Genomic DNA, 57,671 nt, shown 5'->3' on the forward strand with positions numbered 1-57,671 from the left:
CACCCTGCCGGGGGCATGACGGCTCCGGTGCCTGGGTCATCGACGTGGAGCAGTCACCAGCGCATCTCGCAATCGTGACCACTGGCCGTCCGCATCGCCGACCCCCGTACGGTGCCGGGCACGCTCGGTCGCCGCCGAGCGCAGGACACCGAGCGCAGCAGGATCGCGGGCGAGCCGTTCGAGGACCTCCGCCACTGCTGCGGGCGCCGGCTCGACCAGCACGCCGCCACCGTCGCGGAGGATCTCCCGGGTCCCGCCCAGGTCGTACCCGACGACAGGCGTCCCCACCAGGATCGACTCGATCGTCACGCGCCCGTAGGCCTCGTTCCCCGAGCAGACCAGGCTGACGTCCGCACCAGCGAGGACGCCGAGTGGGTTCCCGCTAGATCCCCGGTGACGGAGCACGGACGAGACGTCTGCTTCTCGGATCATGTCGTCCAGCCGTGCCAGATCGTCGGGGCGTGCGTCGCCGTACAGCTCGATCCGCACCGGCGTATCGCCGGCGACGAGCAGCCGAGCAGCCTCGACGAGATCGAACTGTCCCTTTTCCTCGGAGAGAGTGCCGAGCAGAACGGCAACCAGCACGTGCGGAGGTTCCTGGCGCACCTCGCTGACCGCCTCCGGAATCTCGACGGGTGGGTACTCGATCAGCGTCGGCCGGCGGTACTGGGAGGCCGCGTACTCCGACACCGCGACACCCACGTCGACCCAAGCGTCGAGCGCTCGCACGATCAGAGCTTTCGGGATCAGCGACCGCAGGGTCGGATTTGTGCGGATGCTCTCGCCGAGAATAATCGACCGAGGTATCCGTGCGAGAGCCGCAGCCAGGAGCGGCGCCGGGGTCACGGTAGACCCGATGACGACGGCATCGGGCCTCGTCCGGCGCAGCAGCCGAAGCCATGGCACGACCTGTGCGAGCGACTGGGCAGTGCGGAGCGCTCCCGCGATGCTCCGGTGCCGGACGCCCATCCACCACTGACAGCGCTGAACTATCACCCGAGCCTGAGGGGCCCGATCGTGGATCAGCCGCTCGATCGGGCCGTGGCGGGGAATCGACACCGTGACTCGATCCCCGCCTCGAGCAGCAGCGGAGGCCATCGCGATCAGGGTGCGTTCAGCCCCCGCTGTCGTCGAGGAGTGGGCGACGAAGAGGACGTGCACGAAGATCCTGCTGCTCTCGTTATGGCGGGTCCGGTTGTGGCTCGGATTAGTGTCTCAGCATCTGACTGGCGAGCTCGTCGTACCGCCAGAGGTTTCCGCAACCGAAGGGTTTGTCGACCTATGCGGCCGACTTGTTGGCGGTTGCTTCTCGAGATCCACAAAACTGATTACCGTGGTGGAACTTTGAGCGATGGCGGTCGGTTTGGCCTGCGCGACCTCTGGTTCAGATTCGAATTTAGGGACGAGGCCTGTTAGGTGGGTGTGGTCATCATTGTGTCGCAGCGGGAATTTCGAACTCGAGAGTTTCGGAGGAAGGAGCGAGATCTCGATATGTTGGTTCGAACTGCTGAACGGAAGCTCCATGGTCGTCGGTCTGGCCTGCCGGGCTGACTGCCCACGCCAGCAGTCCGGTCAGATCTAGTCTTCCCTAACCTCCATGGAAAGTGCTTCGTCTGAATCCACAGGAGAAAGAAGACGACGGCCACAAGAACTGCGCCATCACCACGCACCAACGTTGCTGCGACCAGCACGAATCCGACCGCCGCATGCCTGCGGTCGGCCAAGAGGAGGACCGACAGCAGTAGCAGACACACAAATGCGGAGGTCTCTAGTCCTTGGGTGACGAGCAGCCAGGGATTGATGATCATCAGGCATATGGCGACGAGTCCGCCGAGTGTCATCGAATTCTTGTGAAGAATTGCAAAAGCGAGATACTCTGACGCGGCGGTGGTGAACACGAAGAGAAGTGTCGATGCCAGCTCGACACTGCCGACCACGAGACTGATCAGCGCCAGGGCTAATGTGTACAGTGGAGCCGAAACTGCATTCGAGGTTGGACTGGCTAGATTGTAGACCCACCCGTTGCCGTCCAGCAGGTTCTGCACGTACCGAAACAGGATATACGCATCGTCCGGGATTCTGCCGTCGGCTCGGTACACTACGAGCGCCGACAGCAGTACGCACATGGCTGCTGCGGAGGCATGGAGCAATGCGGTCGTACGACGGGGCGCGGAAGGGCCGTCAGCGATGTGATCGGTGTTTTGGCTTGTGCTTGCTGGGGCGTGCTCGCTAACAGCCATGCCTTACTCCTCGACGGTGGCTAGCTAGAATTGCCCGGACAGGAAGACGCCGAGAAGGCCTCATGCACGGGCAACGATCTGATATACGTAAGCTGGCTTGGATCAGAATCCCCGACCGGCCGCTGAATCTAGCTCGCCCGGAGTCCATGCGCAACGAATCCTGCGTCGGGCGGTACTCAGCGTGCGCTGACCGGATCCATTGGCTGCTGTGTTAAATCTGGTAACGCCCTCCCGTGGGATTCCCGAGCTGTATTCCTAATCTGATTGAGAACGAGGGCTGCAGCTGACCGCTTCGGCCAGCGGCGGGGCGCCGCGCAGGGTGGCTCGTCAGACACGCGATCGGATCGGGAAGTCGCCTGCGGTCGTTACAGTGCGAATGGCGGCGGCCAGGTTCCGGCAGGCGCCACCGCGGACGGTCGTCCGGGAAGGCCTTTGTGGGGTGCGGACGGGCTGTCAGGTGTACTGGTCGGCGACGGTGATGACGTACTCGCCGTAGCCGGATCCTGCTTGGGCTTGGCCGAGGGTGCGGCATTGTGCGGGGGTGATCCAGCCCATGCGGAGGGCGACTTCTTCGATGCAGGCGATGCGGATGCCTTGGCGGTTCTCGAGGGTGCGGACGTATTGGCCGGCGTCGATGAGTGATTCGTGGGTGCCGGTGTCGAGCCAGGCGAAGCCTCGGCCGAGGTCTTGGAGGTGTGCGCGGCCTTGGGTGAGGTAGGTGCGGTTGATGTCGGTGATCTCGAGTTCGCCGCGGGTGCTGGGGGTGATCGTGGCGGCGATGTCGATGACGGTGTGGTCGTAGAGGTAGAGCCCGGTGATGGCGCGGTCGGAGCGCGGCTTCTGCGGTTTTTCTTCGATGGAGATGAGGGTGCCGTCGGGGTCGGCTTCGCCGACGCCGTAGCGCTGGGGGTCGCGGACGGGGTAGCCGAACAGGACGCAGCCGTGGGTGCCTGATGCGATGTCGTGGGCGCGGCGGCGGAGCAGGTCGCCGAAGGATCCGCCGTGGAAGATGTTGTCGCCGAGCACGAGGGCGGAGGGTCCGCCGCGGACGTGGTCGGCGCCGATGAGGAAGGCTTCGGCGAGTCCGTTGGGGCGGGGTTGTTCGGCGTAGGTGATCTGCAGGCCGAGGTGGGTGCCGTCGCCGAGCAGGCGTTGAAAGCCGGGTAGGTCGTGTGGGGTGGAGATGAGCAGGATCTCCCAGACGCCGGCCAGCATCAACGTGGTCAGCGGGTGGTAGATCATCGGCTTGTCGTAGACGGGCAGCAGTTGCTTGGACACGGCTTTGGTGACGGGGAACAGTCGGCTGCCGGTGCCACCGGCCAGGATGATGCCCTTCATCGGTCAGGACTTCCTTCGGAGAGACAGCGGGGGAGCTTTTGGCAGGCGGGAATTCCTGCTCAAGGGTGAGTCTGTAATGCCGCGGGGGTCTCCCACGACATGCAGAACGTCTCGGCTGTGCAAGCTAGCAGCCCCCTCCCTCGCCCGCCGACGGGCAAATCTGATGAATGGTTGAGGTGACATGCGTCTGGTGGTGACAGGCGGAGCCGGCTTCATCGGCTCGCATTTCGTCCGCACGGTGCTCGATGGCGGCTACCCGCCCTTCGCGGGCGCCGAGGTCACGGTCCTCGACGCCTTCACTTACGCCGGCCGGTCGGAGAACCTCGCGCCGGTGGCGGGCGCCGCTGGTCTCACGGTCGAGCGCGCCGACATCCGGGATGCCGATCGAGTCGCGGAGATCATCCGGGGATCGGACACCGTGATTCACTTCGCGGCCGAGACCCACGTCGACCGGTCGATCACCGGCGCTGCGGACTTCGTCACGACGAACGTGGTCGGGACGCAGGTCCTGCTGCAGGCGGCGCTCGACTTGGGGGTGAGTCGATTCGTGCACGTGTCAACCGACGAGGTGTACGGCTCGATCGACTCGGGATCGTGGCCGGAGACCGACCCCCTCGAGCCGAACTCCCCGTACTCGGCCGCGAAAGCAGGTAGCGACCTTCTGGCGCGGTCGTATCACCGCACGCACGGCCTCGATGTCGTGATCACGCGGTGCTCGAACAACTACGGGCCCTACCAGTTCCCGGAGAAGGTCATCCCGCTGTTCGTCACGAACCTGCTCGACGGCAGGAAGGTGCCGCTCTACGGCGACGGGCTGAACGTGCGGGACTGGCTGCACGTCGACGACCACTGTCACGGCATCGCCCTCGCCGCTGCGAAGGGGCGCGCGGGCGAGATCTACAACATCGGTGGCGGCACCGAGCTCACGAACCGGGAGCTGACCGATCGGCTGCTCGCGGCCGTCGGAGTCGGCGACGAGATGATCGAGCGGGTTCCGGACCGCAAGGGTCACGACCGCCGGTACTCGGTCGACTGGACGAAGATCCGCGACGAGCTGGGCTACGAGCCACGCCACTCGTTCGGCGACGGTCTCGCCGAGACCGTCGCCTGGTACCGCGACAACCGCAGCTGGTGGGAACCGCTGAAGAACGGAGACGGCCGATGAAGGCCACTGAGCTCTCGATCTCGGGAGCCTGGATGTTCGAACCCACCGTGTTCCCGGACTCGCGTGGGTCGTTCACGGCTCCGTTCCAGGGGGCGGCGTTCCGCGAGGCGTTGGGCTTCGACCTCACGGTCGCCCAGACGAACATGTCGGTGTCGGATCGCGGAGTCATCCGGGGCGTCCACTACGCCGACCTGCCGCCGAGCCAGGCCAAGTACCTGTACGTCGCTTCCGGAGTGATCCGGGACGTCGTCGTCGACATCCGGGTCGGTTCTCCCACCTTCGGCGAGTTCCGGGTCGTCGAGCTGGATGCTGACTCGATGTGCGCGGTGTATCTCTCCGAAGGGCTCGGGCACGCGTTCCAGGCGCTCACCGACCACGCCGTCGTCGGGTACCTGTGCTCGACGCCGTACAACCCGGCGGGGGAACACGGGATCACCCCACTCGATCCGGAGCTGGCCCTTCCCTGGGCCCCCGGGATCGAGCCGGTCCTCTCGCAGAAGGACCGGGACGCGCCCACCTTGGCCGACGCGGTTGCTGCGGGTTCGCTCCCGACCTGGGGTGCGTGTCAGGCCTGGTACGAGCAGCTGCGCACGCCGAGCTCGACTGCCGGGCGTCCGCAGGCAGCGTGACGAGGCGTCGGCCGGCCCACTGACGGTCGGCCGCCGACGAGCGGGGCGGGACGAACGCCACAGCGGCGATCGTCCCGCCCCGTCGCATATGAGTCGCGCAGAGAAATCCGCACGGATGTGTGTTCTGCCCCGTGCGGTCGCACCTATACATCTCTCCAGGACCGCGAGCACGGACCGCGAGCCGGTCCCGGAGGCGGGAGGTGCCGTGACCGGACCCGATCAGCGCATGGCCCTGCTCGCCTTCCGGCGCCTCGCGGACGCCGAGGTCGTCGACGCGTTGCGTGCTGAGCGGTGTGCGGGTTGGAGGTGGCAGGTGGTGCGGGCCCGGGAGGCGGAGAACGCGCTGCGCCGGCTGCGCTGGCTGGTGCGCAGCGAGCACCTGCCCGCCCGGACGCGGGCGCTGGGCCGCCCGGTGTACCTGGACCCGGAGGAGCGCCGCCGGATCGCCCGCGACGACGAGCGCGACGTCGTCGTCGGTGATGCCGTGGCCGTCGGGATCGAGGTGTTCCGCCGGCGGGGCGTGCTGGCCCCGCCGGATCGGGGCGGGTGGTGTCCGGACCAGGCGTCGCTGTCGACGTTCGCGACCAACGCCTGCGTCATGCACCTGTCCGCGTCGGTCGCCCGCTGGCGCCGGGCGAGCCGGGTGCCCCGGTCCGAGACCCCGGTCGAGCCCGGCCTGCTGCCGGAACCGGAGATACCGCCGTCGCCGGAGGTCGTGGCCTTCGAGAAGGCCCTGGCCGCCGACCCCGCGCTGGCCGCGCTCGTCGACGCGAAGGAGGGGCTGCGGGCCGCGCTCGCGCTGCGCTACGACACCGGCGCGGCGTGGTCGGAGATCGCGGCCGAGGTCGGGATCCCGCCGGACACCCTGCGTGGGCGCAGGGCCCAGCTCCAACGGGAGGTACGCCGGCTCTTCGACGCACGCAGGCTGCTCGAGGCACGCGGGACGGACCCGGACGGAATCGCCGGGTGAACGAGTCGAGTGAGTGAAGGGAGGCGGTCGGACGTGAACGGTCCGGACCGCACGTACGACCAGGACCACGCCCTCCGACGACTGATCCACGTCCTCGGCCGCCGGCACGGACCCGGGGGCGCGGCCCGGACCGAGCTGCTCGCCCGCGTCCGCGCCGTCCTCGACGGGACCACCGAGGACGCCGCCCTGCTCGAGCTGGTTGCCGGCCCGGCCGGCGTGGCACACGTCGTCGAGGACGAGTGGGCCGAGGCCGACGCGCAGGAGGACGTCGAGCCCGCCGACGTCGCCGCCGTCCTGGACCGGCAGGACCACGGGCGGGCCGTGCCCGTCCCGGACGCCGCCGCCGCCGACGCCTGGCTGCGCGAGCTGGGCCAGCTGCTGCGCGTGCACGACGCCGGACCGGACGCGGTCGACCTCGTCGACCTCGCCGAGCGGGCGCTGATCGACCCGTCGCTGGCGGAGACCGTCGTCGAGGCGATGGGGGTGCCCTGGGCCGCCAGCGGGATGCGCGGGCTGCACGAGGCGGCGCGGCGCGGCCGCGGCACGCGGGGCCGGCGCGACGCGCACGACGTCTCCGGGTTCGCCGGTGCCCGCACCCTCGACCCGGTCGCCGTCCTCGCGCAGCTCCAGGCGCCGCTCGACGACCTCCCGCGGGTGCGGGGGCGGGACCGGATGATCGCCCGGCTCACCGCAGCGGTGCTCCGGGAGGGGGCGGGGGACTTCAGCGGGCCCGGCTACCGGCGGACCCCGGTCCTCACCGGCGCGGCCGGGTACGGCAAGAGCACCGTCGCGCTGGCCGTCGCACGCCGGGTCCGGGCCGAGGGCGTCACCGCGCTGCGGATCGCCGCCGAGACCCGCGACGAGCTCGTCGACGGGCTGTACCTCGCCGCCGTCGCGCTGCGGGCTCCGCTGGTCCAGCTGCGCGCGTCACGGGACCTGCCGCTCGACGGGCGGGCCGCCGCGCTGTGGTCGCTGCTCGACTGCGCGCCCGTCCCGTGGCTGCTGGTGCTCGACGGGGCCGGGCCCGGCGCGGTCGGGGACCCGGACTGGCTGCCGCCGGTGCGGACCGGCGCCGTCGTCGTCACCACCCGCTACGGCGGGCCGGACGACTGGGGGACGGACGCCGACGTCGTCGGGCTGGACCGGCTGCGGCCCGCCCAGGGCGGCCTCGTCGTGCTCGACCGGATCGGCGCCCCGCGCACCGAACCGCAGGTCGACGACGCCCGCGCGCTGTCCCGGGCGCTCGGCGGCGTGCCGCTGGCGCTGTCGTCGGCCGGGCGGTACGCGGCGGCGCGCGGGGGAGCCGCGCCGCTGTCCGGGCTGCGCGTCCGGGTCGGGGCGCGGACGGTGCCGGACCCGGTGAGCACCGTCTACGAGCTCGGCGTGCTGCCCGACCCGGCTACCGACCGTCGTACCGCGATCCGGCTGCTCGCGTGCTTCGCCCCGGACACCCCGCTGCCGCTGGCCGTGCTCGACGGCTGGACCGAGGTCGTCGGCGGGCCGCGCCCGATGCTCGACGACCTCGTCCGCACCGGGCTGGTCGAGGAGCGTGCCGCGCGGCCCGGTAGTCGCAGCGTGATCGCGATCCACCCGGCCGTCGCCGAGGAGTCCCGGCACGACGACGCCGTCGGTCTCGCGCCCGACGTCGTCGACGGCTGGGCGGTCGCGCTGCTCGGCCGCGCCGTCCGCGCGCTCGACGCCGGCGCCCCGGCCACCTGGGCGACGCTGCGGATGCTCGAACCGCACGTGTCCCGGCTGCTGGCCAGCCGCACGCTCGGTGCGGGCGACCTGCTCGCCCGCACGGTGCGGCTCGCCGAGCGCACCGTCGCCGCGCTGCTGCGCGCCGGCAGCCATGCCGCGGCGCACGCGATGCTCGACGCCGCCGTCGCCCGCGCCACCCCGCTCGATCCCGCCGACCCGGCGGTGCTCGCCCTGCGGCACACCCGGGCCCGCGCGACCGCGCTCGACGGCGGGGACTTCGCCGCGGCCGTCGCCGAGCTGACCGAGGTGGTCGGGATGCGCACCCGGCTGCTCGGCGACCGGCACCCGGACACCCTCGACAGCCGGGACTGCCTGGCCTGGGTCACCTCCGAGCGCGGGCTGCCCGCCGAGGCCCGGGCGCAGTTCGCGGAGGTCCTCGCCGCGCGCCGCGCGGTGCTCGGGCCCGACCACCCGGACACGCTCGAGACCCAGCACCGGCTGGGCTGGGTGGACGCCGAGACCGGTCGCGTCGCGGAGGCGGTCGAGGGGCTCACCGACGTCCTGCGACGGCGGCAGGCCCGGCTGGGGCGCTACCACCTCGACGTCTTCGGGACCCGCTACCGGCTGGGCTGGACGCACGCGAAGAACGGCGACCAGGCCGCCGCCGAACAGACCTATCTGGACCTGCAGGCCGACGTCGAGCACGCGCTCGGGCGGCTGCACCCGATGACGCTGATGGTCCGCGTCCGGGTCGCGTGGGTGCTGGTGCGGGCCTGCCGGTTCGACGAGGCCGAGCGGATGTACGCCGACGCGCTCGCCGACCAGGTACGGGTGCTCGGCGCCACCCACCGGCGGACCCTGCGCACCCGTCAGTACCTGGGCTGCCTCGCGCTCGACCGCGGCGACTGGGCCACCGCGGCCGAGCGGACGACGCCGGTGCTCGCCGAGCGGGAGCGGGTGCTCGGCTCCGACCACCCGCACACCCTCAACAGCCGCTCCTACCTGACCACGGCGCGGCTGCACGCCGGGCGGTACGACGCCGCCGACCGGATCTTCCAGTCGATCGTCGCGGACCGGGAGCGGGTGCTCGGGCCCGCGCACGAGGTGACCCTGCGCAGCCGGGTCCTGCTGGCCCGGGCGCGGATCAAGCGGGGCCGGCTCGGCGAGGCGCGGATGATGCTGGAACGGCTGCACGACGACGTCGTCGCGGCTCTGCCCGCTGACCACCGGGTCGCGCTGGACGTCCGGCACACCCGCGCGCTGGTCGAGGGGCTGCTCGGCGACGCCGGGTGGGCGGAGGCCGAGCTGCGGTCGGTGCACGAGATCCGGCTCGACACGCTCGGCGCCGACCACCGGGAGACCCTGGCCGGGCGTGACTACCTCGCGTGGGCGCTGGGCCGGCAGGGTCGCTACGCCCCGGCCCTCGCTCTGGGGCGCGCGGTGCTCGCCGACCGGGAGCGGGTGCTCGGGCCCGACCACGCGGACACCTTCCAGTCCCGGTACAGCGTGGCGTGGCTGCGTGCGCAGCTCGGCGACGTCGAGGCGGCCCGCTCGGGCTTCTCGTCGCTGCTGGCCGACCTGCGGGCCCGGTTCGGCGACGACCGTCCGGACGTGATGCGGGCCCGGCACGGGCTGGTGCGCCTGCGGCTGCGCAGCGGGGACGCCGCGGGGGCGCTGGCGGACTCGTCGCGGCTGGTCGCGGACCAGGTGCGGTTTCTGGGGCCGGACGCGGTGGACACGCTGCGGGCGGTCGAGGAGCACGCGGAGGTGCTGATCGCGCTGCCGGGGCGGGCCGTGGAGGGGTGGGGGGAGATGGCGCGGGTGCGACGGCGGCGGATCCTGGTGCTGGGGGACGACCACCCGGACACGGTGCGGGTCACGGACCGGTTGTCGGGCGGCTCGGGGCGGTAGTGGCCGGCTCGCCGCTCGGCGACCCGGCGGTCGCCGTCAGGCGGGCGGCCAGGCGGCCAGGGCCGCGTCGACGACACGGTGCAGCTCCTCGCGCCCGGCGCCCCCCGCCGCCTGCACGGCCATTCCGGTGGAGACCACCATCAGGTACCTCGCGAGCAGTGCGGGGTCCGACGACGCCGGCAGGTCCCCCTCGTCCCGGGCCAGCGCGAACCGCTCGGTCAGCCGCGCCCGCGCATCGTCGCGCCAGTCGGACACGGCGTCGGCGACCGGACGGTTCTGCGGGGCCACCGCCAGCGCGCCCTGCACGCTGAGGCAGCCGGCGGGCCGGTCCGGCCGGGTGGTGGTCTCGACGCCCCCGCGCAGGAACGCCGCCGCCACCTCGCGTGCGGTCGGTTCCTGCAGGGCCCACGACCCGTACGAACCCGGCCCGGCGGAGTAGCGCTGCAGCGCCTTGCGGAACAACGCCTCCTTGTTGCCGAAGGCCGCGTACAGGCTGGTGCGGGTGATGCCCATGGCGGTGGTCAGGTCGGTGAGGTTGGTCCCGTCGTAGCCCTGGGCCCAGAACACGCGCATCGCGCGCTCGAGCGCCTCGTCGGTCTCGAACTCCCGCGGCCGCCCGACGGTCGTCCTCCGGTCGCCTGCCATGGCCCGATCATAGGCCTTCCCCCACGGCCCCGGTGTCGTGCTACGTTCGTTCTGTACCGATCGGAACATATTTAGGTGGAGGTCAGACGACTATGGGACAGCTCGACGGCCGTACGGCGGTGGTGACCGGTGGCAGCTCCGGGATCGGGTTGGCGACCGCGAAGCGGTTCGCTGCCGAGGGTGCGCACGTGTTCGTGACCGGACGCCGGGAGGCTGCGCTGGAGAAGGCGGTCGCCGAGATCGGCGACGCGACCGCGGTGGTGGGTGACATCGGCGTCGCCGCCGACGTGGAGCGCCTCTACGAGCGGGTGCGCGAGCGCGGGCAGGGCCTCGACGTGCTCTTCGCCAACGCCGCACTCAACCTGCTCGGCACCCTGGAGGAGTTCACCGAGGCCGACCACGACCGGGTGTTCGACACCAACGTCAAGGGCACCTTCCTCACCGTGCAGAAGGCGCTCCCGCTGTTGAACCCGGGCGCGTCGGTGGTGCTCGCCTCGTCCACATCGGCCGGGAGCGGCGCCGACCGCTTCGGCTTCTACGGTGCGTCCAAGGCGGCCGTGCGGGCCTACGGACGCACCTGGGCGAGCGAGCTCGCGCCCCGGGGGATCCGGGTCAACGTGATCACCCCTGGTCCGACCGACACCACGATGTTCGACGACGTGTTCGGCGCGCAGGCCGACGAGGTGCGGGCCCAGGCCGGTGCCGGCCTGCCCGCGAAGCGGATCGGCGACCCGGACGAGATCGCCTCGGCCGTGCTGTTCCTCGCCTCGCCGCAGAGCAGCTACGCCTACGGCACGGATCTGCAGGTCGACGGCGGGCAGACACAGGTCTGACCCGCGCCCGGCCGGCCCGGCGGCGTGCTACCTCTCCGTCAGGAGCCGGCCGATGCGCAGGGCGTTGGCCATCACCGTCAGGCCGGGATTGAAGCCGCCGTTGGTCGGATGCAGCGACGCGTCGGCGACGTAGACGTTGTCCGTGCCGAAGAGCAGCCCGCGCACGTCACACGCCGCGGACGCGGGATCGGTCCCGAACCGCGCGGTTCCCGCGGAGTGTTCGCTGCCCTGGGGCATCCCGGCCCCGGCGAGTGCCACCACGTCCCGCCCGCCGGCTTCCTCGACCCATCGACGGGCATGGGTCTTCATGTAGTCGGCTGCTTCCTGGGACGCCGGATGCGCCGCGTACCGGGCGCGCAGCGCCGGCATCCCGTGCCGGTCCCGCAGCGCCGGGTCGAGGGTGATCCGCGTGAACTCGTGGGGGATCTCCTGCACCATCGACATGGCGCCGAGCGGCAGACTCCGCCGGCGCATCGCCGCCTTGTGCGCCGCGCCGTACGCGGTGGCCGGGTTCCGGCCCGCCCCGATCGCGCGCGCGAGCGGATACGGGGGCCCCGAGTCGTAGAGCACCCCGCCGCCCCACCCTTCGTGGTCGCGGTGGACGAAGTCGAGGGTCGCCACGGAGTGCCCCGGGCCGAGATCGGTCTTGGCGCCGTCGGGGGGCCTCGTGGCGAGGGCGTACGCCCCGGCGTGCGAGTGGTGGTTGCGGCCGACCCAGTCGTTGCCCAGGCCCGAGGCCAGCAGGAGTCGCGGGGTCTCCAGTGCGCCGGCGGAGACCACGACCACGTCCGCCCGGACCGTGGACTCGACGGGGCCGGACCCGGTCTCGGTGATGAGCCGTACCCCCGACGCGCGCCCGCGTCCGTCATGGACGATCTCGACGACCTGCGACGCCATGATCAGGTCTGTCCGTCCGGTCGCGAGTGCTCTGGGCAGGAAGGTGTTGTGCGTGCCGTTCTTCGCGTCGACCGGGCAGGCGTGACCGATGCACTGGGGGCACCGCACGCACGCCGCCCGACCGTCGCGGGGGACGGAGTTGATCGCGTAGGGGATCGCGGTGGAGCGCCATCCGAGGCGCGCGGCCGAGCCTTCGAGGACCTCCCGGGTGCTGTCGGAGGGGAGCGGCGGCATCGGATACTCACGAGTTCGTGGCGTGCGGGCTCCCAGGACCCCGCGTCCGTCGCCCGAGACACCGAGTTCCCACTCGACCCGGTCGTAGTAGGGAGCCAGATCGTCGTAGGAGATCGGCCAGTCCGCGAGGGTCGACGCCTCCGGGGTGCCGTACTCCGCCGCCATCCGGAAGTCCTCCGGGAAGAACCGCCACGACATCGCCTGCCACAGCCGGGTCCCGCCTCCCAGCGTCATGGCGACCAGGCCGTAGGCGAGGCCGTTGCGATCGCTGCGGGCGACCGAGACGGTGCCGTCCGCCAGCTCCAGCACACGGGGACTGCCGGGCCCGGGGCCCGCGGTGGTGTCGTAGTCCTGCTCGCGCTTGCCCTGCAGGTGATTGGTCCGCAGGTCGCCGGTCCGGTGCTCGCGCGCCCGTTCGACGACCAGGACGTTCCTGCCGTTCTCCGCGAGCTCGGCGGCGACCACGCCTCCTCCGGCACCCGCACCCACGACGACCACGTCGTAGTGCCGGGCCAGGGACTCGGGTCGCACTCCCGCCGGGGGATCGGGGTCCACAGGGGTCACGCCCTCGGGCAACGGGCGGAAGTTCGCGACCGCCCAGCCGGCGGGCTCCGAGGTGTTGCCGTAGTAGCCCTCGAAGGCGACCTGCTTCAGCGCGGCGATCGGCGCCGCCGCCTCCCGGTCGAGGCCGCCCATCACGCCGGTCGCAGGCTGCTCGGTGACGCTCTCGCGCTCGGCGAGGGCCTCGACGACGGACCGCCGCTCGCGGTGATCGAGATCCGCACAGCCGACGCCGAACTTCTCCCTCGCCTCTGTCTCGGCGTCCGCGACGGCGATCTTCAGTGGGGCGACGGCCCACGCCATGAAGTCCTGCGCGTGCTCGCGCAGGAGCCGCGCGACCCCGCCGTCCCACCCGCCGGCGTCCTCGTCCTCGGGGATGATCACGTCGATCAGAGCCGCGAGAACGCGGGTCTCCTCACCGGTGAAGCCCGCGATCGCAGCCGAGGACGGGGATGGTGTGGGCATGTGAACCTCCATCGGCTCGCGGTACGTCGCGCGGTTCGCGGTACGTCGCGCCCGGCAGTGGGTGGGTCCACGCCGCGTCGCGGGGGACGGTACGCAACGGAAGAGTACCGAGCAACCGGTTGCCATCACCGTCGCAGATTCTGCGCTCCGGCCGGGGAGGGCCGGAGTCGCGGACCGGTGTGCGCGGAGGTCCGCCTCGGCTCGGCTGTGCTGTGGGATGCCGGCGCACGGCGGTGACGTGGTCGCGAGCATCGGCTCGCGGGTGGATCGCCGGCCGTCGTGTCGCCCGGGGGCGCCGCCCGCGGGGCGGGTGCCTCGTCGAGGGTGGTCGGAAACCGGGTTGGCAATCGGTTGACGGAAGGTGTCACCCTGGCCATACTCGAGGCCATGTCGCAGACGACTGACGCCGGGCTCGCGGTGCTGATCGCCGCGGGCGGCGTCGTCTGCGAGGTCGCCGAGGGCTCGTCCGCGCCGGTCGCGGCCCCGGCGGACCGCCGGCGGCCGTGGTGGCGGCGAGTGCGTCGGCGTCATCCCCCCGCTGCAGCGCTGATGTGACCGCACACGGCGTCGACGACGCGATGCCGGCCGTGTGTCCCTCGGGCCCCGGGCGCTCCGCCCCGGACGGCCCGTGCCGGTGTGTCGCACTCGCGGCCCCCGCGTACCCAGCACCTCCCACCGCACATTGCCACCGCGATCCTGATGGCCGAAGGAGCTCACCCGTGCGCGGACCACAGACCCGAGGAGACTGCCGTGGCTGAGCCGGGTGAACGGCTCACCGCCACGCAGTCCGTGACGACCCACGGCGACGAGACGGGCGGCACCCCTGCCGGACAGGTGAAGCGTCGCCGACGCGGCATCCTCGCCCTGGCCTTCGCCAACATCGTCGACGGATTCGAAGGCGGGTTGGTCAACACCCTCTTCCCGGTCATCCGTGACGCCCTGTCGCTGCAGACCAGCGCGCTGGGCATCCTGGTGGCGATCAGCCGGTTCGCCCGCATGCTGCTCGGTCCGGTGTGGGCGTCGCTCGCCGACCGCTACGGGCGCAAGAAGGTCCTCTTCGTGGCGACCGGGTTATGGGGACTGTGGACGGTCGCGGCCGGTTTCGCGCAGAACGCCACGCAGCTCTTCGTGCTCTACACCATCGGGGTGCTGGGCACGGTCGCGTCCGAGCCGATCGCGAACGGCCTCGTCGTCGACATGTTCGAGGCCGCCGAGCGTGGTCGAGCGTTCGGTGTCCTGCGCACGACGATGATGACCGCCTCGGTGATCGGTACACCGATCCTGGGGCAGCTCGCGAACGTCGAGGACGGCTGGCGCTACGGTCTGTTCGCCCTGGGCGGCATCAGCGTCCTGTCCGGCGTCCTCATCCTCTTGTTCGTGCCCGAGCCGCCGAAGGACGCCCGGGCCGAGGCGGTCGGCGCCGACGCGGTGAGGTTCAACGTCCGCGATGCGCTGAACCTCCTGCGCAACCGCACCATCCTGTTCATGGCGGTCCAGATATCGCTCACCACGAGCCTGGTGCTCTTCGCCTTCTTCGTCACCTACTGGGTCGACGCCCGCGGGTGGACCGTCGCGGACGCCGCGATCCTGATGGCCGTCTACATGCTCGGCAACGTCATCAGCAGCTTCCTCGGCGGTCTCCTCGGCGACTGGTTCGGGCGTCGGTTCGGCGACCACGGGCGCATCATCCTGATGCAGGGCTACCTCGTCAGCTACGCGATATCGACCGCCCTGCTCTTCCAGGTCGACTGGGGCCAGGGCGTCGCGGTCTACCTGGCGGTGTTCGTGACCGGCCTGATCGCGTCGATCGGGCCCCCGGGCGTGGCGCTGCCGATCATCGGCTCCGTCGTCCCCACCTCGGTCGTCGCGACGGCCTACGCGCTGGTCATGGGATTCGTCCAGGGCGGGTTCGCGGCCATCCTCAGTCTCGCCTTCGGCTTCCTCGGCGAGGCGTTCGGTCTGCAGGCGCTCATGTTCTGGCTCGTCTCGGTGCCGTACACGGTGAACGCGGTGCTGTGGACCCTGATGTACCGCATCTATCCGGCCGACGCCTCGGCGCAGCGAGCGCGGGAACAGCAGGAAGCGGGGACGGGATGAGCGAGTCCGTCGACGTCGTCATCGTCGGGAGCGGGCCGGTCGGATCGACGTTCGCGCGGGTGATCGGCGACGCCCGTCCCGGCTGCCGGATCCTCGTGGTCGAAGCCGGTCCACGCGTCCCCGGGGTGCCCGGGCTCCACACGCAGACGATGCCGCCGGAGGATCTCGCGAGCGCTCAGCTGCTCACCCAGGGGCCGCAGTCCGGAATCGACCAGAGCGGCCTGCGGGAGACCGGCGAGGCCGCGTCGCTCGATCCCGTTCTCGACCAGGACCAGCTCGTGCGCCCCGGCTTGTTCCTCCTCGGGAAGGGCGCCAAGGTGGAGGGGGAGTTCGGCATGGCTGCGGCCAGCATGTCGAGCGGGGTCGGTGGGATGGGGATCCACTGGTCGGGATCGAGCCCTCGCCCGAACGGCACGGAACGTATCCCGTTCATCCCCGCGGACGAGCTGGACCAGGCATACGACACCGCGGACCGGTTGCTGTCGGTCGGTCGCGATCTGGCCGGAGGAGACGATCTTCTTCGGCGGATGCGGTCCGCTCTGGCCGCCGAGTTCGACGGCGACGCCCCGGACGCCTCGCCCGTGATCATGACGCCCCTGGCGGCGGTGGTCGACGAGGACGGGACGCGGGTGTCCGGCCCGTCCGTCATCCTCGGCGATCTGGCCGAGCGGGTGCCCGGCTTCGAACTGCGAGCCGGCACGCTCGCGCGGCGGGTGCTGATCGAGGGCGGCACGGTCCACGGCGTGGAACTGGAGTCCCGTGCGACCGGGGAGATCTATCAGGTGCGCTCGAGCGAGGTCGTCGTCGCCGCCGACGCACTCCGGACGCCGCAGCTGCTCTTCGCCTCCGGCGTCCGCCCGCGCGCCCTCGGTCACTACATCAACGATCACCTGAAGATGACCGGAATGGCCGTGCTGCCGGACGCCTTCGCAGCGGACGACCGGGTTCCGGCGCCGGTGCGTCCGATCGGAGTCGTCCTGATCCCGTTCTCGTCACGTGTGCGGGAGATCCAGGGGCAGGTCCATCCGGCTGCGCGCAGCATCTGGTTCTCCGGCGCCGACTTCGCCGGTCTCGCCTTCTACGGTGCGAAGGAGCTGCAGTTCTCCGACTGCGTCGTCTTCAGCGAGTCGGAGCGCGACTCGTTCGGGATGCCGGCGATGACCATTCACTACACCCTCACCGATCGCGACCGGGCGACGATCGACCTCCTGGAATCGAGCGCCACCCGTGCGGTGGCGGCCCTCGACGGGGAACTGAAGAGTCTCGTGTTCGCCCCGGGAGGCTCATCGCTGCACTACCAGGGGAGCACGCGGATGGGTGCGGCCGACGACGGGGAATCGGTCTGCGACTCCTACGGCCGCGTCTGGAACGTGCACGGGCTCACCGTCGGCGGGAACAACGTCATCCCGACCGCCACGGCAGCCAATCCGACGATCACCAGTGTCGCGCTGGCGGTGCGCGCGGCGCAGAAGCTCGCGGAGCGGCTCGGAGAGCCCGAGCGGGAGGCGGAGCCTGTCTGAGGCTCGGCGTGGGACCGGCGCCCACAGATCTACTTGGCAGAGACTGCCAAATTAGGCGTACGCTGTCAGCATGAGTCATGAGACCGAGCGTCCACGCCCTGCCGGGGCCGGCCACGGCACCACCCGTCGTGGCGGGGGATCGCCGGGGGCCGGCCGGTGAGCGCGCACCCCTTCGTCGTCGACGTGCCGCAGCGCGACCTGGACGACCTGAGGGAGCGGCTGGTCCGGACCCGGCTGTTCGAATCCGACCTCGGCTGGTCCGCCGGAATGCCGGCCGGAGAGCTTCGCGAGCTCGTCGGCTACTGGGCGGAGACGTTCGACTGGCGCGCGGCGGAACGCCGGATCAACGAGCTCCCGCAGTTCCGGTCCGACCTCTCCACGCCGGGCGGGGACGTCCGCCTGCATTTCGTGCACGCGCGTGGACACGGCCCGAATCCGTTGCCCCTGGTGTTCAGTCACGGATGGCCGGGATCGTTCTGGGAAGTACACAAGATCATCGGTCCGCTGACCGATCCTGCCGCGTACGGCGGCGATCCTGCCGACGCTTTTCACGTCGTCGCCCCCAGCCTGCCGGGATATGGATTCTCCCCTCATCCCGGACGCCCCGGGGTCGACGCTCCCGCCATCGCGGACGCGATTCACGTACTCATGACCAGGACTCTCGGTTACGATCGCTACGTCGCGCAGGGCGGTGACTGGGGCTCGTTCGTCACGGCGGCGCTGGGGCGCCGATATCACGGGGTCGATGACGGCGTGGCGGCCATTCATCTCAACTTCTTCCCGGATCGGCCCCCGCCGACCACGGCGGCCGGCCGCGATTACCTCCGGATCATGCGGGAGTGGCAGGCGGCCGAGGGCGGCTACTCCCACGTCCAGGCGACCAGACCCCTCACCATCGGTCACGCACTGACGGACTCACCCGCGGGGCTCGCGGCCTGGATCGTCGAGAAGTTCCGGAGCTGGAGCGACTGCGGTGGGCGGGTCGAGTCCGTCTTCTCCAAGGACGAGCTGCTCACCGCGGTGATGTTCTACTGGCTCGACGGGACCATCGGCACGTCGATGCGTCTGTACTACGAGGCCGCGGCCGCCACCGAGGCGGAGCCGGCCCGCCCCGCCGCTGTTCCCACCGCCTTCGCGGCGTTCCCCCGGGAACTCTTCGTGCCGGCCCCCGAGGTCGTGGCGACGGCGTTCAACCTGCAGCGCTACAGCGAGTTCGCGCGCGGCGGACATTTCGCCGCCCTGGAGCGGCCGACTGCTCTGGTGGACGACCTCCGCGCCTTCTTCCGGCCTTACCGATAGCGCGCCTCGTGCCTGGTATGCGCCGCGTTTCTGCCATTCCGACCGGAGGACCCGAGTGACTGCGCCCACTACCCGTCCTGCGCCACCGCGAAGCGGTACAGGACCACTGATCGGTGTCCTGGCCGGCGCCGCCTTCGTGATGATCCTCAACGAGACGATCCTCGGTGTCGCACTGCGTGATCTGAGCGTCGACCTCGCCGTCCCGACGACTACGGTCCAGTGGCTGACCAGCGGATATCTGCTGACGATGGCCGTCGTCATTCCCACGACCGGCTATCTGCTGGACAGATACACCCCACGCCGGATATTCGTGTTCTCGATGGCGGTGTTCACTGCGGGGACCCTGATATCCGGCTTCGCTCCCGGGTTCGGAGTTCTGCTCGCGGGGCGCGTGGTGCAGGCCGTCGGTACCGCATTGATGCTTCCGTTGCTGATGACGACGGTGCTGCGTCTCGTTCCCGCGGAGCGGCGCGGTGCCACCATGGGCACGATCACGATCGTCATCGCCGTCGCGCCCGCGATCGGCCCGACGATCGGCGGCGCCGTACTGTCCGGCCTCGGCTGGCGCTGGATGTTCTGGCTGGTCGTCCCGCTCGCGGTGGCCGCGCTCGTGTTCGGCGCACGGTGGCTGGACCTGGACGCCGTCGGGCGCGCGGGTCCACTGGACGTCGCATCGGTGCTGATCTCCGCGGTGGGATTCGGCGGCCTCGTCTACGGCCTGTCGTCCATCGGCAAGGACGATGCCGGGGGTGCACTGGCGTGGGTCGCGGTCATCGTCGGGCTCGGTGCCATCGGTCTCTTCGTCGTGCGGCAGGTGCGGCTGCAGGCCGAGAGCCGGGCGTTGCTCGATCTCCGGACGTTCCTCTGGCGTCCGTTCGTGGTCTCCTTGCTGCTCACGGGGCTGATGCTGCTGACCCTGATCGGCGTCGCATCGGTTCTCCTGCCCCTCTACCTGCAGTCGGTGCTGGGCGTGACCCCGCTGGTGACCGGGCTCGCCCTGCTGCCGGGCGGGCTCCTGCTCGGGCTGCTCGGGCGACCGGTCGGTGCACTGTTCGACAGGTACGGAGCGCGACCCCTGGTCGTCCCGGGTGCCGTGCTCATGGCATGCGGGCTCGGCCTGTTCTCGACCATGGGCCCCGCGACCCCGCTGCTCGCGGCCGTCGGCTTCCACGTCGTCCTGATGGCCGGGATGTCGCTGATGATGACCCCGCTGATGACGGAGGCGCTGGGATCACTGCCGGACGAGCTCTATTCGCACGGCAGCGCGACCCTGTCCACGGTGCAGCAGATCGCGGGCGCGGTGGGTACCGCCCTGTTCGTCACCGTGGCCGCGGCCGGGTCGGCCCCGGGCGGCCCGTCACCCGACGCGGCCGGACTGCACACGGCGTTCGCGACGGCCGGTGGCGTCGGGCTCCTGACGGTGCTGCTGTCGCTGCTGGTACGACGCCGATCCGTCCGGACGGGGTGATGCCGGCTTCGGATCGGCTCACGGAACGGCGGGTGGTGGGACCGTGCCGACCCGATAGGCATCGGGTGACGGATCCTGCCCGAGTTCCGCGAGGTCGACGGGCCGTCCCTCGGTCGCGGAGCGGTAGATCGCGTGCACGGTCCGGAGCGTCCGGACGGCGTCCTCGACCGTCACCAGGGTCCGGCGGCCGTCCAGGATCGCCCTCGACACGTCGGCGAACTGGCGGGCGTGGCCGGCCGCCGTCGTCGTCGCATCACGGTTGTCGACGGGGTCGGGGGCGACCACCTGGTTGCCCGCCCCGTGCAGACCCATGTCGCCGACATCGGTGGGGCCGGCGAGATGCAGGTAGCTGAGCCCCTCGTGCTCGATGACGGCGCTGCCCCGCGTCCCCATCACCTGCAGCCGGGCTGCGAGACCGGGGAAGGCGGCCGTCGTGGCGTGCACGGTGGCGATCGCCCCTGACTCGAACTCGACGACCGCCGCCACGGTGTCCTCGACCTCGATGCGCCGGTGTGCCAGCAGGCGGCTGCCGGCGCTGACGCGGACGGGCTCGCCGAAGTACCAGACCAGGAGGTCGAGCGTGTGCACGCCCTGGTTCATCAGCGCACCGCCGTCATGGGCCCAGGTCCCGCGCCAGTCGTCCCGGTCGTAGTACGCCTGGCTCCGCCACCACCCGACCGAGACGACGCCGGACGTGAGGGTCCCCATGCGCCCTGCGTCGATCGCCTCGCGTACGCGGGTGGCGGCAGGGCCGAATCGCTGCTGGCTCACCACCGCGGCCACCAGGCCGGACGCCTCCGCTTCGGCCGCGACGTCGGCGAACGCCAGAGCGCGCCGCAGGTCGACGTCGACCGGCTTCTCGAGAACGAGATGGCGCCTCGCCTCGAGAACCCTGGTCCCGATCCCGACGTGGGTTCCCGTCGGGGTGACGACCGAGACGAGCTCGACCCGGGGGTCGTCGAGGATCTCCTCGACGGTCGCTGCGGCGACCCGTCCTTCCGTTCTCCAGCCCTGTTGATGGTGCTCGATGAAGGCCCGGGCCCGGGACGGTGTCCTCGAGCCGACGGCGACGAGGTCGACATCTTTCGTCTCACTGATCGCCGCCGCGTGGGTCGCCGCGATCGCACCCGTTCCGATGATCGCGACCCCGATGGGGCGCTCGTTCGATCGTCGACGGTTCAGAGCAGGTCACCGAAGCCCATCGCGGCGAGATTGCGGTAGGAGATCCGCAGGCATTCGAGGATGTCCATGCCCTCGGTCTCCTCCTGCTCGACCAGCAGATACCGCGCGCCGGCATCGAGGGCGGCGGGGATGATGCGTCCCCAGTCGAGGTTGCCCTCGCCCACCGCGGCATCGGTCACCACCGCGTTCCGGAAGGCCGCGAAGCCGCCGGCGGTGATCTCCGCGAGGACCGCGGGGTCGAGGTTCTTGATCCGGTAGTCCTTGAGGTGGACGAGCCCGACGCGCCCCGCGCGATCCGCGATGGCCCGCACCGGGTCCAGACCCGCGCGCTGCACCCAGTGCACGTCCAGCTCGAACCCGACACTCGGCGCGTGCTCCGCGATGATGTCGTGGAGGTACGCCCCGTCGAACGTCGCGAACTCCACGTGGTGGTTGTGGTAGCAGAGCGCGATGCCCTCGTCCCTCAGGCGCTTGGCGTGGTCCTCGAGCTCCCTCGACGCGTCGATCAGCTGCTCGCGGTCGGTCAGCGCGTCGAGGGGCAGCATCGCGACCCGGAGCATCCCGCTGCCGAGTGCCCGCGCGTCGGCGACGATCTTGTCGAAGTCGCTGCCGAGCGTGTCGCCGCCGCCCGCCATCGGGGCCAGCCCCGCGGAGAGGGCCGCGAAGGTCAGTCCGAACTCCTCCCGGGCCCGGGCGAGCTCCGCCACGTTCTCGGCCGTCATCGGGATCTGGGAGACCTCGGTGACCGTGAACCCGACGTCCGAGAGCCGGCGCATCGCCTCGAACGGCCCGACCTCCGCGACGATCTGCTTGAGCATCATCGCCTGAACGCCGATCACTGCCACGGTCACTCCCTCGTTCGCCGCCGTCGTAGCCGAGCCCCTCCCACTTTTCCAGGTGCGTAGGGTTATGGCAACCGGTTGACATGGTCTTTCAGCTGTCTCAGCAGTGCACAATTCGACTGTCGAGAGTGGCCGTCGATAGAGTTGGCAATCGGTTGAACGCTCTGTCGGGTGTAGCCGGAAGGGCCCGTACGCCTCCTGTCGGCAGGTTCGGAGACCGCACCGTGCACGACCGCCGGGAGGTGACTGGTGAGAGGCGCCGAGGGTGAGGTGGCACCATTGACCGGCGCGCCGCGATCAACGAGATCGTGGATGCCGCGGCGAGACGGGTGCGGACGGATGCAGAGCGATGAGCCGGAAGACGAGGTCGGTGCGGCCGGCACGTCCGTCGATGCCTCCCGCGGGCAGCGGCGCAACGGTGCCGCCACGATCTACGACGTCGCCGAGCGCGCCGGCGTCGCGCCGTCCACCGTCTCCCGGGCACTGAGCAAACCCGGAAGGATCAGCGCGGCGACGGAGGCGAAGATCCGCGCGGCCGCCGAGGAGCTCAACTTCCGCTTCAATCCGATGGCCCGCGCGCTGCACACCGGCCGCACCCAGACCATCGCGCTCGTCCTCGCCGACATCACCAACCCGGTCGTGTTCGGCATCATCCGCGGTGCGGAGAAGGCGGCGAGCGCAGAGGGCTACACGCTCATCATCGCCGAGTCGCAGGAGTCCGGGGACGTCGAGGCCGCCGCCGTCTCGCGCATCCTGCCGAGTGTCGACGGCCTGGTCCTCGCCACCAGCCGGCTCGCGTCGGACCGGATCCGCGACATCGCCGTCGAGAAGCCCGTGGTCCTGATCAACCGCGCGGTCGACGACGTCGCAGCCATCCTGCCGAACGTGTCGCAGGGTGTGACCGCGCTCCTCGATCACCTCGACGAACTCGGTCACCGCTCCCTCGCGTACCTCTCCGGCCCGCAGGTGTCGTGGATGAGCGAACGTCGCTGGGAGAACCTGCTCGAGGGGGCCGAGAGTCGTGGGATGGGGCTGGTCGAGATCGGCCCCAACGTGCCGACGATCGAGGGCGGGCGCGCCGCGCTCCGACGCGTCCTGGCGGCGCGGGTCACGGCCGCCGTCGCCTTCAACGACCTCATCGCGATCGGCCTCATGAAGGCCGCGGCGGAGAGCGACGTCGACGTACCGAACCGGCTGAGCGTCACCGGGTTCGACGACATCTTCGGCAGCGAGCTGGTGGTCCCGGCCCTGACGACCGTGCGCAGTGAGCTGGAGCTCGCCGGCCAGCGCGCCGTCGAGCATCTGCTCGCCGGACTGGCGGGCAGGACTCCGGAGGCCACGGATGCCTTGTCCGCCGAGCTCGTCATCCGCATGTCGACCGCTGCGCCCGCGGAGCCGGCCGTCGTCGGATGACGCCGTCGTCGGATGACGCCCTCGTCGTGGCGCGCCCACGCATCAGTACTCGGTGACGCCTGCGTCGGGAGCGATCTCGTGGGCGGTGATGTACTTCGATGCGTCGGAGGCGAGGAAGAGGACGGTCTCGGCGACGTCCTCGGGCTCGGTGCCCTCGACGGGCAGCAGGTTGGTGAACATCGCACCCAGCCGGGGGTAGCCCGCGATGGCCGCACCCAGCTTCGCCTGCATGTCGCCTGATCCCATGGGCGTGTTGACGCCGGTCGGGTGCACGGTGTTGACGCGGATGTGGTGGGCGCCGAGCTCGGCGGCGAACGCCTTGGCCATGCCGCGGACGGCGAACTTGCTGGTGGTGTAGGGGACCATGAACGGCTGGACCTTCAGCCCGGCGGCGGAGCTGATGATGACGATCGAGCCGCCCCCGGCGCGGACCAGGTGCGGCGCACCGGCCATGACGGTGTTCCAGACGCCGCGCACGTTGATGGAGACGGTGTCGTCGAAGATCGTCGGGGTGACCTGGTCCCAGGGCTCGGGGATGCAGATCCCGGCATTGGCGATCACGGTGTCGAGACGGCCGAGCTCGCCGACGGCGTCGTCGACGACGGAGGTCAGCTTCTCGAGGTCGCGTACGTCGAGCTGGGCCGCGACGATGCGGCGGTCCAGCTTCTCGATCTCGCGCACGGTCTGGTCGAGGTCTGCGGGGGTCGGGGAGTCGTAGGCGACGCCGGGCAGGGGTCCGGCCAGGTCGACGGCGATGATGTCGGCCCCCTCCTGCGCCAGCCTGACGGCGTGGGCTCGGCCCTGTCCTCGGGCGGCGCCCGTGATGAGGGCGACCTTCCCCGCTACACGTCCGGTCATGTCGGTTCCCCGCTCGTCGTCAGTGACAAGATCATCGGTTCATTCCCCGTGCCGGCCCGCCGCGGAGATGACGCTGAGGGCGCCCAGCCCTTCCAGCGCCAGCCCGTAGCCCAGGCCCTCCTCGACGAGCCTCTTGTACCGCTGGGTCAGCACCACCCGGGTGTAGCGGGCGACGACGGGGTCCAGCGCGGCGAGCCGGCGGGCGTGCTCCATGGCACGTTCCAGGAGCTGGTCGGAAGGCAGGACCTCGTTGACGACTCCCAGCCGCAGGGCCTCCTGCGCGTCGAGTGTCTGTCCGGTGAGGAGGAAGTAGCGGCCACGGTTGATGCCGAGCAGCTCCAGCCACACGATATGGACGCCGTCTCCGGGGACGGTCCCGTTGGGCACGTGCGGGGCGTCCTGGAACGTGGCCGTCGAGGACGCCAGCGTGATGTCGGACATGACCGCGAGTTCGGCGTGGATGGTGGCCGGGCCGTTCACGGCCGCGATGACCGGGACCTCGATGTCGAGCAGGCGGCGCAGCATCCGCTTGCCGTCGAAGTAGACGCCTTCGTCCCAGTCACCGGGGGTTCGGAGGTCCATGTCGTAGACCATCGTGTCGATGAAGGACTCCCCGGTACCGGTGAGGACCACAGCCCGGTTGTCCCGGTCGTCGCCGATGGCGGCGAAGCCATCGCACCAGTCGTGGTGGTGCTGGGCGGTGTAGGTGACCGCCGTGTCGGGGTCGGCGCCGTGCAGCCGGACCAGGAGGACCCCGTCGCTGTCTCGGCTCATCGCGATGGTGGGAAAGGCGTCGAAGTAGTCGGGGCGCTCGTCTGCCGTCATGGAAGGTGCCTCCAGTCGTGCCGGGTGCAGTCGACCATATTCATGCACTCGGTGCAAATACTACGCGACCGGCGGCTGGGTGAACTCCTCTCCACGCAGCGAGAGGCCGGCGACGGCGATCCTGACGGCGTGACCAGGGTCCGGCGCGTCTCCGGCGGCCCACCACAAGGCGGCCTCGTACACGGCGCCGGCGACCCCGCCGGCCACACACCGGCAGGTCAGCTCGTCGGGGACCCGGGTGCGCAGGAAGTCCAGCACGGCGGCACGGGATGCCGCGATGACGACGTAGCCCGCCGCGGCCGTGTCCGGATGGGTCGCCACCACCCGGAGTCGCGCCTGGGCGAGGGCGAGACCGTCCTCGCCCAGGTCCTCGAAGGCTCGGGCGAACGCGGAGGAGAGCACGGCGGCGAGGTCGGCGGAGCGGCCGTGCGGCTGCGCCAGGTGGTGGCGCAGCCGGTCGACATAGAACTCGTGGCCGGACCACAACAGGTCCGCCTTCGTGGGGAAGTGGTTGAACAGGCTGCGTCGGCTGATGCCCGCGGCGGTCGCGACGTCGCCCATGCTCACCGCCTCGTACCCGCGCTCGGCGAACAGGTCGACGGCGGCCCGGGCGACGCGGGTGGTGTCGACCTCGCGCGGGCGGCCCGGGGGACGGGGTGGCATGGCCCGATCATCCCCCGTGCGCGTGTCCCCCCGGGCGCGCCCTGGCGGAGCACGCGATCACAACAGCGAGAACCCGGCGTCGACCTTGATCTCCTCGCCGGTGACGTAGCGCGCCCTGTCCGACACGAGGAACATCACCGCCTCGGTGATGTCGGCGGGTTCGACGATGGGGACGTCGAGCAGGTTGCGGGACTGGGCGAGCCAGCTGTCGGGTCCGGCCTCGCCCGAGGCGGCCTCGGCGGCCAGTCTCTCCACGGTCGCGTTCAGGGTCATTCCGGATGTGACGCCGGTGGGGTGCACCATGTTGACCCGGATCCAGTGCCGGGCCAGGGCGAGGGCGTAGGTCTTCATGAGGCCGACCGCGCCGTGCTTGGCCGCCATGTAGGCCACCCGGCCGCCGGTGGCGCCGATCGGGCGCGTCGCCGCCGTGGAGCCGGTCATCACGATCGACCCACCATGTCCGCCGGCGACGAGGTGCGGGATCGACGCCTCGATCAGGTGGAAGTACCCGGTGATGTCGACGCCCAGGATGTCCGCCCAGACCTGCGCCTCCTCGGCGTAGGAGCCGGCCTCGGTGTACCGGGCGATGCCGGCCTGGGGGATGACGATGTCGAGCCGGCCCAGTTCGGCCACGCCCTCGTCGACGGCCACCTTCACGGCCGCCGCGTCCCGGACGTCGACCTCGCGCGCCACGACCCACCGGCCCATGCCCTCGATCTTGGCGGCGGTCTCGGCCAGGTCGGCCGATGTCGCATTGGGGTAGTCCATCGAGTCGATGTCACGGCAGAGGTCGAGGGCGATGATGTTGGCGCCCTCCTCGGCCAGGCGCAGGGCGTGTGACCTGCCCTGTCCGCGGGCGGCGCCGCTGATCACCGCGACCTTGTCCTCGTGAGCACCCATGACGTGTACCTCCAACGGTGGTGGGCGTCGTCGCCCTTTATGCACTCAGTGCACAAACTACGCACACGCGGGCTCGCGCGACAGGGGCTCATCGCTCGGGCCGGTGACTCGGGGGAGGCTCAGGACAGCGGGTGGACGGCTCCCATGGCGATGTCGAGGAGCTCCGCCACGGAACGCCGGGCGTCGCAGCCGGCCCGCTCGCGACGGGCGTACTCGAAGCACGCGACGGCCGCGGCGGCGAGTGCGCCCGCGCGTAGCCGCCGCTCGCCGGACGGTGCGGTGACGAGCCGTGGCGCGAGCGCGTCGGCGAGGAGTTCGTTCCACTGCGCCTGCGTGCGCAGGTGGCCGCCGTAGAGCCCCGGTGTGTCGTAGACGAGTCGCATCACGCGCAGTGACCGCTCGTCGCCGTCGAGCGTCTCGGTCATGTGGTCGAAGGAGCGGCGCAGCGCGAGCCAGGGTTGCTCGTGTGACGGACGGTCCCTGAGGCGGTCGGCGAGTCCGGTCCCGGCCTCGCCGACCATGTGGGTGAAGACGGCTTCCTTGTTCGTGAAGTAGCGGAAGAAGCTGCGGGGGGACAGGCCGGCTGCCGTGGCGATCTGGTCCACGGTGACGGCTTCGTACCCGTCCTCGAGGAAGAGGTCGACGGCGACCGCCATCACTTCCGTGCGCACCGCCTGTCGCTTGCGGTCTCGTAGGGGCGACGCGTCTCGTTCCACCGCGCGAGGGTAGCCGAGACCGTCAGATGTGACACACGATGCTGATTGTGGCAGATGCTGCCAGCTCTCGTTACCGTGGCCGGAGAGCGCTGCACGAGCTCTCCGAACGGACGACCGAAGGCGGACATGACTCCTGAAACGATCACCGTCGACTACCTGATCATCGGCGCGGGTGCCACCGGAATGGCCTTTGCGGACGCCCTGCTCGGCGAGAGCGGCCACACGATGGCCGTCGTGGACCGCCACCACGCCCCGGGCGGCCACTGGACGATGTCGTACCCGTTCGTCAGGCTGCACGGGCCGTCGAACGTCTACGGGGTCCACTCCCGGGCGATGCCCAGCGACTCCACCGGAGCGAGCCTCGCCTCGCGCAACGAGGTCCTCGACTACTACGACCGCATCATGCGTGACGTCCTGGTCGCCTCGGGCCGTGTCACCTACCTGCCGATGCACGACATCGCCGACGTGCACGCCGGCCGACCGGCGATCGCCCGGGCGCGATCGCTGGTCAACGGCGCCACGACCCGGATCGTCGTCAGGAAACGGGTCGTCGACGCCTCCTACGTCAACGTCACCGTGCCCGCGATGAAGCGCCCCGGCTACGACGTCGAGGACGGTGTACCGGTCGTTCCGGTCAACCAGCTCGTCGAGCTCGGCGGTGCGCCCGAGCGGTTCACCATCATCGGGGCCGGGAAGACCGGCCTGGACGCCTGTCTGTGGCTGCTGAACCAGGGCGTCGACCCCGACCGCATCAGGTGGATCGCCCCGCGCGACGCGTGGCTGGTCAACCGCAGCCACGAGGGCGCCGTGTCGCAGTTCCGGGAGCTGACGAGCCTGCACGGACACGACTCGGTCGGCGACGCGATCGCGGCACTGGAGGAGCTGGGCCTGGTCATCCGCCGCGACCCCGCGGTCACCCCCAGCGCCTTCCGCTGTGCGACGGTCAGCTCCACCGAGCTCGAGCAGCTACGACGGATCGAGAACGTGGTGCGGATGGGACGCGTGCGCCGCATCGACTCCGCCGGTGTCGTTCTCGAGGCCGGCACCGTCGCGACGCCACCCGGGACCGTCTACATCGACTGCTCCGCGGACGGCCTCACCCAGAAGCCACCCCGGCCCGTCTTCTCCGACGGGGCGATCACCGTGCAGACCCTGCTGCCGTGCCTCGTCGCACCCAGCGCCGCGGTCATCGCGAAGCTGGAGGCCCTCGATCTCGACGACACCACCCGCAATGCGCTGGCCCCTCCGGCGCCGAACCCGCGTGCCGCGCGCGATCTGCTGTCCTTCTACGGCACCCGGATGGAGCGCCTGCACCGGTGGTCCGGTACGCCCGCCCTCTTCGACTGGCTGTGCGGGTCACGCCTCTCGGCTGCGCTCTTCGACCTGCACGAGATGGCCGACCCGGACAATCGGGCCGCGGCGTCGGCGATCGCCGCGCATCTGGACGACGTCCTGAAGCGGGACGACGTCACCGTGTGACACGGCCGGGGAGCGGCCAGGAACGCGGAGCTCGGCGTGTCGCCAGGTGGACCAGCAGCCCGCCCCCGGCTCCGCACCGCCCGCCCGTGGGCCCGGCCCGACGGACCGCGAGGCCCGTCGGAGAGACTGTGGCCAGTACCCGCCCTCTCGACTTGGAGTCTTCGATGCCGCAGGGGACCGTCCGTTAGTTCGACGCCGACCGGGGGTTCGGCTTCCTCGCGCCCGAGGACGACTCGCCGGACGTGTTCGTGCACGCCTCCGAGATCGTCGGGGGCGGCGGCGCGGCCGTGCTCCGCGAGGGCCAGGTCGTCGAGTTCGAGGTCGGCGAGAACGACCGCGGGCCCCAGGCGCTGCGAGTGCGCGTCACGGCCGAGGCGGCCGACAGCGCCGTGGGTCTGCTCGGCACCGTCAACTGGTACGAGCCGGGCAAGGGGTACGGCTTCGCGTCGCCGGACGACGGCGGCGCCGACATCTTCGTGCACAGCTCCGCCATCGTGACCGGCGGCGTGGTCACCGAGGGGCAGCGGGTGGCCTTCCTGATCGTCGACGGCGAGCGCGGCCCGCAGGCCGGGCACGTGATCCCGCTGGGAGCGGGCGCCGGCGCACCCGCTGCGGACGGCCCGGACGGCGCCGACGGCACGGTGGCCTGGTACGACGAGGACAAGGGCTTCGGCTTCATCACCCCCGACTCCGGCGACGGGGACGTCTTCGTCCACGCCCGGGCCCTGGCCGAGGGGCTGACGTGGCTCGCCGAGGGCGACCGCGTCGCCTACGAGGTGGCCAGTGCACTCAAGGGCCCGCAGGCCCGCGACGCACCTGGTCCGCGAGCCCCGGCAGGCGCCGCGGCGGTCGGCGCCTGCCGCGGCCGCGGGGCCGGCGGCGCGGGACGTTCCCGTACGAGGAGGCGAGGGCGTCGTCGCGCGCTACGACGGCGACCGCGGCTTCGGCTTCATCACCCCGGACGCAGGCGGCGAGGATCTCTTCGCCCACGTGTCCGTGATCATGGGGTCGGAGCCGCTGCAGAAGGGTGACCGGGTCCGGTTCGCGGTGCGTCAGAGCGACCGGGGTCCGCAGGCCGACCGCATCGAACGTATCTGACGAGTTCGAGCCCAGGTTCGAGGCCGGCGGGGCGTTCCTGCCCGACTCCGGCTTCGCCGCTCGTCGCCGATATGCGACCGGTGGTCGCTCATTACTAGAGGGGAACGTGTGTTCGACTAGAATCGGACACATGACCCCCGCCTGGCAGGCCACCGACGACGAGCTTCTCGTCGGTATCGAGGCCGCCCAGGGTGAGATCAACGAGACGTTCGCGCAGCTGGTCGAGCTGATCGGGGAGGCGCGTTCGCGCGGGCTGGCCGAGGCCAAGGGCTATCGGGATCTGCCGGATCTGGTGCGGTCGGTGCAGAACGTGTCCCGCTCCACCGCCCGGTCGCGGGTGAAGGCGGCCGAACAGCTGGCCCCGCGCCGGCAGGTGAGCGGGGAGGCGTTGGAGCCGGATCTGCCAGTGCTGGCCGCCGCGGTCGCCGAGGGCGCGCTGACCCCGGAGCACGTGCGCGAGATCCAGGCCGTGCTGGCCGCGCTGCCCCCGCACCTCGACGAGCGCCGGGCCCCGCTGGAGGCCGACCTGACCGGGCACGCCCGGTGCCTGGACCCCGATGCGGTGCGCCGCCTGGGCCGCCACGCCCTGGCGCTGCTCGACCCCGACGGCGCCCGGCCGCGCGAACCCAAGCCGACCCGCAACAAGTTGACCCTGCGCTCACTGGGGGAGGGGTTCGAGGCGCGCGGCTTCTTCGACCGCGAGTCCGCCGCGATCATCCGCAGCGCACTGTCGCCGCTGACCGCGCCGTGCCCGACCGTCCCTGTTCAGGACGACTGCTGCGCCGACGGGGAGCACGCCGGGCACGAGCCGGGCGAGCGCGATCCGCGCTCGGCAGCCGAACGCACCGCCGACGGGCTGGTCGAGCTGGCCCGCCGGATGCTCGCCACCGGCGCGCTGGGTGTGGAGGCCGGTCAGGCGGTGCAGGTGACGGTCACCGTGCCCCTGGAGACCCTCGTGACGCGCGAGGGTGGGGCGCTGATCGGGTTCGGGGACGGGACGTTGCGGGCGGCGATCGATGCCGAGGCGGCGTTGCGGCTGGCCTGTGATGCGCGGATGGTGCCGATCGTGCTCGCCTCGACCGGGGAGCCGTTGTTCGTGGGCCGGGAGAAGCGGTGCGCGAACCGGGCCCAGCGTCGGGCGCTGGCCCAGCGCGACGGCGGGTGCGCGTTCCCCGGTTGCGATGCCCCGCCGCAGTGGTGTGTCGCCCATCATGTGCGGCACTGGGCCCACGGCGGCTGCACCGACCTCGACAACCTGGTGCTGCTGTGCTCCCAGCACCACACGCTGATCCACAAGGGGGACTGGGTGATCACGATGGAGGGCGGGTTCCCGCTGTTCCATCCCCCGCCCTGGGTGCCGGGCGGGCCGCGGCGCAACATGCTGCAGCGCCCGGACCTGGTCGGGCGGATCCCGGCACAACGACCACCACCACGGGTCGCCACCCAGCTCGTGGGGTGACGCCGGCTCAGCCCGTCGGCGTCAGGGCCAGCAGGAACTCGACCTCGCCCGTGTCGTCCACCGTCACGACGTCACCGAAGGCGGGCGGCTCGATGCCGACGTCGGTGAACGTCAGCGGGATCGCACCGGAGACCTGGATGTCCGCGCCGTCGCGCACCGCGGTGAGCGGGAACTCGACCTCGCGGGTCACGTCCTTCACCGTGAGCGTGCCGGCCGCGGTGACCTCGGCCGGGGTGCCGTCGGCGAACTCCGGACCCAGCTCCAGCGGACCGGTCAGGGTGAACTCCGACGTCGGGTGGGTCTCGGTCTCCATGAGGCGGCCGAGGAAGTACTCGTCGCGGCGGCCGTCGTCACTGGTCACGGTGCCCATCTGGACCGTGACGTCGCCGGAGGTGACCTGGGTGCCGGACATCTCGACGGTGCCGGAGACGTCGGAGGTGCGGCCGACCGCGTCGACGCGCTGGCCGAACAGCAGCTCGCCGACCCGGTAGCCGGCCTCCGATCCCGGCCCGGCGGTGTACGCGCCCGCCAGCTCCTCGACCGCCGCGCCGGATCCCGCGCCCACCGCCAGCGGTGCGGCCGCCTCCGGTGCGATCCAGCGGGCGTAGACGAACGGGGCCGCGACGACCAGGACCGCCAGCAGCACCCCCGCGCCGACTAGGTACCACACCTTCCGCGTCATCTGGCTCCTCGGTGGTCGATTCGTCCGATTGGACCGGACGGTAGCCGGGGAGCTGTGAGGTCGGTGCGTGGTCCGCCGCTCACCGCACGATGGCGGCGTCGCCGACCCCGCCACGAGCGAGATCCTCGCGGGTCGGGAGCCCTTCCCAGTCACCGGGCTCGCGGCACACCGCACCGCCGCACGCGTTGCCGAGCGCGATCTGCTCCGCAGCCGAGAGCCCGTCGAGGCGGGCGGCGAGCAGCCCCGCGGCGAACGCGTCCCCGGCCCCGACCGGGTCGACGACCTCCACCGGGCGGGTCGGCAAGTGCAGCGGTCCGCCCTCCCCGTCCGCGACCGCGCCCAGCTCGCCGAGCTTCACCACGACCGTCGGCGGGCCGAGGCCGGCCAGCCCGGCCGCGAGCTCGGTACCCCGCTCGACGGTCTCCGCGCCGTCCGCCCGGCCGAGCAGCATCGCGGCCTCTTCCGCGCCGGCGAGCAGCACACCGACGTCGGGCAACAGGCCGGCCAGCACCTCGCGGGCCCGCTCGTCGGTCCACAGTGCACGCCGGTGGTTGACGTCGAGCGTCACCTCGACGCCGGCCCGCCGGGCGATCGTGATCGCCCGGCGCACCACCTCGAGCGGCCCCGGGCCGAGTGCGGGCGTGATGCCGGTCAGGTGCAGCACCCTCGCCCCGGCGATCCGGTCGGCGACCCCGTCGAGGTCGTCGGGCCGCCACCGGGCGGCGGCGCTGGTGGAGCGGTAGTAGCGCACCCGCCGCGGACGCCCGCCGCGCATCTCCTTGAGCATGACGCCGGTGGGGGCCTCCGGGTCGCGGTCGGCCAGCACCCGCACCCCCTCGGCGCGGATCTCGCGCAGCACGGCCGTGCCGAGGTCGTCGTCGCCCACCCGGCCGATCCAGGTGGCGTCACAGCCCAGCCGGGCCAGCCCGATCGCCGTGTTCGACTCGGCGCCGCCGATCCCGACCCGCAACGACGAACCGGCCACCAGCCGGCCGTCCGGGGTCAGCAGCGCCATCGTCTCGCCGAGCGTGACGACCCCGGCCCCGTCGTGTGTCATCCCCACTGGCGGTCGTAGCTCCAGTCGTCGTCCCACATGCTCGTGTCTGCGAAGTATGAGGGGTCGCGCGGGTCCAGGGCGGCCCGGAACGCGTCTTCGTCGATGTCACCGAAGCCGAGCCCGGGCGCCTCCGGCACGGCGATGTAGCCGTCCTGAATGATCGGGTTCGGGAGGCCGGTGACCAGGTTGGACCATTCCGGCACGTCGGCAGCGTGGTGCTCCAGGGCGTAGAAGGTCTCCGAGGCCGCGCCGATCGCGACGCAGGCCATCGTGGCGATCGGGGTGGCCGCCAGGTGCAACGCCGTCGGGACGCCGTAGGTCTGGGCCAGGTCGGCGATCCGCTTGGTCTCCAGGATGCCGCCCGCGCTCGCGGGGTCCGGGTGGGCGACGCGGATCGCCTGCCGGTCCAGCAGCGGCTTGAAGTTCTCGGCGAGGTAGATGTCCTCCCCGGTGCAGGTCGGGACCGCGACCGCGTCGGTGATCTGGCGCCACTGCTCGGTGAACTGCCACGGGATCAGGTCCTCGAGCCACTCCAGACCGAACGGCTCCAGGGCGCGGCCGAGCCGGATGGCCGACTCGACGTCCATGTAGCCGAAGTGGTCGGCCGCGACCGGCATCTCGTCGCCGATGATCTCGCGCACCCGCGCGACGTAGTCGACCAGGTGCTCAATGCCCTTCTGTGTGATGTGGACTCCGGTGAAGGGGTGCATCGTGTACGGCCGGTCCTTGGGCTTGCGGGCGCGCTCGTGCTCGCTCGCGATGACCGCGCCCGGCACGTCCCACAGCAGCGACAGGCCCACGTCCATCTTGAGCATCCGGAAGCCGCGCTCCATGCGCTCGAGCAGGACCTTGCCCATCTCGTCGGGGTCCTTGCGGGCCGGGGTGTCGGCGTAGACGAGGACCCGGTCGCGGTACTTGCCGCCGGCGAGCATGTAGGCGGGGACGTCGTAGGCCTTTCCGGCCAGGTCCATCAGGGCCATCTCGACGCCCGAGACTCCGCCGCCCTGCCGGCCGTGCCCGCCGAACTGGCGGATCGTGCGGAAGACCTTCTCGACGTTGCAGGGGTTCTCCCCGACCAGGCGGGACTTGAGCATGAGGGCGAAGTGCGCGCTCGCCTGGTCGCGCACCTCACCCCAGCCGGTGATCCCCTGGTTGGTGTCCAGGCGGATGATCGTGTGCTTCATCGGCACGCCGTCCAGCTTGGCGATGCGCATGTCGGTGATGCGCAGGTCGCTGGAGCGGGTCCCGGTGTTGATCCGGTCCTCGAGTCCGACCTCGGTCATGGGGGTCCTCCCGTGTGGTCGCGGTGTCGCGGTGTCGTGTCGGGTGCCGGTGCGGTCACCGGTGGGTGAGCCGCCAGGTGTCGAAGTCGGCCTGGATCTCGGCGTCCCAGGTCCCGATGTCGATCTGGGCACTGGTGTAGACGCGTTCGGCCAGCCGGGACTTGCCGAACGCGTCGCGCAGGCGGGTGTCCTCGCTGTGCTGCGCCACGGTCTCGGCCAGGTGGGGCGGCACGAAGATGACGCCGGTCGGGGTGCCGATGACGATGTCGCCGGGCAGCACCGTCACACCGCCGACGCGCACCGGCACGTTCAGCCCGGCCATCGTCACGTCGGCGATGCCGGTCGGGTGCGCGCCGCGATGGAACACGTTCGTCGACTCCAGCTCCGCGATGCCGGTCTCGTCGCGGATGCCGCCGTCGATCACGGCGCCGCCGCCGGCGGTGCGGCTGGCCACCGCGGTCGCCAGGTTGTCCCCGATGAACGTGCCGTGTTCGATCTTGCCGAACATGTCCACGACCATGACGTCACCGGAGACCAGGGCCTCGACGGCCCACCAGTTCTGCTTGACGATCCCGTCCGCGGCCCAGCCGCGTGCCCGCGCGAACTCCAGCACGACGGCGTCGAAGTCGGGCCGGTGCGGGACGTACTGGGCGGTGACCGCGCGCCCGATCAGGTGCTGGCCCGGCCGGGTCTGGCACCAGTCGCCGACGAACTGGCGCACGTAGCCGGCGTGCTTCATCGGCTTCCAGGCCTGCTCGGTCGAGATGCCGCGGAGCCGGTCGATCACGGAGTCGCTGACGAGCGGGCGACCGTTCTCGTCGCGGTCGCCGGTCCACTCGGGTGTCAACGCCTCGAGACCGCCGCGGTCGAGCTGGATCTGCATCGTTGTCCTCATCCTCCGTCGTGCCTGGTGGTGCCGGCGGGCTGCCGGTCCGGGGCCGGTCCCGGCTCCCGGGCGAGGGGGTCGTCCCAGCCGCCCGTCGCGATCTCCCCGGCCCGGGGGTGGCCGGAGGCCGGGTCGTACATGTGGCAGGCGACCTGCCGGGCCCCGATCGGGATCGGGACCGGGGCGCGGGTGCGGCAGACGTCCTGGACGAAGGCGCAGCGGGCGGCGAACGGGCATCCCGCGCCGGCCGCGCCCCCGGCGGCGGTGCCGCCCGGGCTCCGGACCCGGGACGCCAGGCGCCGGGCGCGCCGCTCCCGCTGCCCGCGCGGGTCGGGGATCGGGATCGCGTCGAGCAGGGTCCGCGTGTAGGGGTGGTAGGGCCGGTCGACGATCTCCGCGGTCGGGCCGCGTTCCATCACCCGGCCCTTGTAGAGCACCACGACCCGCCGCGACACGTTGCGCACCACGGCGATGTCGTGCGACACGAACAGGTAGGCGACGCCCAGCTCGCGCTGCAGGCGCCGCAGCAGCGACAGGATCGAGGCCTGCGTCGAGACGTCCAGGGCGCTGACCGACTCGTCGCAGACGATGAGCCGGGCGTCGATCGACAGGGCCCGCGCGATCGCGATCCGCTGCCGCTGCCCGCCGGAGAACGCGCCGGGGTAGCGCGAGGCCGCGTCGCGCGGAAGCGAGACCCGCTCGAGCAGGTCGCCGGCGATCTCCGCCGCCTCGCCGCGCGAGATCCGCCGCACCACCCGGATCGGTTCCTGCAACAGGTCCCCGACCTTCATCGAGGGGTTGAGCGAGCTCAGCGGGTCCTGGAACACCACCTGCAGATCCCGGGCCAGCCGGGCCCGCTGACGCCCGCGCAACCCGGCGATCTCCTGGCCGTCGAACCGGATCGAGCCCGACGCCGGGGGTGTGAGGCCGAGGACCGCGCGCCCGATCGTCGACTTGCCCGAGCCGGACTCGCCGACCAGCCCGACGGTCTCGCCGGCGTGCACGTCGAGGTCGACGCCGTGCACGGCGCGCAGCGTCTCGCGCCGGGACAGGCGGTACTCGACCGAGAGGTCGCGGATGTCGAGCAGGGGTTCGGGGCCGGTCGTCACGAGCTCACCTCCACAGGTGCGGGGGCCGGCTGCCGTCGGGGCCGCACGTCTCCCCGTTCGTCGAACAGTTCCTCGGAGCGCACGCACCGGTGCACCCGGTCCGGACCGGCCGGGCGCAGGACCGCGGGCCCGGACCGGCAGGTGTCGGTGGCGAACGAGCACCGGCCTGCGAACCGGCAGTGCTCCGGCCACCGGCCGGGTGGCGGGACGACGCCGCGGATGCCGACCGGGTCGTGGTCGTCGTCGACCTGCGGGGTCGCGGCGAGCAGCGCGCCGGAGTACGGGTGGCGCGGCGAGTCGAACAGGTCCTCGACCGGGGCCTGCTCGACGACCTCACCGGCGTACATCACGACGGTGCGCGTGCAGATGTCGGCGACGACACCGAGGTCGTGGGTGATGAACAGCAACGCCATCCCGAGGTCGGCCTGCAGCCTGCGCAGCAGCTCGAGGATCTCGGCCTGGACCGTGACGTCCAGGGCGGTGGTCGGCTCGTCGGCGATCAGCAACCGGGGCTCCCCGGCCAGCGCGATCGCGATCGAGACCCGCTGGGCCATCCCGCCGGAGAGCTGGTGCGGGTAGGACCGCAGGACCGCCTCGATCCGCGGGATCCCGACCAGCTCCAGCAGTTCGGCCGCCCGGGTCCGGGCACCCGCCCGGTCGTACCCGTGGCCGCGCAGGACCTCGTCCATCAGGCTCCCGACGGTGAACACGGGGTCGAGGGCGACCATGGGTTCTTGGGAGATCAGCGCGACCTCGCGTCCACGCCGCCCGGCGAACGAGCCGTCGTGGGTGGACACCCGCCGTCCGTCGATCTCGATGTACCCGCTCACCACGCCCGGCGAGGGGACCAGGCCCAGCAGGCTGAGCCCGGTCATGGTCTTCCCGCAGCCCGACTCGCCGACCAGACCGACCGTCTCGCCGGCACCGATGTGCAGGTCGACGCCCGAGACGACGTCGACGAAGCCGTCGTCGTGCGGGAACGACACCCGCAGGTCCCGCACCCGCAGCACGGCGCCCGCTGACCCGTCGTCGACGGTCGGTTCCGCGACCTCGCGGGCGGCCAGGGCATCGGCCGCGCGGCGCTGCCGTCGCGAGGGCTGCGTCGCCCCGCCGCGGCCCTGGCGGGCCGCGTACATCTCGTCGCGTAGGTAGTCGCCGAGCAGGTTCAGCGCCAGGACGGTCAGCACGATCATCAGCCCGGACGGGACGAGCAGCCACGGCTGCAGGCTGATCGAGGTCGCCGCCTCGGAGATCATGCCGCCCCAGCTCGGGTACGGCGGCGGGGCGCCGAGACCGAGGAACCCGAGTCCGGCCTGCACCACGACCGCGGTGCCGAGGGCGGCCGAGCCCTGGATGAACACCGGGCCGACGGCGTTGGGCAGGATGTGGCGGCCCAGGATCCGGGCGCCGGAGAGCCCGGACACCCGGGCCGCGTCGACGTAGAGCTCCTCGCGGACCGACACGGTCAGTGAGCGGACGAGGCGGATGAAGGTCGCCGACATCAGGACGCCGAGCACCGTCATCGCGGCCCAGATGTCGTTGCCCAGGACCGTGGCCACCGCCAGCAGCACGAGGATCGTGGGCAGCGTGATCAGGATGTCCTGGACCCAGCTGGTGACGGTGTCGACCGCCCCGCCGACGTAGCCGGCGAGCAGCCCGAGCGCGGTACCGAGCACGACCGCGATCACCACCGCCAGCCACGCGCTGAGCAGCGTCTCCCAGCCACCGAAGAGCAGCCGGTCCAACACGTCGCGGCCGAGCTGGTCGGTGCCCAGCGGGTGCGCGGCGCTCGGGCCGGCCAGGGCGTTGCCGAGGTCCTGCTCCAGCGGGTTCCCGAGCGAGAAGAGCCGGGCCACGCTGCTGGCCACGAAGACCAGCCCGATCCAGATCAGGCAGGCGAGGATCCCGGGGCGGCGCAGCAACCAGGCGATGCCGCCTCCGGTGCGCCGCGGTGGTCCCGCGCCGGGGGCCCCGCCCGGGGGCGCGGCCGCGGTGACGTCGGTGCTCATAGCCTCACCTTCGGGTTGACCGCGGCGTTCATCAGGTCCACCGCCAGGTTGATCACGACGACCGCCGCGGCGGTCAGGACGAGGATCCCGAGCACCACCGGCACGTCGCCGCGGGCGAGTGCGGTGAGGGTGTGCTGGCCCAGGCCGGGCACGGCGAAGACCTGCTCGACGATGATCGAACCTCCGGACAGGGCCACGAACTGGATGCCGAACGTGGTCAGCACCGGTGTGGCGGCGTTCTTGAGCACGTGCTTGTAGACCACGGACCGCTCGTCGACGCCGGCCGCGCGCAGCGTCCGCACGTAGTCCCGGCCGAGGTTCTCCAGCATCGCCGAGCGCGTCTGCCGGGCGATGACCGAGATGGACACGGTGGCGACGGCCGCCACCGGCAGCACGAGGTGGCGCAGCCACTCGCCCGGCGAGGCGGACAGGTCGACGTAGCCGGTCGCCGGGAACCAGCCCATCGACAGCGCGAAGAAGAGCACCAGGACCAGAGCCAGCCAGAAGTTCGGGACCGCCATGGCCACCACGGTCGCCCCGACCAGACCCCGGTCGGCCAGCCCGCCACGGGTGGCGGCCAGGGCCCCGATCGGGACGCCGATCACCAGGGCGACGACCAGCGACAGCACCACCATGGACAGCGTGATCGGCGCGGTCTGGACGATCCCGGTCAGGACCGACTGGCCGTTGTGCCAGGAGACCCCGAAGTCCCCGGTGAGGACCGCGGTCACCCACTCCCAGTACCGCTCGGTGAGTGGGCGGTCCAGTCCCAGGTCCGCCCGGATCGCCGCGATCGCCTCCGGCGAGGCCTCCTCTCCCGCCCGCCGCTCGGCGATGTCGTTCGGCAGCGCGTTGAGCAGGACGAACACCAGCGAGGCGAGCCCGAACAGCATCGGGACGGAGTACGCGAGCCGCCGGAGGGCGTACCGGATCACGTGACGTCCGTGCGCCGCAGACCGTCCAGGATGTACGGCCCGCCGTGGCCCGGCAGGACGTGGACGCCCTCGACGACCTCGGTGTCGTAGTAGGTGAGCGAGTCGACATAGCCGACCTGGATGCTGTAGGCGCCCTCGACGGAGATCCGGGAGATGTCGCGCATCAGCTGGTCCTGCTCGTCGCCCTGGGCCACCAGCATCGCCTCGTAGAGGTCCCGGATCTCGGGGACCTCGTAGCCGCGCTGGTTGGAGGCCTTGACCGGGCCCAGGTAGAGCAGCTCGGGGGTCGCGTAGCCGTCGGACAGGCCGCGCGCCGCGGCGGCTGCCGCGTAGGCGCCGATGTCGGTGTTCGCCGTCTCGCCGGGCGGGCGCACGACCAGGTCCATCGTGATACCGACCTGGGCCAGGTAGCCGGACACGGCCTCGGCCATCGGCTGGTCCTTGGCGAGGGTGACGGCCTGGAAGGAGAAGCCGTCGGCCTGGCCCGCCTCGGCGAGCAGGCTCCGCGCCCGGTCGGGGTCGTAGGGCCAGAAGTCCAGCAGGGACTCGTCGTAGCCCGGTCCGCTGCCCGGCGTGGCGGTCAGGACGCTGGGCAGGCCGCGGCCCTGGAACGTCGTGTCGATGATCGCCTGCCGGTCGACGGCCATCTGCATCGCCTGGCGGACCCGGACGTCGGCCAGCGGCGGGAACTCCTCGCCGGCGAGGTCGAAGAGCTGGATGCCGTTCGCGTTGTGCGGCTGGCTGTGGATCCCCAGGTCGGTGCCCTCGGCGGCGGCCACGTTGGACGCGTCGCCGTAGCCGACGTCGGCCTGGCCGGAGACAAGCGCGTTGTACATGGCGTTGGCGTCGGTGTAGATCCGCAGCTCGAGGGTCTCGAACTCGAACGCCTCGGCGTTCCAGTAGTCCGGGTTCCTCGTGTAGGTGTAGACGCTGTCCAGAGTGGTCCGGCCCTCGTCGAGGACGTACGGGCCGGCCCCGACCGGGTTGATGCCCAGGTCACCGGCCTCGATCGCACGTGGGCTGGGTACCGATCCCGCATGGCCGACGAGGGAGTGCAGGAGCGTGGGGTCCGGCGCGCTCAGGTCGAGCCGGACCGTGGTCGGGTCCTCGACCACGACCTCCTCCACCGCGTCCAGCCGGCCGTAGGGCGCGTCGGGCGCGTCCCGGAAGTACTCGAAGTAGGTCTTGACCGCCTCGGCGTCGAAGGCCTCGCCGTCGGTGAAGGTGATGCCGTCGCGGAGCTGCAGGACCAGCGTGGTGGGGTCGGTCCACTCCCACGACTCGGCCATGCCGGGCGCCAGCTCCTGGTCCTCGCCCCGCTCCAGCAGCGAGCCGTAGAGCGCGTCGATGTGCGCGCTGCCCTGGGCGCCGGCGATGGCGTAGACGGGGTCGAAGGTCTCGGTGGCGAAGGAGTAGCCGATCGACAGGGTGTCGCTCGGCGCACCGCCGCCACCACCGCAGGCGGCGACGGTGAGCGCCGTCGCCAGGGTGATCGCGATCCGACGGGAACCCGTGCGGCGCCGTGAGGGACGGTCGGGACTGTTCACGATGTGTCTCCGCTTCGTCGCGGGAAAGGGGGTGGGCAGTGCGGGAGGGGCGTCAGTAGCCGGCGTCCGGGTCGACGACGCCGGTCAGCGGCTCACCGCGCACCATGCGGGCGACGTTCTCCCGGAGCCGGCCGGCGAGCAGCGGCCGGATCATCTCCGGGGTGTCGGCGGTGTGCGGGGTGATGAGGCAGTCGGTGCGGCCCCAGAGCGGGTGTCCGTCGGGCAGTGGCTCGGGGTCGGTCACGTCCAGGCCGGCGCCCGCGATCAGTCCGGAGTCGAGCACCCGCACGAGGGCGTCGGTGTCGACGACCGGTCCCCGCGCGATGTTCACGAGGATCGCGTGCTCCGGCATCGCCCGGAGGATCGCCTCGTCGAACAGGTTCCTGGTCTGCGGGGTCAGGGCGCAGGCGATGACGACGACGTCGGCGAGGGGTAGGAGCGTGGGCAGGTCGTCGAAACGGTGCTCGTCCTCGGTCTTCGGGGTCCTTCGCGCGATCGAGATCCGGGCTCGGAAGGGCTGCAGGAGCCGGGTCAGCTCCCGGCCGATCCCCCCGGACCCGCCTACGACGACGACGTGGGCGTCGTACAGGGTGCACGCCGCCTGCGCTCCCCAGGAGGTGGCCCGCACCCTGGTCGGGAGCGACCGCAGCAGGGCGAGCACGAGGGCCAGCGCGTGCTCGGCGACCGGCTCGGAGTAGGCGCCCTTGGCGCTGGTCCAGGTGCGGCCGTCGGACAGGAACCCGTCCGCCGCCCAGGTGTCCACCCCGGCCCCCGACAGCTGCACCCACTCGATCCCGGGGCACTCGGCCAGAAGGCGACGCAGTTCGGCGGGGTTCTTCCCGAGCCACTGCAGTCCCCGTGCCCGCGCCGGGTCGGGCTCGTAGCGGCCCCCGCCGTCCTCGATCGCACGGACGAAGACGTCGGGCGCGGTCGGAGCAACTGCCACCGGCACGAGCATCGACACGCTCTCCTCACCGGGCGAGCGGGCGCCACCCGTCGTGACGGCCGCCCTCGTCGGCGGCCCTCACGACCGTACAAATCTCTCTCACTGAACGCAACAGTGTTTTATTCAGTGAGTCTCCTTTCCAGCGAGGTCCTGGGACGTGGCGGCGGCCGCCTCGATCACCGCGGCCGCCACGGCGTCGCCCTGCGGTGACAGGCGGAAGCTGGGTCCGGAGATGCACGCGGCTGCGACCGGCTCGCCGTCCGCGGCGAACACCGCGCTGGCGTAGCGGATGACGTCGTCGCCCCGGTCGAAACCGGCCCATCCCCGCTCCCGCGCCCCGTCGAGCTCGGCCAGCGTGGTCCGCATCTGCTCGTCGGACAGCACCTGGCCCTCGCTCTGCGCCGACAGGCGCAGCATCTCGACCCGGGTCTCGTGCGGCAGGTGCGCCAGGATGGCGAGCCCCGCCGCCGTCTCGTGCACGGGGCGCTGCCGGCCGGTCAGGTGCGACCGGACCAGCTGGGACGAGGCGATGTAGTCGATGAAGGTCATGAGGCCGCCGTCGAGCACGGCGAGGTGGATCTCCTCGTCGAACCGCTCGTGCATCACCTCGAGGTGCCGGCGGGCGACGATGCGCAGGTCCTCGACGTCGGAGTAGCCCGCCCCGAGCTCGCTGAGCTTGGCCGTCAGCCGGTAGCGCCGGTACCCGTCCTGTCGGACGTATCCCGCATCGCGCAGCTGGGCCAGCAACCGCGACGCGGTCGACTTGTCGAGACCGGTCTCGGTCGAGATCGCGGTGACGCCGACGCCTTTGCGGTTGGTGCCGCGCGCCACCGCCTCGAGCACGAGCAGGCCGCGCTGCAGTACGTTCGACGGCGGGTCACGTCGCTCCCGCGACGCCGGTTCGCCCGGCCCCACTGCCGGATCCACGCTCATGGGCACCCACCTCTCTCGCGCGCGGGTCCGCCTGCGATGCGGACCTCGATACGGGCGATCGTATTCCTCAGTGCACCACGGTTTCACTCTGCGCAACAGATCGTTCCGGGTGGCGTGCCGGGGCCGATCCGGTGCCCGCCCGTCAGGGCCGGCGGCCCGCGATGCGGTCGGTGGCCGCGGAGGCGGCCTCGATCCGCGCCTCGAGCCGCGCGGCGCGCCGCAGAGCGCGCTCGCGGCGGCGCAGGTGCGGCCCGACGACACCGGCCAGTCGGTCGAGCTCGGTGGTCCGGTGCGAGCCGTCGGCGAACGTCAGCTGCAGCACGAAGACGTTGACCAGGACGACGGCGACCGCCAGCACCAGCGCGACGACGGCCGGGATCAGGCCGCCGACACCGGTCGCCTGGAACACCTCCTCGTACACCCGGAGGTACATCAGGACACCGAGCAGTGTGACCGCCACGGCGGTCAGGGCGAGCATGCCACGCACGACGCCGTCCAGCGCGGTCCACTCGAGGTCGCCGTGGTCGGACTTGAAGCGGCGCAGCGCGTGGCCGACGGCCGCGGTCCAGGCCGCGACCGCGATCGTCCCGAGCAACGCGAGCACGACGGCGACCAGCAGCAGGATCCCGGGGCGGCGCGGGTCGACGTTCAGCACGCTGGTCATGAACCAGAACAGGACCAGGCCATCGATCGCCGGCAGGACGTGCAGCCAGAACCGTTGCCCGCGGGAGATCCGATCGTGGCGGCGGGTGCCGGCGGCCGACTCCGCGAGCACGGCACGGCGCAGGGTGCCGGCGTCCTCGGCGAGCGCGGCGACCGTGGTGACGCCGCCGCGCGGGTCGCGTACGACCCGGGCCAGGTCGTGGTCGGTGCCGGTCAGCTCGTCGTCGCGGCGGCGGCGCAGCCGGCTCGTGGCCGGACTGGTGGTGGTCGTCATGATCAGGCCTCCTCCGTGGACGTCAAGGTGAACACCACGCGGCGCAGCGCGGCGAGCTTCGCGGGGTCGGGACGGCCGTCGGGGCCCTGCGACGCCTCCGGCGGGTCGAGGGCGCTGCCGTCGCCACGCACCTCACCGATCGCGGAGTCGGGGACGCCGGCGTCGCGCAGGATCCCGGCGGCCGCCTCGGCGCGGCAGCGGGAGAGCGCGATGCCGTCACCGGTGCCGACCGGCGCGGCCCGCCCCGAGACCGACACCGTGCGATGGTCCGGCTGTCCGGCCAGCTGCTCCACCAGCGGGGTGAGCAGCCGGGTCGCCGCCGCCGGGTCGAGCAGCGCGCAGCTGTCCGGGCGGAACAGCAGCGGGGCGGGGACCTCCCAGGTCACCGGTCCGCCGCCGGACCCGCCCGCGGTGGTGACGACCGGCAGCGGCGGGACCGGCGGGGTGTCCACCGTGGACTCCGGTGGCGAGGGTGGGCGGATCCCGTCGTCGACGGTGCAGGCGGCCGCCCCGGTCGCCGCGCAGATCGCCGTCCACTGCTCGCGCAGCGCCGCCTGCTCCCGCAGTCCCAGCGGAGGCTGGTCCCCGGTGGTGCGGCCCAGTCCACCGAGGACGACGTCGCGGCCGGTCAGGTCCGGCAGCAGCCGGCGGTCGCGCAGGTCGGCGGCGAGGGCGCCGGGGTCGCGGTCCCAGCCGTAGACGCGCTGGTCGATCGGGTCGGTCCCGGTGACCCCGGCCGAGAGCAGGACGACGGTGCCCGCGCCGGTGCGCCCGGCCGTGGCCAGCGCGGCCAGCGGGTCGTCGACGTCGCCGCTCGTCCCTGCGCGGTGGATCGCCGCGTCGAGCTCGGCGAGGCGGTCGTCGACGAGGGCGTGGATCCGCTCGGTGCCCCGTTCGACGTGGCCGTTCGGGCGGCGGGGTTCGAGGTCGACCGTCTCGACGCGGTCGCGTCCGGACACCACGTGGACCACGACGTCGTCGGTCTCGGGGTCCGCGGCCCGGCGGGCGAGGTCCGCGCGCAGCGCGTCGCCCAGGTCCGGGGCGAGCGCGGCGGCGTTGCTCTGGACGGCGATCGCCACCGCGTTCGCCGGGTCCTCCGGTGGTGGGCCGGTGGTGCCGCAGCCGGCCGCTGTGTACAGCAGCACGGCGGCGAACACGTACGTCACGGTCTGTCGTCGCACGGGATCCCCCTCCGTCCCGCGGGCCGGACGGCCCGCTCACAGGAGCTGTAGGAGGAAACGGACACCGGAGTGCACAACCGGACGGAACGTCATCCCGACCGACCCGTCAGTGGGCGGCCCCGAGCTCCAGGGCCAGTACCCCGGCGATGACCAGCCCGATGCCGCCCATCTGCACCGGGGTCAGGCCATCGCCGAGGAAGACCGCACCGATGATCGCGACCAGCGCGACGCCGGCGGCGGCCCAGATCCCATAGGCGACCCCGACCGGCACCCCGGCCTTCAGGACCTGGGACAGCAGGCCGAAGGCGCCGAGGTAGCCGATCACCACGAGGATCGAGGGGACGAGCCGGGTGAAGCCGTCCGAGAGGCGCAGGCTGATCGTCGCCATCACCTCGAGGACGATCGCGCCGGCGAGCAGCAGGTAGGGCACCGCTCAGCCCTCGTCCGCGGTGCGCCCGCCGAGGTGGCGGGCCAGGAACCGCTCCATCGTGCGGTAGAGCTCGATGTTGCTGTCCGGGTTGATGAACCAGTGGCCCTCGCGCTCGTTGAGCAGGTACTCCACCTCGACGCCCCGGGCCTGCAGGGCCTCGAAGACCCGGTCGGAGTTGCTGCGGTGGACCCGCAGGTCGTTCGCGCCGTGCACGAGCAGCACCGGTGCGGTGATGTCGTCGACCCGGGTGATCGGGGAACGGGCGGCCATGTCGGCCTTCTGCTCCGGGACGTCCGGGTCGCCCATGTAGCGGCCGTAGCTGTTGACGAGCAGGCGCCGGACGAACGGGACGGCCCGCTCGCTCAGGTCGACGAGGTCGGACATGCCGGTGTAGCTGATCGCGGCGGCGAACCGGTCCGGGGTGAACGCGGCGCCGACCAGGGCCGCGTACCCGCCGTAGGAGCTGCCGTAGATCGCGACCCGGTCGCGGTCGGTGTAGCCCTGGGCGATGGCCCAGTCCAGGGCGTCGATGACGTCGTCGTGCATCCGGCCGGCGAACTGGCCGATCGCGGCCCGGGTGTGGGCCTTGCCGTAGCCCATCGAGCCGCGGAAGTTGACCTGCAGCACCGCGTAGCCGCGGTTGGCCAGCAGCTGCACCTCCGGGTCGTAGGTCCAGCTGTCGCGGTACCAGGGCCCGCCGTGCAGCAGCACCACCGTCGGCAGGTCCCGGTGCTCGACGCCGAGGGGCAGGGTGAGGTGCAGCGGCAGGTCGATCCCGTCGCGCGCGGGGATCGTGATCGGGGTGACCGGCGCCAGCGCGGACGGGTCGAGGTGCGGGAACGGCCGGAACAGCCGGCGCGCGAGCCCGGTGGTGTGGTCGTAGGACCAGGTGGCCCGGTGGTCGCGGTCGTGGGTGAAGTCCACGACCCACCGCCGGCCCGTCGCGTCCGACGACACGTGGGCCAGGTCTCCGTCGGACAGCTCGGCCAGCCGTGGCAGCACCGCGGCGAAGTGCGGGTCGAGCGGGTGGATCTCCTGGCGGGCGCCGAGGTAGCGGGCGCCGAGCAGCTCCCCGGTGCCCGGGTGCACGATCAGCGACGACGGGAACCGCGGGTCGGCCTCCGGGCGCGGGGTGTCCAGGTCGAACACCGGGTGGCTGTCCACCCCGAGCTCCTCGCCGGTGTCGAGGTCGAGCCGGACCAGCCGGGTGCGGTCCGACCCGCGCGACGACCCGATCCACAGCCCGTTCCCGTCCGGTGTGGGCACGCAGGGGGAGACGCCGAAGATGTGGTCGTGACCGGAGAACCGGCTGACCAGGCGGGGCGTGCCGGTGGTCCGCTCGAACAGCAGGTGCGTGCCGTCGTCGGTGATGGTGAACGCGAGGACGCGGCCGGTCGGCGTGCGCACCCACCGCATGACGTCACCCGGGTTCTCGGCGAGCACCGTGAGCTTTCCGGTGTCGAGGTCGAGCTCGTGCAGGTCCATCAGCTCGGGGCGACGGGCGTTGAGCTCGAGGTACACCGTCCCGGGCCGGTCGGCGGAGAACTGGATGCTGACCACGCGCGCCCCGTCGACCGGGGTGAGGTCGACCGCGGGCTCGTCGGGGCGGGTCAGGTCGACCCGGTGCAGGTGGGCGTTCTCGTCGCCGTCGGTGTCCTGGGTGAACAGCAGGAACTTCGAGTCGGCGGTCCAGAGGAACGTCTCGATGCTGCGGCGGTCGTCGGACGTGACGCGCAGGGCGGCCGGGTCGTCCGCGGCGTCGGTCTCGGGCCAGTCACCGTCCAGGTCGCGGACGAACACGTTGAGCCGGTCCCGCCACGGGGCGAGGTAGGCGACCTTCGTGCCGTCGGGGGAGATCCGGGCACTACTGCGGGTGGGCGGGCCGAAGAACTCCTCGACAGTGATCAGGGTGGACGGGCGCGTCGTCGCGGGTGAGGTCGTCATGCGCTCGATTCGAAACTCCGACGTCGCGTCGGGGTCAAGACCACCCGGCGTGACGCACGCCATGACCCGGCTCAGTAGGCGCCGCCGCCGCGGATGACGGCGCCCGCGGTGCGGAACAGGATGCTCAGGTCGAGCAGCGGGGACCAGCAGTCGACGTACTCGGCGTCGAGCCGGATCGACTCGTCCCAGGACAGGTTGCTGCGGCCCGAGACCTGCCACAGTCCGGTGAGTCCCGGCTTCACGGCGAGCCGGCGCTGGGCCAGCGGGCAGTACTCGGCGACCTCGCGGGCCAGCGCCGGGCGCGGCCCGACCAGCGCCATCGTCCCGCCGACGACGTTGAACAGCTGGGGCAGCTCGTCGAGGGAGAACTTGCGCAGGACGCGTCCGGGGCCGGTGACGCGGGGGTCGATGGCCATCTTGAACAGCGGGCCGGCGGCCTCGTTGCGGTCGCGCAGGGCGGCGAGGCGGGCCTCGGCGTCGACGCACATGGAGCGGAACTTGAGCATGGAGAACTCGGTGCCGTCCTTGCCGACGCGGGTCTGGCGGAACAGGACCGGGCCGCCGTCGAGCTTCACGACCAGCGCGACGACGAGCAGCACGGGCGCGAGGACCAGCAGGAGCAGCAGGGCGAGGACCGCGTTGAGGACGGCGTAGCCGGCGCCCGCGCGCTTGGTGGCCCGGACGGCGTCGGCGGCGGTCGCCGCGGCGGTGATCGCCGAGGCCGCGGCGCGGGTGGCCTGCTCGGCCTCGCGGACCGCGTCGGCGGGGCGGGCCGGCTCGACGGTCTCGGGGGTGGTCGCCGTGCGCATCATCTGCGGTGCTCCTGGGGTGCGAGATGGTGGGGGAGCGTTCTGCACGGGGTGTCGCCTGGGCCGAACGGCCCATTAACCGTTCCGCGACGGGATCGTCAGTACTGACGATCCCGCGTCGGAGTGAAGGTGGAGCGGTACGCGCGCGGCTGCGTGATGCGGTGCGCCGTGGACAGTCCTCGATGGAGTGAGGACATGGTGTTCGAGTGACGCAATACAGGCGCGCGCCGTCGTCATCGTCCGGTCCTCGCCCGAGGTGATCGGCGCTGTCGTCAGTCCTGATGAGAGCCGCGTTCGATCCGTCTCGCGGTGCAATGCCGGACGGGTGCGCGACGACGTCTCCGGCGGACGTGGACGTCGGCGAGGAGGGTGTCGTGCTCGTACGCATCATCGCGGTCGTGGGTGTGCTGGGGACCTTGACGCTGGGGCTCGTGACCATCGGAACCTGGCCGGCCGGGCCGTCGCTGCCGGTCGGCGTCGTCGTCCGTGCCGTGGGCGCGGTGCTCGCGCATCCGGCGGCCCCGCCGTCGTCGGCCACGTCCTCGCCGGCCACGCCGGGAGTCGCCGCCGCTCCGTCCGTCGGGCCTCCGGCCGGGGGTCCCGTCGAGCGGCGGGCCGCGCCACCGGTGGCCGCCACGGAAGCCGCACCCGTCACTCCTGCCGAGGACGGGGACGCGCCGTGGCGGCGCTGGCTGGAGCTGAACGACGTCTGCCGGGGGACGACCGGCCCGGACGGCGACCAGGCCTGCCTGGAACGCGCCGAGCTGCAGGAACGGCTGGCGCGGGAGAGCGCGGACGCGTTCCTGCGGGCCTGGGCCGCCCGCGACGCCGTCCTCATGGGCGAGCTCGCGACCGACGACGCCACCGACACGTTCGGCCGGCCGCTCGTGGCGAACCTGCTCGAGTTCAGTCCGGCCGAGGATCGCATCGATCTGCGCTATGACGTGGAGGGCAGCGGCGTCGTCGCCGGGTACGTGACGACGACCGCCGGTCCGAACCTGTACCTGCAGTGGGACATGGACTACGAGCGTGGCTGGCTGGTGACGAGGTTCGCGCCGGACGTCGGCTGAGCGGGTCGGGTGCAGCCGCGCGTCCGGGCGGCCGTCGACCTCGGCCCCTTGATCGAGGCGTCCACGTCGACGCCCCTCACCACGAGGTCGGCAAGGAGAAGCCGCCGTTCTGCCGAGCTCGCTGCGCGGCCAGGTGGTACGCCCCCTGTGCGGCCGGCGGTCCAGTCCGCGAGCAGGTCCTTCGCCGCCGCCAGGAACACCTCGTGCGCCGCCGCGTCGCGACCCTGGTGTCGGCACACCGTGACCGCGGCCTCGCCGAGCGCGGCGCTGGGTATCCGGCCGGCCGGGCCGTCGTGGACGCGCTGGTGGTCCGTGACGTCCACACGCACCAGGGTCCAGGAGCGACTCGTCCAGTCCTGGACGGCGCGCACCAGGGAATCCGTCTCGATGGCCATCTCAGTTCCGCCGCCGGCGCATCTCGGCCATCTTCTGCCGCCATGCCGCGACGTCCGCGTCGGTCGCCCCGTCGCGCCGGGACTCCACGGTGATGCCGATCGTGTAATCGCTGCCGTCGCCGTAGAAGTCCCACCGGTGGCCGACGGTCGAGACGACCGACCGGTTGTCGACCGGGATGTCGATGGTGAGGGTGCCCAGCAGGTCGTCGTCGTCGGACTCGCCCAGCTGCTGCAGGGCGTCGATCACGATGCGCAGGAGCTCCCGTGCCTGGTCCGACGACGGGTCGCGCGGCCCGGTCACCGTCCCGTCGGTCCCGCGCCCCGCGAGTTCCTCGTCGAGCCGCTCCTGGCCGGCGTCGATCAGCTTCCTCTTGTTCTTCCAGGTCGAGGCGGAGTCGGCGTCCCACGCACTCAGCGCGATACGCACCGGATGACCGTCGGGTACCCGGCCCACGAAGAGCTCCGGGTCCGGGTAGGTCAGGCGCTCGCCGTTGTCGATGCTCAGCTTGTCGGTCAGCACGACCCGGGACGAGGAGCCGCCGAGCACGGTCCCCGTCAGGTACAGCTCGTCGCGCGATCCCAGGATGCCGGTGTCCTCGGTCTTCTTGCAGTGCACGGTTCCGATGTGGACTCTCACGTCAGGCACGGCGTTCCTCCGGTGTGTCGCCCGGAGTCCGACGGTAGGGAGCGCGGTGGTTCGTCGGCATCGGGCGATTCCCCGGCATCGTCCGGATCGTCGCGCAGGGGCCGGGGCGCACCTCACCGATCTCGAACGGGGATTTCCGACACGCTGTCGTCAAGCTGTGGCCGGAGGTCACCGATCTCCGGGATGCGAGCGACGGCGGGACGGGCCCGAGGGGGGTGGGGCCCGTCCCGCCGTCCGGGGGTGCGCGATCCGCGCGGGTCAGTAGGCGCCGCCGCCGCGGACGACGGCGCCGGCGGTGCGGGCGAGGATGGTCAGGTCGAGCAGCGGCGACCAGCGCTCGACGTACTCGGCGTCGAGCCGGATCGACTCGTCCCAGGAGAGGTCGCTGCGGCCGGAGACCTGCCACAGCCCGGTGATGCCGGGCTTGACGGCGAGCCGGCGCTGGGCCAGGGGGCCGTACTCGGCGACCTCGCGGGCCAGCGCGGGGCGCGGGCCGACCAGGGCCATCGTCCCGCCGACGACGTTGAACAGCTGGGGCAGCTCGTCGAGCGAGAACTTCCGCAGGACCGCGCCGGTGCGGGTGACGCGGGGGTCGTCGGCCATCTTGAACAGCGGGCCGGCGGCCTCGTTGCGGTCGCGCAGGGCCGCGAGGCGGGCCTCGGCGTCGACGCACATCGAGCGGAACTTGAGCATCGAGAACTCGGTGCCGTCCTTGCCGACGCGGGTCTGGCGGAACAGCACCGGGCCGCCGTCGAACTTCACGACCAGCGCGACGGCCAGCAGCACGGGCGCGAGGACCAGGAGGAGCAGCAGGGCCAGGACGGCGTTGAGAGCGGCGTAGACCGTGCCGGCGGTGCGGATCGGCGCCGGGGTGATCGTCGCGGCCGGGATGCTCTGGGCGGGGATGCTCTGGGTCGGGATGCCCGCGGGGGCCGGCACGGGAGGCAGTGAGGCGATGACGAGGGAGGTGGCCGGGCGCCGCAGCGTGGTGCTGGGCAGGGCCACCGGCGCGATCGTCTCGAGCATCTCGTCCCCTCGGTCGTCGGCCCCGCTGCGGGGCTGTTCGACCGGTCTGTCGGGACTCGGGGGATGGTCATTAGCGATCTTCGGTCGAGATCGTCAAAGGTGATGATCGAGTATGGTCAAGATCGCTGACCGGGTTCTTGAACTGCGAAAACAGGGGTTGCCTGGCTTCTCTGTGACGTGCATCGCGGCATCATCGCCGAGGTGGATCGCTAGTACGCCCCCCGGCTCCGCACAACGGCTCCGAACGTCTTCCAGAGAATGAGCAGGTCCAGCGCGACAGACCAGTTCTCGACGTACCGCAGGTCGAGCCGGATCGACTCCTCCCAGCTCAGCGCACTGCGCCCGCTCACCTGCCACAGCCCGGTCATGCCCGGGCGGACCAGCAGGCGTCGCCGGGCGTCGACGGCGTAGGTCGCCACCTCGCGGGGCAGCGGCGGGCGGGGGCCGACCAGGCTCATGCTCCCGCTCAGCACGTTGAGCAGCTGCGGCAGCTCGTCGAGCGAGTACTTGCGCAGGACCTCGCCGACCGCGGTGACCCGGGGGTCGCGGCGCATCTTGAACAGCGGGCCGGCGCCGTCGTTGCTGCGGGCCAGCTCGGCCAGCCGCGCCTCGGCGTCGACCACCATGGACCGGAACTTGAGCATCCGGAAGGTGCGGCCGTTCGTGCCGACCCGCTCCTGGGCGAAGAACACCGGGCCGCGGTCGGACAGCTTCACCGCCAGCGCGATCGCCACGAACACCGGCGCGGTGAGCAGCAGGATCAGCGACGCGACCAGCTTGTCCGCCGAGTGCTTGATCATCCGGGTGACGCCGGTGAACCGCGGCTCGGACACCCGCAGCAGCGGCATGCCGTCGACCGGGCTGATGTGCATCCGCGGGCCCGCGACCTCCATCAGGCCGGGGTCGACGGCCAGCTCGGTGCTGCTGCCCTCCAGGTCCCAGGCCAGGCGGTGCAGCCGGGCCGGGCCCCAGCCCGGGGCGCGGCAGACCGCGACGACGCCGTGCGCGCCCTGGGTGGCCAGGGCGGGCACCGAGTCCAGGTCGCCCAGTACCGGCACACCCTGTACGCCGTACCCGCCGCCGGTCCCGGCACCGGTCGGGGTGCAGACCCCGGTCACCCGCCAGCCGAAGCACGGGTCCCGCCGGGTGTGCGCGATCAGGTCGGAGACCGCCTCCTCCGAGCCGACCGCCAGCACCGGAAGCAAGCCGCGGCCGCGGACCCGGGCGCGGTGCAGGAACTTCCGCAGTGCGAACCGGGTCACGAGCATCGCAGCGCCGGTCAGCGGGACCAGCAGGAAGACCCACTCGCGCGACGAGTTCACCAACAGCGCCAGGCCGCCAAAGGCCAGCGCGATGTCGGCCAGCAGGACCGCCTGCCCGAGCCGGACGAACTCGGCCGAGCCCTGGCCGAGCACCCGCCCGTCCCACGCCCGGCAGATCGGCAGCGCCACGACCAGCAGCCCGGCCGCGATCAGGCCGGTGCCCAGCCGGGCCCGGTCCGCGGCGAACTCGCCGGTCAGTCCCATGAGGACGCAGGTGGCGACGACGATCGCGATCGTCGCCAGGTCGCCGACCGCCACCGCGATCGAGAAGCGGCGCTGCCAGCGCGGGGCGTCCTGCGGGCCGACCGGGGCCGGGCGTCGCCGCTGCTGCGGGACGGTGTGCGGCACGGTGGCCTCGGACCCGTTCGAGACGTCGGGGTACGTGCTCACGACGGGGGAGCTCCTTCGGGGGATCTGGCGATCACGGCGGGACGCGCTGGGGTCCGCGTCGCTGCCGGATCCGCTCTGCCGTTGCTGTCGCTCTCCGGGGTGAGCCCGTTACGCGGTCGCGCTGCGACGATCATCGGTCACGGGGTGTGAGAACCAGGTGGGGATGCACCCGTTCGACGGCCGCCCGCTACCGTCGCAGGTCCCCGTAGCGAAAGAGGAATCGTGGAGATTCACCAGACCCCGCTTCCCGGCTCCGCGCTGATCGATCTCAAGCGGCTCTCGGACGACCGCGGGTTCTTCGCCCGTGCGTTCTGCGAGCAGGAGTTCACCGACGCCGGGCTCGACCCGACCATCGCCCAGTGCAACCTCTCGTACAACCACGAGGCGGGCACCCTGCGCGGCTTCCACTACCAGCTGGAGCCCAACGCCGAGGTCAAGGTCATCCGGTGCGTCCGCGGCGCGATCTACGACGTGATCGTCGACCTGCGGCCCGACTCCGAGACCTACCTGAAGTGGTTCGGCGCCGAACTGTCCCAGGACAACCACACGGCGATGTACGTGCCGCGGAACTTCGCGCACGCCTACCTGACGCTGACCCCGGACGCGACGACGATCTACCAGGTCTCGACGCCGTACGCCCCGGGTGCCGAGCGCGGGCTGCGCTGGAACGACCCGGCACTGGACGTGGACTGGCCGCACGAGGTCGCGCACATCTCGGACAAGGACGCGAACTGGCCGCTGCTGGCGGACAACCCGGACTTCGCCGCGACCCTGACCGGAGCGCGCTGATGCTGATCCTCGACACCGCGCTCGCCAAGCGGGCCGCCGAGAACCGCCCGATCCGGGTCGGCCTGGTCGGCGCCGGGTTCCAGGGCCGCGGCCTGGTCAACCAGATCACGAACTCGACGCCCGGCATGGACGTCGTCGCGATCGCGAACCGCACCGTGCCGACCGCCGTCCGCGCCTACACCGAGGCGGGGCTCACCCCGGTCGAGGTCTCCACCACCGCCGAGGTCGACGCCGCGATCGCCGCCGGCACCCCCGCGGTACTGGGTGACGCGTTCGCGCTGCTCGCCGCGGAGAACATCGACGTGCTGGTCGACGTGACCGGCGCCGTCGAGTTCGGCGCCCACGTCACCGTCGCCGCGATCGAGCGCGGGCTGCCGGTCGTCACCATGAACGCCGAGCTGGACGGCACCGTCGGCCCGCTGCTGGCCGAGAAGGCCCGCAAGGCCGGCGTCGTGCTCACCGGCGCCGACGGCGACCAGCCCGGTGTCCAGGCCAACCTGCTGCGGTTCGTGAAGGGCATCGGGGTCACCCCGCTGGTCGCGGGCAACATCAAGGGCCTGCAGGACGAGTACCGCACCCCCACCACGCAGAAGGCGTTCGCCGAGAAGTGGGGCCAGGACCCGGCGATGGTCACCAGCTTCGCCGACGGCACCAAGGTGTCGTTCGAGCAGGCGATCGTGGCCAACGCGTTCGGATTCACCGTCGGGAAGCGCGGGATGTACGGCCGCGACCACGCCGGGCACGTCGACGAGCTCACGAAGGCCTACGACGTCGACGAGCTGCGCGCGCTGGGCGGGGTCGTGGACTACGTGGTCGGGGCCAAGCCGGGCCCGGGCGTGTTCGTGCTCGGCACGCACGACGACCCGAAGCAGCAGCACTACCTGAACCTGTACAAGCTCGGCGAGGGCCCGCTGTACAGCTTCTACACGCCGTACCACCTGTGCCACTTCGAGGTCCCGAACACCATCGTGCGGGCCGTGGACTTCGCCGACGCCGCGCTCACCCCGCCCGCCGGACAGCACGTCGACGTCGTCGCCACGATCAAGCAGGACCTCAAGGCCGGGCACACCCTCGACGGGCTGGGCGGCTACGACACCTACGGCGTCGCGGAGGCCTCCGCGGTGACCCGGTCGGAGCGGCTGCTGCCGATGGGCGTCGCCGAGGGCTGCGTGCTGACCCGCGACGTCGCGAAGGACGAGGTCCTCACCTACGCCGACGTGACGCTGCCGCCGGGCCGGCTGATCGACGCGTTGCGGGAGGAGCAGGAGAAGCTGTTCAGCTGACGGTCGGGTCCGGGCTGCGCCACAGGACGGGGAAGAACTCCGGGTCGGCATAGTCCGGGGCGCCGTCGGCGTCCCGCCTGCAGACGCCGTCGAGGAAGTGGTGGATCCGGACCCCGTCGTTCCAGAACTCGCGATACCGGTTGTCCCCGTCCTGCAGGTAGACCGCGAGTGCCATCCGGGGCAGCTCGGCGCGGTTCGGACGGCTGCCGTGGACGAGGTGGCTGTGGTGGAAGCTCACCTGGCCACGTCCCATGACCAGCGGGATCTCGACGATCTCGCGGCCCTGGGTGGCGAACCGTGTGCGGACGCCGTCGAGGTCCTGGTCGTTGAAGCAGCGCAGGTGCTCGGTCGCCGGCCAGCGGTGGCTGCCGTCGACCACGATCAGTGGCGCCCGGTCGGCCGGGACGTCGTGGGTGGGGATCCAGGCCGAGAGCATCCGTTGCGACACGCAGTTCGACGAGTACGAGTAGTCGGTATGCCATCCGACGACCCCGCCCGTGGCGCCGGCCGGGGTCGGTGCCTTGTAGACCAGCGTGTCCTCGAAGATCCGGATCTCGTCGGTACGGGCGAGCCTCGCCGCGATCGCCCCCACGACGGGCTGCAACGCCAGCGCGCGGAGCTCGGCATTGCGGTAGGACGCGTGCTGCGAGTTGCGGACCTCGTCGCCGTCCCCCGGGTGCCAGTCGACGTACCCTGTCTCGACCGGTAGCCGACGGTCCCGGTCACCGGCGTAGAACCGCTCGGCGCCGCGCACGGCGGCGTCGAGCACGTCGTCGTCGAGGATTCGCGGGGAGACCCACCACCCGTGCTCGTCGTAGAAGGCGATGTCGTCGTCATCGGGCAACAGGCGCCGCTGGGCCTCGCCCAGGACGGGCGATTCACGGACGTCGGAGTTCATGTCGTCTCCCGGGGTATCGAGTCCGCCCCGCCCGGTGCTCCGGGCCTCCGGCGGTATCCGGGGAAGTAGTCGCCGGAGGGGCCTGAAACGTCACGGCAGAGCCGGTCGTAGGTGTCCTCGTCGGCCACCAGCTCGTGCGTGACGAACCCCATCTCGGCGTTGCAGTAGCTGCGCTTCGAGGCCTCGAGCCCATCACCCGGCCGGACCCCACCGCCGTGGTTGAGCGGCATCGCCAGCTCGTCGGCGAGGTCCAGCAGGCGCGCCGTGCAGAGCTTGCCGGGCGAGGCGTGGCGGTGGTCGTCGCCGGTGGCGGCCAGGTAGGAGTGAAGGATCCCGTCCGAGCGGACGACTAGCTCGCCGGCAGCGACCCGGCCGTCGCCGTCGCGGACCACCGCCAGCCACGAGCCGTCGTGGCCGAGACAGCCCCGCAGGTACCCGGCCCCGAAGCGGTACCGGTCGGTCGCGCCGACGTGGTTCATGGTGTGGGCGTACGCCGCCGCGAAGCCGGCCAGGGTGGTGTCGTCCACGTCCGGTCCGTACAGGAGCTCGGGCGTGTAGCCGGCGGAGCGGGCCGCACGCAGGGCACGCCGGAAGGACCGGCTGGTCGACCGGGGGCGGAACGGGTCGTGCACCAGCACGGTCCCCCGCCGCGTCCCTCCGGACAGCGACGGCCGCGCGATCGGTTCCCGGACGAACACGCTGACCAGCCCGGTCCCGGACAGATCGAGGTCGGCGGCGTCCGGTGGGGTGCCGTCGAGGTCCCCGCCCGGGTAGCCGTACGGGGAGGCCGCGTCGTGCAGGCCGGTACCCGGGATCGGGCGCACCACCAGCGGTACCGCGCACCGGGTGCCCGGAGCGGACAGCACCAGGGTGTGGGTGACACCTTCGGCGTCGTAGTGCGTGCGGCTGCGGAAGAAGGACCGTTCGGAGACCGCGGCGGCCCCGCGGTCGTCGAGCAGCTGCGCCGGGCGCAGACCGACCGTGGCTGAGGACACACGCTCTCCCAGGGTGGGGCTCCGGCGGGGCTCCGACGCACCCGCCGGGAGTCGACTCGCACGAGACACCGTGTCTGTTACGACCGTTTCGGTGGCCGGTCGCCGGTTCATCCCCCGGCCAGTCGCAGCAGCACCGTTCGCGCCTGGGCCAGCCGGTGCGGATCGGGAGACCAGTCCTGCCAGTCCCGCGCCACCGAACGGACGGCGGCGTCGGTGCCCGCCGGATCCCGGTCCCGGGCGAGGCCGATCAGCTCGAAGTCCTCGACCCCGTCGCGCAACCACTTCAGCCGCATCGACGGCACCGCGCCGCCGTCGATCCCGACCTGCTCGCCGGGGTAGAGGAGCTGTCCCTCGCCGGGGTAGCCGTCGGGGGAGTAGGCGTACACGTCATCCCACGGCCGGTCGGTCCACGCGTCCGCACGCCAGTAGAGGATCCCGCCGAGCCCGAGCTGCTGGTTGAGGAACCCGGGCTGGATCCGGAAGTCGATCGGCGCGAAGTCCAGCAGCCACTTCGGCGAGTAGCCGTCCTGCGCGAGCGCGTTGTACGACCAGACCTCGGCTCCGCGTGCCCGTGCCTCCGCGACCAGCTCCGGGTCGTCCTCGTACTGCTTAGGCAGCATCGCCCACACGTCGACGGCGGGTCGTCCGGTGCCGTCGTCGAACAGTGCCGGGTCCGGCGCCTGCGTGAGCAGCTGCGCGACCCCGGCCTCGTGCAGGGCCCGGGACCAGGCCCGGACGGACTCGGCGACGTCGTCGCACCC

Annotated in this window: 51 protein-coding genes and 1 pseudogene (2 of these 52 cut by a window edge); 18 read left to right on the plus strand and 34 right to left on the minus strand. The window is 71.9% G+C overall.

Annotation, left to right across the window (positions count from 1 at the left end; translation table 11 throughout):
* Nucleotides 1-19, plus strand: partial view of a lipopolysaccharide biosynthesis protein gene (locus WIS52_RS01080; protein ID WP_349296139.1) — the 3' portion only. The gene continues 1,208 nt to the left of window position 1, outside the view; the window shows 19 of its 1,227 coding nt (coding positions 1,209-1,227); the start codon falls outside the window, past its left edge; the stop codon is at nt 17-19.
* A 17-nt stretch (nt 20-36) separates the two neighbouring features.
* Here the strand turns inward: WIS52_RS01080 and WIS52_RS01085 are convergent, their stop codons facing one another.
* The 3 genes from WIS52_RS01085 to rfbA form a co-directional block, all read right to left on the minus strand.
* Nucleotides 37-1,161 carry a glycosyltransferase gene (locus WIS52_RS01085; protein WP_349296140.1) on the minus strand — a complete coding sequence of 375 codons (1,125 nt, stop codon included), beginning with the start codon at nt 1,159-1,161 and terminating at the stop codon, nt 37-39.
* Between the two features lie 251 nt (nt 1,162-1,412).
* The gene (locus tag WIS52_RS01090; protein WP_349296141.1) at nt 1,413-2,045 is read right to left on the minus strand and encodes a hypothetical protein; all 633 of its coding nucleotides are present in this window, start codon (nt 2,043-2,045) and stop codon (nt 1,413-1,415) included.
* Between the two features lie 648 nt (nt 2,046-2,693).
* Nucleotides 2,694-3,578, minus strand: a complete 885-nt coding sequence (rfbA, locus tag WIS52_RS01095) for a glucose-1-phosphate thymidylyltransferase RfbA (RefSeq protein ID WP_349296142.1) — start codon at nt 3,576-3,578, stop codon at nt 2,694-2,696.
* 181 nt (nt 3,579-3,759) lie between these two features.
* Between rfbA and rfbB the strand changes: the two genes are divergently transcribed.
* From rfbB to WIS52_RS01115, 4 genes are all read left to right on the plus strand, one after another.
* Nucleotides 3,760-4,743, plus strand: a complete 984-nt coding sequence (rfbB, locus tag WIS52_RS01100; RefSeq protein WP_349296143.1) for a dTDP-glucose 4,6-dehydratase — start codon at nt 3,760-3,762, stop codon at nt 4,741-4,743.
* The gene (locus tag WIS52_RS01105) at nt 4,740-5,372 is read left to right on the plus strand and encodes a dTDP-4-dehydrorhamnose 3,5-epimerase family protein (protein ID WP_349296144.1); all 633 of its coding nucleotides are present in this window, start codon (nt 4,740-4,742) and stop codon (nt 5,370-5,372) included. Before rfbB ends, WIS52_RS01105 begins: the two co-directional genes overlap by 4 nt.
* Before the next feature lie 205 nt (nt 5,373-5,577).
* Nucleotides 5,578-6,342, plus strand: a complete 765-nt coding sequence (locus WIS52_RS01110; protein ID WP_349296145.1) for a hypothetical protein — start codon at nt 5,578-5,580, stop codon at nt 6,340-6,342.
* Between the two features lie 33 nt (nt 6,343-6,375).
* Entirely contained in the window at nt 6,376-9,954 is a 3,579-nt protein-coding gene (locus WIS52_RS01115; protein WP_349296146.1) for a tetratricopeptide repeat protein, read from the plus strand.
* A 36-nt stretch (nt 9,955-9,990) separates the two neighbouring features.
* Here the strand turns inward: WIS52_RS01115 and WIS52_RS01120 are convergent, their stop codons facing one another.
* Complete coding sequence (locus tag WIS52_RS01120) at nt 9,991-10,599, minus strand: TetR/AcrR family transcriptional regulator (RefSeq protein WP_349296147.1); 609 nt, start codon at nt 10,597-10,599, stop codon at nt 9,991-9,993.
* Between the two features lie 92 nt (nt 10,600-10,691).
* Between WIS52_RS01120 and WIS52_RS01125 the strand changes: the two genes are divergently transcribed.
* Entirely contained in the window at nt 10,692-11,432 is a 741-nt protein-coding gene (locus WIS52_RS01125) for an SDR family NAD(P)-dependent oxidoreductase (RefSeq protein ID WP_349296148.1), read from the plus strand.
* A 27-nt stretch (nt 11,433-11,459) separates the two neighbouring features.
* Here WIS52_RS01125 and WIS52_RS01130 read toward each other — a convergent pair whose 3' ends face one another.
* Nucleotides 11,460-13,589 carry a GMC family oxidoreductase N-terminal domain-containing protein gene (locus WIS52_RS01130; protein ID WP_349296149.1) on the minus strand — a complete coding sequence of 710 codons (2,130 nt, stop codon included), beginning with the start codon at nt 13,587-13,589 and terminating at the stop codon, nt 11,460-11,462.
* A gap of 387 nt (nt 13,590-13,976) precedes the next feature.
* Between WIS52_RS01130 and WIS52_RS01135 the strand changes: the two genes are divergently transcribed.
* The 5 genes from WIS52_RS01135 (at nt 13,977) to WIS52_RS01155 (ending at nt 19,973) form a co-directional block, all read left to right on the plus strand.
* The gene (locus WIS52_RS01135; RefSeq protein WP_349296150.1) at nt 13,977-14,144 is read left to right on the plus strand and encodes a hypothetical protein; all 168 of its coding nucleotides are present in this window, start codon (nt 13,977-13,979) and stop codon (nt 14,142-14,144) included.
* A gap of 195 nt (nt 14,145-14,339) precedes the next feature.
* Nucleotides 14,340-15,686 (plus strand): MFS transporter, encoded by a 1,347-nt coding sequence (locus tag WIS52_RS01140; protein WP_349296151.1) that lies wholly within the window; start codon nt 14,340-14,342, stop codon nt 15,684-15,686.
* Complete coding sequence (locus WIS52_RS01145) at nt 15,683-17,206, plus strand: GMC oxidoreductase (protein WP_349296152.1); 1,524 nt, start codon at nt 15,683-15,685, stop codon at nt 17,204-17,206. Before WIS52_RS01140 ends, WIS52_RS01145 begins: the two co-directional genes overlap by 4 nt.
* A gap of 156 nt (nt 17,207-17,362) precedes the next feature.
* A complete protein-coding gene (locus tag WIS52_RS01150) occupies nt 17,363-18,505 on the plus strand; it encodes an epoxide hydrolase family protein (protein ID WP_349296153.1) in 1,143 nt (380 codons plus the stop codon).
* A gap of 55 nt (nt 18,506-18,560) precedes the next feature.
* Complete coding sequence (locus tag WIS52_RS01155; protein ID WP_349296154.1) at nt 18,561-19,973, plus strand: DHA2 family efflux MFS transporter permease subunit; 1,413 nt, start codon at nt 18,561-18,563, stop codon at nt 19,971-19,973.
* Nucleotides 19,974-19,991: 18 nt separating this feature from the next.
* Here WIS52_RS01155 and WIS52_RS01160 read toward each other — a convergent pair whose 3' ends face one another.
* Together WIS52_RS01160 and WIS52_RS01165 are read right to left on the minus strand one after the other, a co-directional pair.
* A complete protein-coding gene (locus WIS52_RS01160) occupies nt 19,992-21,155 on the minus strand; it encodes a Gfo/Idh/MocA family protein (RefSeq protein WP_432422470.1) in 1,164 nt (387 codons plus the stop codon).
* Nucleotides 21,152-21,994 carry a sugar phosphate isomerase/epimerase family protein gene (locus WIS52_RS01165; protein ID WP_349296156.1) on the minus strand — a complete coding sequence of 281 codons (843 nt, stop codon included), beginning with the start codon at nt 21,992-21,994 and terminating at the stop codon, nt 21,152-21,154. Before WIS52_RS01165 ends, WIS52_RS01160 begins: the two co-directional genes overlap by 4 nt.
* 342 nt (nt 21,995-22,336) lie before the next feature.
* Between WIS52_RS01165 and WIS52_RS01170 the strand changes: the two genes are divergently transcribed.
* Nucleotides 22,337-23,410, plus strand: a complete 1,074-nt coding sequence (locus tag WIS52_RS01170; protein WP_349296157.1) for a LacI family DNA-binding transcriptional regulator — start codon at nt 22,337-22,339, stop codon at nt 23,408-23,410.
* Between the two features lie 42 nt (nt 23,411-23,452).
* Here WIS52_RS01170 and WIS52_RS01175 read toward each other — a convergent pair whose 3' ends face one another.
* From WIS52_RS01175 to WIS52_RS01195, 5 genes are all read right to left on the minus strand, one after another.
* Entirely contained in the window at nt 23,453-24,268 is an 816-nt protein-coding gene (locus WIS52_RS01175; RefSeq protein WP_349296158.1) for a mycofactocin-coupled SDR family oxidoreductase, read from the minus strand.
* Nucleotides 24,269-24,307: 39 nt separating this feature from the next.
* Complete coding sequence (locus WIS52_RS01180; RefSeq protein ID WP_349296159.1) at nt 24,308-25,093, minus strand: enoyl-CoA hydratase/isomerase family protein; 786 nt, start codon at nt 25,091-25,093, stop codon at nt 24,308-24,310.
* Between the two features lie 60 nt (nt 25,094-25,153).
* Complete coding sequence (locus WIS52_RS01185) at nt 25,154-25,756, minus strand: TetR/AcrR family transcriptional regulator (RefSeq protein ID WP_349296160.1); 603 nt, start codon at nt 25,754-25,756, stop codon at nt 25,154-25,156.
* Nucleotides 25,757-25,813: 57 nt separating this feature from the next.
* Nucleotides 25,814-26,656 (minus strand): mycofactocin-coupled SDR family oxidoreductase, encoded by an 843-nt coding sequence (locus tag WIS52_RS01190; protein ID WP_349296161.1) that lies wholly within the window; start codon nt 26,654-26,656, stop codon nt 25,814-25,816.
* A 119-nt stretch (nt 26,657-26,775) separates the two neighbouring features.
* On the minus strand, nt 26,776-27,372 hold the full coding sequence (locus WIS52_RS01195) for a TetR/AcrR family transcriptional regulator (RefSeq protein WP_349296162.1): 597 nt from the start codon (nt 27,370-27,372) through the stop codon (nt 26,776-26,778).
* 126 nt (nt 27,373-27,498) lie between these two features.
* Between WIS52_RS01195 and WIS52_RS01200 the strand changes: the two genes are divergently transcribed.
* The 3 genes and pseudogenes from WIS52_RS01200 to WIS52_RS01215 all read left to right on the plus strand — a co-directional run bounded on the left by WIS52_RS01200 (nt 27,499) and on the right by WIS52_RS01215 (nt 31,408).
* The gene (locus WIS52_RS01200; RefSeq protein ID WP_349296163.1) at nt 27,499-28,851 is read left to right on the plus strand and encodes an NAD(P)-binding protein; all 1,353 of its coding nucleotides are present in this window, start codon (nt 27,499-27,501) and stop codon (nt 28,849-28,851) included.
* A 164-nt stretch (nt 28,852-29,015) separates the two neighbouring features.
* Nucleotides 29,016-29,949: pseudogene (locus tag WIS52_RS31635) on the plus strand (cold-shock protein).
* Nucleotides 29,950-30,079: 130 nt separating this feature from the next.
* A complete protein-coding gene (locus WIS52_RS01215; protein WP_349296164.1) occupies nt 30,080-31,408 on the plus strand; it encodes an HNH endonuclease signature motif containing protein in 1,329 nt (442 codons plus the stop codon).
* Between the two features lie 7 nt (nt 31,409-31,415).
* Here WIS52_RS01215 and WIS52_RS01220 read toward each other — a convergent pair whose 3' ends face one another.
* The 15 genes from WIS52_RS01220 to WIS52_RS01290 all read right to left on the minus strand — a co-directional run bounded on the left by WIS52_RS01220 (nt 31,416) and on the right by WIS52_RS01290 (nt 48,099).
* Nucleotides 31,416-32,090 carry a YceI family protein gene (locus WIS52_RS01220; protein WP_349296165.1) on the minus strand — a complete coding sequence of 225 codons (675 nt, stop codon included), beginning with the start codon at nt 32,088-32,090 and terminating at the stop codon, nt 31,416-31,418.
* Between the two features lie 79 nt (nt 32,091-32,169).
* Entirely contained in the window at nt 32,170-33,147 is a 978-nt protein-coding gene (locus WIS52_RS01225) for a sugar kinase (RefSeq protein ID WP_349296166.1), read from the minus strand.
* Nucleotides 33,144-34,430, minus strand: a complete 1,287-nt coding sequence (locus WIS52_RS01230; RefSeq protein WP_349296167.1) for a mandelate racemase/muconate lactonizing enzyme family protein — start codon at nt 34,428-34,430, stop codon at nt 33,144-33,146. Before WIS52_RS01230 ends, WIS52_RS01225 begins: the two co-directional genes overlap by 4 nt.
* A 55-nt stretch (nt 34,431-34,485) precedes the next feature.
* Entirely contained in the window at nt 34,486-35,313 is an 828-nt protein-coding gene (locus WIS52_RS01235) for an RraA family protein (protein ID WP_349296168.1), read from the minus strand.
* 8 nt (nt 35,314-35,321) lie between these two features.
* Nucleotides 35,322-36,425 (minus strand): oligopeptide/dipeptide ABC transporter ATP-binding protein, encoded by a 1,104-nt coding sequence (locus tag WIS52_RS01240; RefSeq protein WP_349296169.1) that lies wholly within the window; start codon nt 36,423-36,425, stop codon nt 35,322-35,324.
* Entirely contained in the window at nt 36,422-38,434 is a 2,013-nt protein-coding gene (locus WIS52_RS01245) for a dipeptide/oligopeptide/nickel ABC transporter permease/ATP-binding protein (protein WP_349296170.1), read from the minus strand. The genes WIS52_RS01240 and WIS52_RS01245 overlap by 4 nt, the downstream gene beginning before the upstream one ends.
* Nucleotides 38,431-39,369: an ABC transporter permease gene (locus WIS52_RS01250; RefSeq protein WP_349296171.1), complete on the minus strand. Its 939-nt coding sequence runs from the start codon at nt 39,367-39,369 to the stop codon at nt 38,431-38,433. The genes WIS52_RS01245 and WIS52_RS01250 overlap by 4 nt, the downstream gene beginning before the upstream one ends.
* A complete protein-coding gene (locus WIS52_RS01255) occupies nt 39,366-40,916 on the minus strand; it encodes an ABC transporter substrate-binding protein (RefSeq protein ID WP_349296172.1) in 1,551 nt (516 codons plus the stop codon). The genes WIS52_RS01250 and WIS52_RS01255 overlap by 4 nt, the downstream gene beginning before the upstream one ends.
* A 52-nt stretch (nt 40,917-40,968) precedes the next feature.
* A complete protein-coding gene (locus WIS52_RS01260) occupies nt 40,969-41,862 on the minus strand; it encodes an NAD(P)-dependent oxidoreductase (RefSeq protein ID WP_349296173.1) in 894 nt (297 codons plus the stop codon).
* 123 nt (nt 41,863-41,985) lie between these two features.
* The gene (locus tag WIS52_RS01265; RefSeq protein ID WP_349296174.1) at nt 41,986-42,795 is read right to left on the minus strand and encodes an IclR family transcriptional regulator; all 810 of its coding nucleotides are present in this window, start codon (nt 42,793-42,795) and stop codon (nt 41,986-41,988) included.
* 142 nt (nt 42,796-42,937) lie between these two features.
* Complete coding sequence (locus WIS52_RS01270; protein ID WP_349296175.1) at nt 42,938-43,732, minus strand: hypothetical protein; 795 nt, start codon at nt 43,730-43,732, stop codon at nt 42,938-42,940.
* Between the two features lie 2 nt (nt 43,733-43,734).
* A complete protein-coding gene (locus tag WIS52_RS01275; RefSeq protein ID WP_349296176.1) occupies nt 43,735-44,913 on the minus strand; it encodes an OmpA family protein in 1,179 nt (392 codons plus the stop codon).
* A 106-nt stretch (nt 44,914-45,019) separates the two neighbouring features.
* Complete coding sequence (locus tag WIS52_RS01280) at nt 45,020-45,343, minus strand: DMT family transporter (protein ID WP_349296177.1); 324 nt, start codon at nt 45,341-45,343, stop codon at nt 45,020-45,022.
* Between the two features lie 3 nt (nt 45,344-45,346).
* Complete coding sequence (locus tag WIS52_RS01285; protein WP_349296178.1) at nt 45,347-47,287, minus strand: S9 family peptidase; 1,941 nt, start codon at nt 47,285-47,287, stop codon at nt 45,347-45,349.
* Between the two features lie 71 nt (nt 47,288-47,358).
* The gene (locus WIS52_RS01290) at nt 47,359-48,099 is read right to left on the minus strand and encodes a sugar transferase (RefSeq protein WP_349296179.1); all 741 of its coding nucleotides are present in this window, start codon (nt 48,097-48,099) and stop codon (nt 47,359-47,361) included.
* A 371-nt stretch (nt 48,100-48,470) separates the two neighbouring features.
* On the opposite strand from WIS52_RS01290, the gene WIS52_RS01295 reads away from it, so the two are divergent.
* Complete coding sequence (locus WIS52_RS01295; RefSeq protein ID WP_349296180.1) at nt 48,471-49,166, plus strand: hypothetical protein; 696 nt, start codon at nt 48,471-48,473, stop codon at nt 49,164-49,166.
* Here the strand turns inward: WIS52_RS01295 and WIS52_RS01300 are convergent.
* The 4 genes from WIS52_RS01300 to WIS52_RS01315 all read right to left on the minus strand — a co-directional run bounded on the left by WIS52_RS01300 (nt 49,118) and on the right by WIS52_RS01315 (nt 52,945).
* Nucleotides 49,118-49,561 (minus strand): hypothetical protein, encoded by a 444-nt coding sequence (locus WIS52_RS01300; RefSeq protein ID WP_349296181.1) that lies wholly within the window; start codon nt 49,559-49,561, stop codon nt 49,118-49,120. The two genes, WIS52_RS01295 and WIS52_RS01300, sit on opposite strands and share 49 nt — an antisense overlap.
* 1 nt (nt 49,562) lies before the next feature.
* Entirely contained in the window at nt 49,563-50,207 is a 645-nt protein-coding gene (locus WIS52_RS01305; protein ID WP_349296182.1) for a hypothetical protein, read from the minus strand.
* A gap of 258 nt (nt 50,208-50,465) precedes the next feature.
* Nucleotides 50,466-51,233: a sugar transferase gene (locus WIS52_RS01310; RefSeq protein WP_349296183.1), complete on the minus strand. Its 768-nt coding sequence runs from the start codon at nt 51,231-51,233 to the stop codon at nt 50,466-50,468.
* A 209-nt stretch (nt 51,234-51,442) separates the two neighbouring features.
* Nucleotides 51,443-52,945 carry a sugar transferase gene (locus tag WIS52_RS01315; protein WP_349296184.1) on the minus strand — a complete coding sequence of 501 codons (1,503 nt, stop codon included), beginning with the start codon at nt 52,943-52,945 and terminating at the stop codon, nt 51,443-51,445.
* Nucleotides 52,946-53,167: 222 nt separating this feature from the next.
* On the opposite strand from WIS52_RS01315, the gene rfbC reads away from it, so the two are divergent.
* Nucleotides 53,168-53,734, plus strand: a complete 567-nt coding sequence (gene rfbC / locus WIS52_RS01320) for a dTDP-4-dehydrorhamnose 3,5-epimerase (RefSeq protein ID WP_349296185.1) — start codon at nt 53,168-53,170, stop codon at nt 53,732-53,734.
* Nucleotides 53,734-55,017 (plus strand): NAD(P)H-dependent oxidoreductase, encoded by a 1,284-nt coding sequence (locus WIS52_RS01325; RefSeq protein ID WP_349296186.1) that lies wholly within the window; start codon nt 53,734-53,736, stop codon nt 55,015-55,017. Before rfbC ends, WIS52_RS01325 begins: the two co-directional genes overlap by 1 nt.
* On the opposite strand, the gene WIS52_RS01330 is transcribed toward WIS52_RS01325, so the two are convergent.
* The 3 genes from WIS52_RS01330 to WIS52_RS01340 form a co-directional block, all read right to left on the minus strand.
* Nucleotides 55,010-55,915, minus strand: coding sequence for a phytanoyl-CoA dioxygenase family protein (locus WIS52_RS01330; protein WP_349296187.1), 906 nt, complete (start codon nt 55,913-55,915; stop codon nt 55,010-55,012). The genes WIS52_RS01325 and WIS52_RS01330 overlap by 8 nt on opposite strands.
* Nucleotides 55,912-56,910 (minus strand): GNAT family N-acetyltransferase, encoded by a 999-nt coding sequence (locus WIS52_RS01335; protein WP_349296188.1) that lies wholly within the window; start codon nt 56,908-56,910, stop codon nt 55,912-55,914. The genes WIS52_RS01330 and WIS52_RS01335 overlap by 4 nt, the downstream gene beginning before the upstream one ends.
* A 107-nt stretch (nt 56,911-57,017) precedes the next feature.
* Nucleotides 57,018-57,671: the 3' end of a DUF4091 domain-containing protein gene (locus WIS52_RS01340; RefSeq protein ID WP_349296189.1), read on the minus strand. The gene runs 858 nt beyond the window's last position; only the last 654 of its 1,512 coding nucleotides appear in the window; the start codon falls outside the window, past its right edge; it ends in the stop codon at nt 57,018-57,020.

This window comes from Pseudonocardia nematodicida (assembly GCF_040105385.1).
Classification (GTDB): Bacteria; Actinomycetota; Actinomycetes; order Mycobacteriales; family Pseudonocardiaceae; genus Pseudonocardia; species Pseudonocardia nematodicida.

Excerpts from the sequence above, each read along its gene's own strand:
- WIS52_RS01235 (WP_349296168.1), bottom strand. The coding sequence starts at position 35,313 with ATGCAGATCCAGCTCGACCGCGGCGGTCTCGAGGCGTTGACACCCGAG.
- WIS52_RS01175 (WP_349296158.1), bottom strand. The coding sequence starts at position 24,268 with ATGACCGGACGTGTAGCGGGGAAGGTCGCCCTCATCACGGGCGCCGCC.
- WIS52_RS01230 (WP_349296167.1), bottom strand. The coding sequence starts at position 34,430 with ATGACCGAGGTCGGACTCGAGGACCGGATCAACACCGGGACCCGCTCC.
- WIS52_RS01130 (WP_349296149.1), bottom strand. The coding sequence starts at position 13,589 with ATGCCCACACCATCCCCGTCCTCGGCTGCGATCGCGGGCTTCACCGGT.
- WIS52_RS01105 (WP_349296144.1), top strand. The coding sequence starts at position 4,740 with ATGAAGGCCACTGAGCTCTCGATCTCGGGAGCCTGGATGTTCGAACCC.
- WIS52_RS01330 (WP_349296187.1), bottom strand. The coding sequence starts at position 55,915 with ATGAACTCCGACGTCCGTGAATCGCCCGTCCTGGGCGAGGCCCAGCGG.
- WIS52_RS01270 (WP_349296175.1), bottom strand. The coding sequence starts at position 43,732 with ATGACGACCACCACCAGTCCGGCCACGAGCCGGCTGCGCCGCCGCCGC.
- WIS52_RS01145 (WP_349296152.1), top strand. The coding sequence starts at position 15,683 with ATGAGCGAGTCCGTCGACGTCGTCATCGTCGGGAGCGGGCCGGTCGGA.
- WIS52_RS01170 (WP_349296157.1), top strand. The coding sequence starts at position 22,337 with ATGCAGAGCGATGAGCCGGAAGACGAGGTCGGTGCGGCCGGCACGTCC.
- WIS52_RS01215 (WP_349296164.1), top strand. The coding sequence starts at position 30,080 with ATGACCCCCGCCTGGCAGGCCACCGACGACGAGCTTCTCGTCGGTATC.
- WIS52_RS01310 (WP_349296183.1), bottom strand. The coding sequence starts at position 51,233 with ATGCTCGAGACGATCGCGCCGGTGGCCCTGCCCAGCACCACGCTGCGG.
- WIS52_RS01300 (WP_349296181.1), bottom strand. The coding sequence starts at position 49,561 with ATGGCCATCGAGACGGATTCCCTGGTGCGCGCCGTCCAGGACTGGACG.
- WIS52_RS01245 (WP_349296170.1), bottom strand. The coding sequence starts at position 38,434 with ATGAGCACCGACGTCACCGCGGCCGCGCCCCCGGGCGGGGCCCCCGGC.
- WIS52_RS01220 (WP_349296165.1), bottom strand. The coding sequence starts at position 32,090 with ATGACGCGGAAGGTGTGGTACCTAGTCGGCGCGGGGGTGCTGCTGGCG.
- WIS52_RS01265 (WP_349296174.1), bottom strand. The coding sequence starts at position 42,795 with ATGAGCGTGGATCCGGCAGTGGGGCCGGGCGAACCGGCGTCGCGGGAG.
- rfbB (WP_349296143.1), top strand. The coding sequence starts at position 3,760 with ATGCGTCTGGTGGTGACAGGCGGAGCCGGCTTCATCGGCTCGCATTTC.
- WIS52_RS01180 (WP_349296159.1), bottom strand. The coding sequence starts at position 25,093 with ATGACGGCAGACGAGCGCCCCGACTACTTCGACGCCTTTCCCACCATC.
- WIS52_RS01325 (WP_349296186.1), top strand. The coding sequence starts at position 53,734 with ATGCTGATCCTCGACACCGCGCTCGCCAAGCGGGCCGCCGAGAACCGC.
- WIS52_RS01135 (WP_349296150.1), top strand. The coding sequence starts at position 13,977 with ATGTCGCAGACGACTGACGCCGGGCTCGCGGTGCTGATCGCCGCGGGC.
- rfbA (WP_349296142.1), bottom strand. The coding sequence starts at position 3,578 with ATGAAGGGCATCATCCTGGCCGGTGGCACCGGCAGCCGACTGTTCCCC.
- WIS52_RS01120 (WP_349296147.1), bottom strand. The coding sequence starts at position 10,599 with ATGGCAGGCGACCGGAGGACGACCGTCGGGCGGCCGCGGGAGTTCGAG.
- WIS52_RS01225 (WP_349296166.1), bottom strand. The coding sequence starts at position 33,147 with ATGACACACGACGGGGCCGGGGTCGTCACGCTCGGCGAGACGATGGCG.
- WIS52_RS01290 (WP_349296179.1), bottom strand. The coding sequence starts at position 48,099 with ATGATGCGCACGGCGACCACCCCCGAGACCGTCGAGCCGGCCCGCCCC.
- WIS52_RS01125 (WP_349296148.1), top strand. The coding sequence starts at position 10,692 with ATGGGACAGCTCGACGGCCGTACGGCGGTGGTGACCGGTGGCAGCTCC.
- WIS52_RS01285 (WP_349296178.1), bottom strand. The coding sequence starts at position 47,287 with ATGACGACCTCACCCGCGACGACGCGCCCGTCCACCCTGATCACTGTC.
- WIS52_RS01200 (WP_349296163.1), top strand. The coding sequence starts at position 27,499 with ATGACTCCTGAAACGATCACCGTCGACTACCTGATCATCGGCGCGGGT.
- WIS52_RS01185 (WP_349296160.1), bottom strand. The coding sequence starts at position 25,756 with ATGCCACCCCGTCCCCCGGGCCGCCCGCGCGAGGTCGACACCACCCGC.
- WIS52_RS01190 (WP_349296161.1), bottom strand. The coding sequence starts at position 26,656 with ATGGGTGCTCACGAGGACAAGGTCGCGGTGATCAGCGGCGCCGCCCGC.